This is a genomic window from Lapidilactobacillus gannanensis, from assembly GCF_003946675.1.
GTDB classification, from domain to species: Bacteria; Bacillota; Bacilli; order Lactobacillales; family Lactobacillaceae; genus Lapidilactobacillus; species Lapidilactobacillus gannanensis.
Genome location: NZ_RHOT01000016.1, coordinates 1 through 48226 on the forward strand (window position 1 = coordinate 1; position 48226 = coordinate 48226).

The window sequence follows — 48226 nt, forward strand, 5'->3', positions numbered from 1 at the left end:
GAAAATACAAAATACCCATCAAACGCGTGATGCATGTGTTTGATGGGTATTTTGCATATCTTTGTGAATAAATCAGGTTACGAACTGTTCTTGCTCAAGCAAAGTATTTTTTTAGATAAGAGATGAAGAAATGACAACAATTTATCAAGATCAATTATTTGAAGGTGAACGGTCCCTGTTTGGCGTTCATGATGCTCAGATTAGTCGGACAACTTTTGGTTCAGGTGAATCACCATTAAAAGAAAGTCGTCAAATTGATTTGAAACAATCGATTTTTAAGTGGAAATACCCACTTTGGTATAGTCAACATGTCCGGGTTGATCAAACAATCTTTGAGACAATGGCGCGCTCGGGTATTTAGTATACGCACGATTTGACGATGACAAATAGTACAATTCAGGCGCCCAAACAATTTCGTCGTAGTTCTGCGCTTGATTTAAATCATGTTTATTTTGCTGATGCTGAGAAAACGATGTGGCATTGTCAGCAAATCAAGTTAACTGATGTTCAAGTTCACGGTGATTACTTTGGCATGGATAGTCAGAATATTGTCGCTGACCATTTAACGGTCGTTGGCAATTATGTATTTGATGGTGCCAAAAATGTTGAAGTGCATCATTCAACTTTTCTGGCAAAGGACGCTTTCTGGAATTGTGAGAATGTGACTATTTATGATTCCACAATCAATGGTGAATACTTAGGTTGGAATACCAAGAATCTTACTTTGATCAACTGTACAATTGAAAGTAATCAAGGTTTATGTTATATCGACCATTTAGTAATGAAGCATTGTCGCCTGCTGCAAACTGACTTAGCTTTCGAGTATTGTTCAGCAATTGATGCTGAGATTTGTTCGGAAATTACTAGTGTTAAGAATCCGATTAGTGGGGTCATTCGCGCTGAAAAAATTGGCAATTTAATCCTTGACCCGGAAAAAATTGATCCGAAGCAAACTAAAATTATTTTAACAGCTGGTCAAACTACGGAGGTAAGAGCGTCATGATCAAAACCGAATATGATTTCACAACCATGCCACACCGGCGGCAAACTGACTCAATCAAGTGGCATGTTCAACCAAATGAATTGCCGATGTGGATTGCTGATATGGACTTTCAGACCGCACCAGAAATTAAGGCGGCGCTGGCAGCCAAAGTCCAAACGGGAATCTTTGGTTATGAGGAACCGCATGATGACTATGATCAAGCAGTGATTGATTGGTATCAGCAAGAACATCAAGCAACGGCCCAACCAGAATGGTTGATTTTTGCGACGGGGGTAGTGCCGGCTTTATCGGCGAGTGTCCGGCGGCTTAGTCATGTTGGTGATAATGTCTTGGTTCAAGCACCAGTTTATAATATTTTTTACAATTCTATTATTAATAATGGTCGCCATATCTTGTCTAGTGATTTGAGGTATTGTGAGGGCCATTATCAGATTGATTTTACAGATTTAGCAGCAAAATTAGCTGACCCTTTAACGACTTTGATGATTTTATGTAATCCCCACAATCCGATTGGAAAAGTTTGGACGGAAGCTGAACTATTGAAAATTCGAGCCTTATGTGCGCAGTATCAGGTAATTTTGATCAGTGATGAGATTCATGGAGATTTAGTGCTAACTGGGGCTGACTATCGGCCGATGTTTGCTTTACCTGATGCTGAGGCTTACCAAACTGTTTCTTTAGTGTCGCCAAGTAAAACTTTCAATGTGGCCGCCTTACATGCTGCAACGGCGGTTGTTCCTAATACAGCTTTACGTGCCCAAGTTAGGCGCGGCTTAAATACTGATGAAGTAGCTGAGCCTAATTTATTAGCAATTCCGGGTACCATTGCCGCTTATACGCAAGGCCGTGCTTGGCTAGCAGCTTTGGAAGACCAATTACGACAAAATTATCAACAAGTCGCTAGCTTTATTGCCACTAATTTGCCGGAAATCAAATTAGTAGCAAGCCAGGCTACCTATTTGGTTTGGTTGGACTGTTCGGCATTGAAGTTACCAGCTAATGAACTGGCCAGTCAGCTACGCGCAGAAACCGGGCTGATTCTGTCAGCAGGGAGTATTTATGGTGGCAATGGCGATCATTTCTTACGCATGAATATTGCCTGTCCCGCTAGTATGGTTCATGATGGTTTACAAAGATTACAGTAAGGAATTATGGCATTAAATAACTGAATTAATTTAACTAAAAAAACTAACAACGGCTGACTGACAAATCAGTATCAACCTGCGACAATCTGTAAAAGTAGCTAGTCAGCCAGCTGTTGAATGATAATAATGAGTTAATTCATCTTGAACAAGACTTATTTTATTAGAAAACATTAAAAAATCAACTCGAAAATTACTTTCGAGTTGATTTTAGTTTGTCGAACTGTTTACACTAGAACTATCATTTGAATGTTGCGCTGGCTTTGTCGTTGGTGCAATCGTGGCATTCGATTTTTTCGGATATTGGTGATAATATGCCTTATAGTGAGCTTGGACCTGCTCAAGGTGTTGAGGATTTTCACGGACATGGGCCATCATCTTGGCAAAGTCAAAATCTTGTGCTGTGGTTGGTTTTTTTCGTTTAAATGAAAACAAGTTGCTCACCTCTTGTTCATTATTATAGTGAGCAGTTACAAAAAATGCTAGAATTAAGGTGCTAAAATGTCAAAACGTAAAACTAAATTAAATAAAACTTTGGTGGAAAAAATACTTGATCAAGCAAAGATTCCTTACGAATCATTAGTTTTTAAATTAGGTGAACAACAGGGAACTGATGCGGAGTATCATCGGGTTTACAAGACACTGGTTCTTCACGGTGACAAGACGGGACCTTTAGTTGGTGTTATTCCAATTGATCAGCATTTAGACGAGCGTAAATTAGCTCAAGCTTCTGGTAATAAGCGAGTGCGGATGCTGCCACTCAAAGAACTTGAAAAAACTACCGGCTACGTCCATGGGGCGAATACGCCAGTAGGTATTCACGAACGTCATGATTTTCCGATTTATTTCGACCAACAGGCAACACAGGAAGCTGATATTGCTGTTTCGGCTGGGAAATTAGGGCGCTCTATCAAAGTTGAGCCAACAGCATTAATTAAATTTGTTGACGGTCAGGTTGCTGACTTAGTAGTTGACCCATAAAGAAAGGGTGTTAACCATGTTAAAAAATTCAGATCAACGTTTTGCTACGATTGCTGTGGCCTCAAAACTACCTGACGCTTTGATTGACCGTTTTTGGTCGATCATTGACCAAAATTTACAAGGTGTCTTTCCATTGGAGAATGTGTTGACTTTTGATTTAGATCCTAATGATGCGGGAATGGTTGAAATCACATTTAGCATGGAAAAGTTAGCAACCAAAATTAGCTTTGATACGCCGATTCCATATGATGACAGTTACCCTACCACGGTGCTGGCCTATGATGACGGCCGCAGCCAAACAATTCTGTTGCCTTCTGACGTGGAATAAAGTCAATGATTGCTAATGGCTAAGTGACCATCGCTGGCAACTAAAAAGCTAAGTGCGATAATTTTGAAAACTAAATTGAGTCTTCTAACTGCCTGTGTGGCTATCGCGCTAATCATGCGCGAAGGTCATACAGGCTATTTTGGCGGGCATTGCCATGTTTATTGACAATTCTTTTAGCAAAAAGAGTCAAGTTTTATTAATTGCTGGCGTAGTATGTTATGTAAGAGCAATAAAGGGGTGATCAAGTGGATAATGAAGAGTTGCTCGCACAATTACGCGCCCATGATGAGGCGGGGCTTGATGCATTAATTGACCAGTATGGTGATTTAATTCGACAAGTAATTTGGCGTTATCTTCGTGGTGGTTACGAGCGCGGTTACACACAGGATATTGAAAATCGTTGCTATTATAAAATCTGGGCAAAAATTGACACTTATGATTCAAACAAGGGGAATTTTGAGGCGTGGATAGGTACCATCGCTAAAAATCAGGCCCTAGATTATAAGAAAGGTTTAAAGGGAACCTTTCAAGATTTGGATTTAGCTGCCGATTACCTAGCCGCTGACGAGCCAGAACCGGAAATTGATTGGCAGCCGTATTTGCAACAATTGACTGGCCAACAGCTGACTGTCTTTAAATTTTTTTTCGTAGAGGGGCTGTATCCAATGGAAATCGCTCAGCAATTAAAAATGAAACCAACGGCGGTTTATAAAAATTTGTCCCTCGCCCGACAGAAAATCCAGAAAGGTGGTCAACAAGCATGGCAATCCTAACGAATCCTTTTATCAACATGATTAATTCATATAATGGTCTACCAGAAAAACCGGCGCCAGCCTATCTTTCTGATGAATTAAAACAATTGTTTCGCAAACGAGAAGTTGCGCTCTACATTTCGATGCGCCAAGTATTGGATCAAGTGACGCAACTATTGGCCGATGACGAGAAAATCATAAATATGTTGCCAATGACCGACGAAGCGAATAGTGGTTACGCGACCGATGGCATTATGGGCATGTATGCCCCCGATAGTGAAGCAACAAAGCAATATCGTGACGCCCAATCAAGTTTGCGCGGTAACCGCCTGATGATCTTTACCAATCGCCGGATTATTTTCTTTATCGTGATTGAGTTTATGGATGATCCTAAACAGTATTTTTCATATTCATATGAAAGTATCAAAAGTATTAAACTTAAGAGCAAATATTTTCGTTCGGCTGATTTAGAACATATTGGCAAGACGCACACTTATGGGTCTTATACTTTGGACTTTGAAACCACTGACCGTCACATTTTTACTGAGTTTTTGACCAAAGAAAACGGGGAATTATTCAAGCAAAACTTGTTGACGATTCCAGGGATGCAACACATTGAAGTAGGTAATAAGGCTAGCCGAGTTAATCGCTTAGATTATATTTTTAGTAATTTCTCGTTCTCATTCAAAGTCTTCCTGTGGGTTGGTTTTGGGATTACGGCTTGGTGTTTTATTGCTGCAGTTGCCACCTGGATCATGACTCTGCTACACTGACTAAACTAAATCTATGGTCAATCCGTTAAACAGAATTGGTTCTGACTCCATTCCGGGCTGCTTGTCGTGGAACGCTGCGGCCATCGATTGCAGCCTTTTTTCAAAAGTCTTCAATTCGAGGCTTATTGTAAGTGCTAAAGCACTAAACGTGTTCAGAGCAGCAAACGGCTATGATCAACTGAAATAATCACTCGATCTGGTTGCACCAGCTCAAGCAATCATTTGCAGTTACTCTACGCCGAAAAATCGCTGTTCCTCACACTCTAACAATAATTTCGCGGCTGACGACAAGATCCCTCCATTTCGTCTGGAGTTGAGTTAGATCTCATTATTGTATGTAATGATTGTGACAGAGTAGTGGGGCAAATCACAGCCATTAAGATTGAAGTTAAAATTGAATAGTTCAATAAAAATAGTCTGTTTGACAGTTCCCGGTTCTTCTGGAGAATTTTCAAATAGACTTTTTAATTTCTCATAATTGGGCTTTCCAAATAGTAATACTGATCTTAACTCGGCAGGGACTTAAATTAAATCACATCTAATATTTTATTCAGGCTTTAATTTAAAATAACTATTTTTCATTTTCGGTCAGAAAATCTTTTTAAAAGTCGTATGATAGGTTGTAAGGACTTGAGCATAAAAACTTGGGAGGTGGCTGAAGTGACTGATGACGAATTAGTGGCGGCCTTGGCGCAGCATCAAGAAGCGGCCCTGACCGCGTTGATCGATCAATATGGTGACTTCATCCGGCAAGTGGTTTGGCACTATTTGCAGGGCGAATATATGCGGGGCTACACGTTGGATATTGAGAATCGTTCCTATTATCAGATTTGGCAGAAAATTGCTTTGTATAATCCTAGCAAAGGCGCTTTTAAAAGCTGGTTGGGTACTGTCGTTAAAAATCAGACGCTAGACTACATAAGGGCTTGGCTGGCATTAAACAGGATGTGGCGATGCCGACGACGATGACTAGTGCCACTGAGGAGATGCCAACGGAAACCGACTGGGCGACTTTATTTAAGCCACTGAACGATCAAGAACGAACAATTTTTCAGTTGTATTTTGTTGAGGGTCAATTTCCGGCTGAAATTGCCAAACAATTACACATTAAGCCAGCCACGGTTTATAAGAATCTGTCCCGAGGCCGGTTGAAAATTCAAAAGGAGGCGCTGGAACATGGCAATCTTTACCAATCCCTTTATTGAAGTTGTCAATTCTTTCAATGGTTTACCAAACAAGCCAACGAATAGTCACTTATCGACGGAAATGCAGAAGCGTAAGCAACAACGAACTGTGGCCATGTATCTGACTATGCGCCATATTCTTGATGAAGTCCAAAAACTGCTGCAACCTGACGAGAAAATTATTAATTTGTTGCCAATGACCAACGAAGAAAATAGTCAAATGGCCACCGGCGGCATTATGGGCATGTATGCACCCCAAAGTGAAGAAACAAAACAGTATATTCACGACCAAACCAGTTTGCGGGGCAATCGGTTAATGGTTTTCACCAATCAGCGAATCATTTTCTTTATCGTAATTGAATTTCTTGATAATCCTAAACAATTTTTCTCGTATAATTATGACCAATTACAAGCAGTTAAATTGGCTGAACGGAAGATAAGTGTACCTGGCAATGAACATTTCTGGCAGCGGGACTATTTTACCTATTATTCTCTGGATTTTGAGACTGATGATAAACATGTCTTTACCGAGTTTTTAACGAATGAAAATGGGCAGTTATTCAAACGGAATTTATTGACGATTCCCGCGATGGCCCACGTTCAAATAAGTGACCACGTAGTTCGACCCAATAAATTTGATTATGTTTTTAGTAACGTATCTTTACAGTCAAAGATTTTATACGTTGGCTTGCCGCTCCTTCTCGCCATTACATTGATTTTGACATTAATAAGTGCTTTGTTTGAATAATGCCTTTTAAGGCTAAACGTGATATGATTCGTTTGGAGATGGCATTAATGGCAAATTTACAAGCAGTTTTAGCAACTGATTTACCAGCAGTTCAGCAAATGTATCGCCTTGCTTTTGCCGACCTGTATCAACGGTATCATGATGACCAAACGGATCCATATTATGAGACGTTGGCGACGTTGACCTGGAAATGGCAACAACCTGATCGTCATTATTATTTTTATGTGGTCGATCAGCAGCGAGTGGGAATGATTTGTGTTCATGATGATTCTCAGCAGGCTACAACAAAACGAATTTCACCGTTGTTGATTCTGCCAAGCTTTCAAGGCAACGGTTATGCCTTAACAATGTTGCAGGCCGTTCAGGTGCAATATTCTGGAGCGACTTGTTGGCAGGTAGATACGATTGCGCAAGAGTCAAAATTAATGCAGTTTTATCGGCGCGCCGGCTTTCAAGCAACGAGCCAACATGCCGAGTTACAACCGGGGATGACGATTGTTTATTTCGAGAAAAATAGGAGTGAGGCTGGATGACTAACTTAATCACCGTGACCATGGTTATACTACTTTTATTTGCGGTTAGTGCCATGATTATTGCCGGTATTTTGGCGAAAAATAAAAAACGACAACTGGCGCGCGCCTGCTTATTATTAGCAACTACGTTTACCGGTATTGGTACATTGTTAGGGAGCATACGACCAGAACAACCGGTGATTTTCATTGCGAGCTTAGTCTTAATTCTGGCCAGCCTGATTCAATTAATCCTGCAATTACGGTTAGCGCTTAAAGAAATCGGCGTTGTTGAATCAGCCTTAGTCAAGTCGGCTAAACAACTTAACCAAGAATAAAGAAATCCCCCAGCGTCAAGTTAAGCTTGATGATGGGGGATAATTTTGTGTAAAAAACTTAAAATTCAAGCGGATCTTGCGAATCAGACCAATCATTTAGCTGGTCATCACTATTGAGCAACTTTTCTTTGTAGTGTTGATACTCAGCAACGGTAATGGCGCGGTCGTCCAGTAATTGTTTAAATTTGTAAAGCCGTTTAATTCGTTCTGTATCAGTTAGACCGTTTGGTTCTGTAGGTGTTCCTAAAACATGATCTTGATTAATCAAAGCCACATCGGCATTAAGAATCAGCGCTTTATAATGATCATATTCTACTGTGGAAATCAAAGTCTGATCCAGCATTTTTTTGAAAGTTTTCAGTTTAGCAATTCGCCGATCATCGGCAGTTCGTTCCGCTACGGCAGCAGCCTGTTCATCGGCTGTTTGCTTCTTCTGCTGGGCTTGATAGATTACCACCGCCACGACGATTAGCGCTACTGCCAAAATAATATACCAATATTTGATCAGCATCCCTAATACTAATAGCATCATAAAAATTCCTACGCAACCGCCGCATCCTTTACCCTTGTCCATTAGCAAAACCTCATTTTCTTCACGATATTAATAACTATATTATAAACTGAAAGTAATCAGCGGGCGAGTATCTTTTTACTAACATAGTGACGGTGATGCGCACCGGCTGACAGTCTCTTGTCACACTCGGTAAATTAAAAAGCCAGATAGTGATACTTATCTAGCTTAATTAGTGCTATGATAACGATACATTAGCGGAGGTGTCGTTATGTTATTACAAACAACTTATCAATCGCCATTAGGCCCAATCATCCTCTTAGCCCGCGATGAGCAATTGGTTGGTCTCTGGTTTGCCGGTCAGAAATATCAGGGGAGTCAATATGATCTCAGCCAAATTAGCACTGCGGAAAATCAAATTTTACGACAAAGTCAGATTTGGTTGGACGCTTACTTTGCCGGTCAAAAGCCAGCAATTGATCAATTGAACTTGGCTCCTGAAGTGACGCCATTTCGCCAACGAGTTCTAGCAGTACTAACGCAAATTCCCCAGGGGCAGGTGCTAACTTACGGTGAAATCGCGAAAAAAATGAACACCGGCAATCAACAGCCAACGTCACCACGAGCAGTTGGTGGGGCAGTGGGGCACAATCCTATCTCGATTATTATTCCCTGTCATCGAGTCGTCGGTAGTGATGGTAGCTTAACTGGTTATGCTGGCGGTTTGGACCGTAAAATTGCCTTACTGGCTCACGAAGGTTTTGATCAGGAAGTGTTAAATCATGGCCGCATCAACTAATAAGTTTATTGCGCCGACGGACCAACAATGGCAAGCAATTGTTGCCAATGACCATCAGGCCGATGATCAGTTTTGGTATGGGGTGACGAGTACCCAGATTTTTTGTCGGCCATCCTGTGCCTCGCGTTTACCTAAGCGGGAACATATTTGTATTTTTGCTAATCCTGATATGGCGTTGGCGGCAGGGTTCCGACCATGCAAACGGTGTCGACCAACTGCTGAATTAGTTTCTAATCAAACCTGGGTTTTAGAAATCGAGCAGGTTCTGCAGCAGCAATACGCCGAAAAGTTGGATTTGAATGAATTAGCTAAGCAAGTTCATGGTTCTGAATCATATTTACGCCACGTCTATCAACAATTGACTGGTCAAACGCCACAACAAAGATTAACCCAAATTCGAATTGAACAAGCGCAATTATTATTGACGACCACCACGGCAAGCATTGCCATGATCGGTCGCCAAGTCGGCTGGGCTAATCCAGCTTACTTTATTAAGATCTTCCGCCAACAAGTTGGGATGACGCCACGTCAATATCGGCAACAATTTCATAAATCCAGTCGAATTTAGCATAGTCTTGCCAGCAATTCAAGCTAGTAGATTGGTATCGATGATTAAACAGAATTGGTTCTGACGCCATTACGGGCTTGCTGGTTGTGGAACGCTGCCGACACTGATTGGAGCCTTTCTGACGAAAGTCTCCAATACAGGTCTTCTCGTAAGTGCTAAAGCACCAACGAGAATTTGGCGGCTGACAACCACGCCCTCCATTCCGTCCGCGAATTAGGGAGCGGCTTAATTCAAGGTTGAAGTACACTGTATTAGGCTTTAGCCATCACAAAATAATTGCCTTCAGGATCGTGAAAATTAAAAGTAGCGGTGCCATTATTATCAGTGATTTCGCCGGCAGTACTAATTATTTTGTGCATTTGTTCAAAACGATTGCTGTAGAACATGAGCGAAGGCGTCGTTGTTGGTACTTCTGGGGAATATTTTTGGGCAAATTCTTTCGGGAACAGTACCAATTCAAATTCGTCAGAAATTTTGATGACTTGACCATGATAGCCTGCTGGTAAGGCCATCGTTTCGACAATCGTCGTTTGTAGCTCTTCGGTCCAAAAAGTGGCCATTTGATCCACATCATGCACGTACAACATCACTCTTGATTTACTAATCAATTTTAAAACCTCTTTCATTCGTTATTTATCAAAAGCATAGCGCCAGCTCGTAAATTTTGCAATTTCTAACCGCTACTTAAGTTTTTGTTTGGTATGATTGAGGGTGTCATTAGAAAGAAGTTTAAATAATGCAATTAACGGATATTTTTCAGAATCGTCAAGTCGTTCTTGAAAGTTTACCAGCTTTTGGCTTTCAAAAACGTGACCAAGCTTACCTTTATCGCACCATGATTATGGCTGGTCAATTCGAGTTCACGGTGATTATTTCTCAAAAAGGTCAGGTGAGCACGACTGTAATTGACCAAGAAACGAAACTGCCTTATGTCTTGCATACGGCGGCCCAGCCTGGTGCCTATGCTCAGAAGGTCTTGAATGCTTGTCAGGAAGTTTTAGCAACAATTAATCAGCAATGTTTTGTGGCGGATGTTTTCCATAGTAAACAAGCCCAAGCAGTGTTGACTTTGCTAAAAGAGCAACATCAGGATCAGCCTGAATTTCTCTGGAAGAAGTTTCCCAATAATGCCATTTTCCGCCGCCAAGATACCCACAAATGGTATGCGGCAATTTTAGTGATTTCGGCCGATAAACTCGGTCGTGATAGTCAAGAAATAATTGAGATTCTCGATTTTCGGGTGGCTACCAATAAGTTAGCAACAGTCATTGAGCAACCTAATTATTATCCTGGCTATCATATGAACAAACAGCATTGGGCAACGATTTGTTTGGATGGCAGTGTTCCTTTAGCAGAGATAAAACAGCGTCTGGCTGACAGTTATTTATTAGCAAAATAATTTTAAGTAATAGGAGTTATTTATGACCACACTTTTAAAAGATTTGTATTCACCTGACTATTTGAACGAGCTGGCCCAAGCAATTACGGCAGTTTATCCGACTTTCGAGCAGCAACAATTTTTAGATGATTGCTTGATAGCAACTTGGCCTGATTTGAAATTAATGGAACGAAGTGATCAAATCACTACTGGCTTGCACCAGCAGCTGCCAGCAGATTTCACTCAGGCGGCGACGATTTTATGACAAATTGGCCCGCAATTTCGGGGATTCGCGGCAATTTGCTTGCCTAATTATGTGGCCACTTATGGTCTAGATGATTGGGAAACATCAATGGCCACTTTAGCATTGCTGACCCAGTATTCCAGTGCTGAATTTGCAATTCGGCCCTTTTTAGTTAAGTATCCAGAAGCAACCATTGCCCAGATGTTGACTTGGTCGCGAAGTGAACAGGTTGATTTGCGGCGTTTAGCCAGTTAGGGAATGCGACCACGACTCCCTTGGGGCATTCGCTTGCAACAATTTGTGGCCGATCCACAGCCGGTCATGCCGATCCTCGCGCAATTATTTAATGACCATGAAGTTTATGTCCAGAAAAGTGTCGCTAACAACTTAAATGATATTAGTAAAGATCATTCGCAATTAGTGATTGACTTTTGTCAGCAACATTGGCACGAAAGCAAAACTGGTGATTGGGTGATCCAAAGAGGATTACGGACGCTGTTTAAGCAGGGTCAAACAGCAGTGTTACAACTATTAGGTTACCAGCCAGCTGCAGCCACCCAATTGACCACGGCTAAATTAACGGTGTTACAAGCAGCGGCCCAATTAGAAACGGTCAGTGAATTAAGTTACCGATTGCAAGCAACGGACATTAAAAAAGCATTGCCGCTTTATTTAGGGTATCGCGTGCATTATGTCCGACAAAATGGTCAAACTTCCGCCAAGGATTTCTTTATTAAACGGATTAATTTGAAACCAGGCCAGCCTTTTGAAGGTCAATTTAAGATCAAATGGCAACAATTAACCACAAGAAAACTGTATGCTGGGAAGCATTTAGTGGCGTTGTTAGTGAACACAGAACCAGTGGCTGACCAAATAATTGATTTGGAGTTGTAACCAACATTAAAATACCCAAAATGTGCAACGGAAGATAACAATAACCTATTAAGTTGGTTGATATTGCTCATTAAGTTACGATATAATGTTGTTAGAATCTGATAACTTATATTGGTAAGTGAGAGGGATTTGAAATGGACTTATCATTAACTAATGAACAGGCGAACAACTTAATTAAATTACTTGAAAAAACAATTACTTCTGTCACAAGAACATTGGTTGATGGAGATCATGGCCAGATTAAGATTGGAGAAATCTCAGAGACAACGTCCCACCAATTTATCTTGTATTATTTTTATGCTTTGGATAATATTCATTTAAATTTTACAGATTTTGAAACCAAACTGACATTGGTGCGAATTAACTTAGACAGTAAATTTCATAAAAATGCTAATCGTGAATACGTTAGGGGAAATCGTGTTGAAATTTATGATGTGGCAGAATTTCAACTAAAAGACGATGGCCATACCTATTATCGTGCGTATAAATTGCCTTATGATGGGATTGCTGATACTGAAGATTTCATTGTAGCATTGCAGGAATTATTTAAGTATACTAATCTTATCAATCATGATTCTATTTCATTGAGAATTGATACTAGTTTGAAATTTATGGATTAAGTTATTAGATGGGAGTTGAGAAAGAATGCCTGAATTAGGTTCGGAATTTGATGTGGCTACTGAATGGCTCAATTTAATTAAGAATGAATCAAATTTTATACCAGTTTCTGGAGACAGTATTCGCTTTAACTCACCATTCACTGATCCTTTTGATGACCAAATTTCACTCCTGATTCAAGAACAGTCAGCTGGCAAATACTTGATAACGGATCAAGGCTATACAACTTGGAATCTCGAAGTGCGCAATGTACCCGTTTTGCAAGAGAAGTCAACACGGCGGAAAATTTTGGCGTCTATTTTAGCTCGTGATAACATTCAGCTTGGCAATAGTGGCCAGATCTTTAAAGAAGTTGGTCGGCAAGAAATCGCACAAACAATTAATGATGTACTTGATGCGGTGATGAAAATTTCTGATTTAGCGTTTAGTAGTCGGCAAAATACGCGTAGCGATTTTCGTGATGATGTTTTTAATTTTTTAAGAGCCAATGCGGCTAATTATAGCTTCGATACAGGTTTTAATGTTACTGGAAAAACAAAATTAATTTATGATTTGGACTTTGTTTTTCACCGTTCGTTAAGAGAATCCCAATGGACAAAGTTATACACGCAGTTATCTCGGCAAATTGTTGAAATGTCATTAGGTATTTGGGCGGATACAGAAAGTTATCGGACTACGGAATATCTGGGGAATAGAATATCTTTCAATATTTTAGTGCCAACCGTTAGCGAGAAACAGTTAGAATTAGTGGATAATTTGAAACAACACGATATTCAAGTTGTTGCTTCCGACGATCGCAGTAAATTTGAACAACAGTTTTTGATTGCAGGTTGAAATCCAGCGCCACTCAATGGGAAACTACTCAACATTTAAAACAATGTTTAATTTGCTGAGAAGCTGAATTTTCACGTTAAGCAACCCTTGTCTAACAGTCCAGATGTGCTATACTATTTAAGTACCATTTGGAGAGTTGGCAGAGTGGTAATGCACCGGACTCGAAATCCGGCGAACCGGCTAATACCGGCGCGCAGGTTCAAATCCTGTACTCTCCTTAATTTAATGATGCTGGTTAAAGACCGCAAATGCTAATTTAATAGCGTTTGCGGCTTTTGTTTGCGTTACTTTTTTGGCTACTTTTTTAAATAATGTGGCCCAACAATGTAAGCAAAGATGCCCAATGCTAGCTTGACTGCCTGGTAGTGTCTCGGTTAACCTGAACTCAGGTAAGTGTTTTGATTTCACAAAAAAGTGGGCTAAACGATGAAAATTAAATTAATGCTTCTTTTTACAAATCTAACTTTTTTTTGGTGTGAACTAGTGATTGTTGCTGAACCTTAAAATGATTTTTACCAGCACGGTACTAGTTAAATTTGGGTTACTATTGTCATTAATTGTCTTATCGCTAGGAATGATTGGTGAAGTTTCCGTATAAGAAACACCTAAATAAGGGTTAATCAGCTGTCAATGTTAGTTTCAGCTTAGCTTAAATCAATAACGGGTATCAGTTATTATTTGAAGAAAGTCACGTTTCAATTCAGATCTCATTATTTTGAGATCTGTTTTTTTATTTAACCCCTTTAATTTTTCATTGAAAATGCTAGACTTATTTCTAGTTTAGTTTTTTATCAATAGCTAGGAGGCAGGGCGAAATGATGTTGGCACCATTATTCGAATGCGATGTACCTGAGTCTAATTTAATTTAAGTAGCGGCAAAAATTAAATTAGTGGAGGTACGATTATGGATAAGCGTAAAGTTTTAGGGGCAGTGTTGTTAAGTGTGGCCGCCAGTGTTTGGGGTGGCATGTTTGTAGTGGTGAAATCGATTGTGACGGAAATTCCGCCAGTGGAGTTAGTGTGGCTGCGTTATTTAAGCGGTGTGATTGTCTTATTGATTATCTGTTTGGCCAGCCGCATCAAATGGCATTGGGATCGGCACAATTTATTTTTGATTTTTCTAATTGGGTTAATTGGCAGTACAATTTCAATCGTGACCCAGGAAACCGGTACTTGGTTATCATCAGCACAATTGGGGTCGGTTATTACGGCGGCCACGCCAACCTTTATGGTGTTGTTTAGCTGGTGGCTTTTGAAAAAACGGCCCTCTCATGGCGACCTGATTGGCTTAGTTCTTTCAGGAATTGGCGTGTTAGTGATTGTCGGGGTGCAATTCAAGGGCAAACATATTTTGACCGGTACTTTATTATTGGTCATTGCTGCACTGACTTGGGCTTTGATGTCAGTGATTATTCAAATGGTCGACCAAAAGTACGATGTGCTACAAATTACTTTTTTAGCCGCCGTGGTGGCCGTTATCTGTTTAACACCTTGGGTGCTGATCAAGGATCAGAGCGTGATTATGGCAATTCATTTCACCCAACCACATGTGTTCTTGAGCATTTTGTATCTTGGGGCAATTTCGACTTCCTTGGGTTTTGCCTTTTGGAATAAGGGGCTACAATTAATGGATAGCAATACTGCCGGACTGTTTTTCTTGTTTCAACCAATCGTTGGTACTTTATTAGGTTGGTTATTCTTGGGCGAAGCAATTAGCTGGGGCTTTGTCGTGGGGACGGCCCTAATCTTTCTGAGTATTTGGGTGTCCATCAAGTGGCCCCAGACTGTAGCAGTTGGTCATGAACGACTAGAATAAAGCTTTTCAAAAATGTGAACTGAAATTGATTTTACTCGCTCCCTAGTTCAGGGACGGTAGCGTTCTATACCAGCAAACCCGAAAATGGCGTCAAAACCTGTTCCGTTTTAAAATCTCATTAATTGGGTTATTGACCAGATCGTTGGTACATTGTTATTTAGGACTAATAAAACAGGCGTGTCGTTATTCATTTACGAATAGCAACGCGCCTGTTTTAATTAATTTTCGCTGAATAGCGAGTTAATTCATTGGGCCGAAAATAAATTTGTTGACTAGCCCCAACTCTAACCAGATAGCGGTCTGCTTTGGTGTCATAGTAGATAACGACTGCCGTTATCTGTTGCCAAGTTTTTTGTGGTAATTGAACGACATCACCAATTTTAAACTGTGTCAATATTGGGGCTCCTTTTTGAATTAGTATTTTTGATTATAGTGGCGCAGAAAGAGCCATTTAAGAATAACAATTAAATAAGGTAAACTTAACGCCCAGAAAAATAGCACTGTGAAGAGAATCGGTTGCAATTGTAGCCGAGTCTGGTGGAAAACAGCGCCAAAATCAGTGCCCCACAGTAAAGCTAAAACTAAAATTACCGCCGATAATAACATGATGATGAATAAGGTCTGGCGCTCTGCTTGGCTGACAATTAATTGCCAGCGTTCGTCATTATGGTAAGCTTGGCGCCAGCGTGTTTCATAGCGAAAAGTTAACCACCAGATCAAGACGAAAATGATGCCTAAACTAGATAATAAAATGGGACTAATCATGATTTGAGACTCCTTCCTCAAAAATAAAAACTTGTTCGATTGAGCAGTTAAAGACCCGGGCAATTCGAAAGGCTAGTGCCAATGAGGGGGTGTATTTATACTTCTCAATTGAGATAACAGCTTGGCGCGAAATACCAACTTGGGCGGCCAAATCTGCTTGTGTCCAGCTGTGGCTAGCGCGAAGAACTTTAAGTCGGTTTTTGATCATCTAAAGTCACTCCTAACGAATGTAATGACTTGATTACTTTTTATAGTGTAATTAAGTCGTTACATTTTGTCAATAGGTCCGGACATTAGCTGCTGGTTAGTACTGACTGCTGATTGATCGGCAGTTACTGTGAGTGATATTTTTTCTATTTGCAGGTTAAGGTGTCAGTGGCACGGTACTGTGTTCTGTGTCATAATAAAACTATCTTTAATTTTAATGGCATAACTAAAAATAAACTGAAGGTAACAATAGGAGGTAACAATTAATGGATATGTTAACGTTTATGGAAAATCGAATTGATCAAATGGATTTCGCTGGCGACTTGAATATTAATTGGGATGGCGATATTCGTTCGTTTGAATTGGAAATTACGATGGTCGGCCAAACCAATGATTTAGAAATTGAAAATCAAGAAGGTGGCACTGCAGACCAAGAAGTTACTTATGATGATGCTTTGCTGATTTATGATCAGCAAAAGGTTGCCGGTGACAAATATGCCGATAATTATTTAAAAACAATTCCTTTTAATGGCCGCCAAGGTATTGAACAAGCAACTTTGACGGGTTTATTTAATTATTTGGAGACTTTATTAGATGACAGTATGAATGATTTCTTGGATTTTCTTGATCCTGAAATGAGTGTGGCTACTTTTCAGATTAATTGGTCACAGGCAGATTATCAACAAGCTGTTCAAGAAGCAAAGTTAGCTGGTGCAGCAGGTTTCTTTAGTTATCCGAAATATTAATTTAGGGAGTTTAGCAAATGGATTGGTGGCAAGTACGGGTCGATTGCCCAAATGACCAAGTTGAAATTATTGCGAATGTATTTGAGGATTTAGCAACTGGTGGGGTGCAAATTGCCGATCAGGAGACGACCGACTTTAAATTAAGCCCCGGGTGGCAAGTTGTCGTGGCTTATTTACCGGCTAGTCGGGATTTAACTGAGTTTTTAGAAAATTTGCGCCAGCGTCTGGCCCGATTAGTTGCGGCTCATTTAATTGCGGCTAATTTACCAGTGGCGACAAAAGGAATCAACGAGCAAGATTGGCAAACAAGTTGGCAAGATTTTTATCGCCCGATTCATTTGAGTCGCTATTTGACGATTGTGCCACAATGGCAGCAGTATCAAGCAGCTTCAACGGCCGAGCAAGTGGTTTATTTGAATCCTGGTAAGTCTTTTGGCACTGGTGCTCATACGACGACGCAATTGGCTGCAGCAGCGCTTGAGTTAACGTTGCGACCTGGGATGACTGTTTTTGATGTGGGAACTGGTTCAGGTATTCTAAGTTTGCTCGCATGGAAATTAGGTGCTGGTCCGATTATTGCGACTGAAATTGATCAACCATCATTAACTTATACCCGTGATAATCTTGCTTTTAATCAGGCAACCGCAGCTATTGCGCTTTATCAGGGCAGTCTGTTGACACCAGTTCAGGGACAAGCTGATTTGATCGTTGCCAATATGTTGCCTGAGGCGTTACTACCCTTGATTCCCCAGTTGGCTGATCATTTATTACCACAAGGTCAAGTGATTTATACGGGCATTATTGCTGAGCAAGCTGAGAAAATGACGCAGGCACTTATTGCAGCTGGTTTTGCAGTTACGTTGACACTTAGTCAAAATCATTGGTATTGTTTCCGCGCCCAACGGCAAAGTGAGGTGGCTGACTAATGCAGTTAGTTTTTACAGCGCAAAATTTACAAGCCAATCAGTTGGTTCAATTAACCAGTGCTCATTATCAGCACGTTATTCAGGTATTGCGTCAACCAGTTGGTGCGCAGCTAGAAGTTGTTGGTGCTGACCAGCAAGCCTATCGTGGTGAAATCAAAACAATTGATCAGGAACAGAAATCATTCTCTGTCCAATTAGCAGCTGAAGCACTTGCTGATACTGAGTTGCCAGTTAATGCTGAAATAATTTGTGGTTTGCCTAAGCGGGAAAAAACAGAATGGATCGTGCAGAAAGCAACTGAATTAGGGGCCAGTCAAATCGTCTTTTTTGCTGGTCAGCGCTCGATTATGCGCTGGCGTCCTGAGCAAGTAGCGAAGAAGTTAGCTCGTTTGCAACAAATTGCGGCCAGTGCTGCCGAGCAATCTCATCGTCGTCAGATTCCCGTGGTGGCGTATTGGCCCAATTTATTGAAGGCTTTACCAACCGGGCCTCATAATTTAGTGGCCTATGAAGAAGTAGTTAAAGGCCAGCATGATACTGAATTGGGTCGGCAATTACGACAGTTGCAGCTGGAGCTAAGTCAGCGGCCAACTGTTAAACCAACTGTCCGTGTGATATTTGGTCCTGAGGGTGGCTTGGCACCAGCTGAGGTTGCGTCCTTGCAAGCGCTGGCAGTCAATTGTATTGGCTTAGGGCCACGAATCCTGAGAACAGAGACAGCGCCGCTTTATTTTCTCAGTAGTTTAAGTTATGCTATTGAGGTTGAATCATTTGCAAAGTAACCGCTGGCAGGACTTGTCTTAAGGTAGTTTATAATCGTAAGAATAGGTGTGAATCATGACAAAATTGGGTAAATTTTTTCCAAAAGTAATTATTATTATTTTAGTAACAACGCTGGTTGCTTGTTTTGGGCTACCACTGTTATCAACCTTGATCGGTGTTTCCAAAGCCATGCGTATTTTATGGCTCTTTCTGATTATTGATCCACTTTTAACGATGGCCATTGCGGCAATTATCAAGCGCCAGGCCTTACCAATTTGGTGGATTTTTTTATTTCCAGTCGTTTTTACAGCCAGTATTTGGTGGCGCTTCGCAAAATATAACTACTGGTTGGCTGGCGTTTTGCTGATGCTGAGTTTAATTATCTATTTAATTGTGCCAGCAAAACAAGCTCAGGTTGCACCTAAGGAACATTCATTTGAAGCATAATAATTGCTATTAGAATCTTGATAATTGCTTGAAGTTAGGGATGAAGTCATGTCAAAAGAACGAATTTTAACGCAAGAAGAAGTTTGGCAAATTTGCCATGAATACATGAATGCAGAACATTTAGCCTTTATTCAAAAGGCTTATGATTTTGCGGCCTATGTTCATCGTGATCAAAAGCGGCAGTCGGGTGAACCTTACATTGTTCACCCAATTCAAGTCGCCGGAATTTTAGCTGAGTTACATATGGATCCAGAGACAGTAGCCTCTGGTTATTTACATGATGTTGTAGAAGATACTAACGTGACTTTAGGTGATGTTGAGGAGCTTTTTGGCAAGGACGTCGCGATTATCGTTGATGGTGTGACAAAACTTGGAAAAATCAAGTATAAATCTCATCAGGAACAACTGGCTGAAAATCATCGTAAGATGCTATTAGCAATGGCGAAGGATTTACGGGTGATCATGGTCAAGTTGGCCGATCGGCTGAATAATATGCGGACGTTGCAGCATTTACGTCCTGATAAACAACGCCGCATTGCTGACGAGACCTTGGAAATTTATGCGCCCTTGGCCGATCGTTTAGGTATCAGTCGGATTAAATGGGAACTAGAAGATATTTCGCTTCATTATTTGAATCCACAACAATATTATCGAATCGTTCATCTGATGAATTCTAAACGTGGCGAACGCGAAAGTTATATCTCTGAAGCAATTGTTGAAATCAAGGCTTCAATTGCTGATTTGCACTTAAATTATGAAATTTATGGTCGCCCTAAACATATTTATTCGATTTATAAAAAGATGCGCGATCAGCACAAGCAATTTAGCGAATTGTATGATCTGCTGGCGATTCGAGTCGTGGTGGACTCCATTAAAGATTGTTATGCGGTCTTAGGCGCAATCCATACTAAATGGAAACCACTTCCTGGTCGTTTCAAAGACTATATTGCCATGCCTAAGGCTAATGGCTATCAATCCTTGCATACGACTGTGATTGGGCCACAGGGCAAACCGCTTGAAGTTCAAATTCGGACGCAGGAAATGCATGAAGTTGCAGAATATGGTGTGGCAGCACACTGGGCTTATAAAGAAGGCGTCCATGATCAGGTGCATTTGGACGCTTCTGGCCAAAAATTAGATATTTTCCGCGAGATTCTCGAAATTCAGGACGAATCAGTTGATGCCAAGGACTTCATGGAGAGTGTCAAGGGCGATATTTTCAGTGACCGTGTTTATGTGTTCACACCACGTGGTGATGTTTATGAATTGCCAAAGGGCTCAGTCCCAATCGACTTTGCTTATTTAGTGCACACTGAAGTTGGTAATCATACGGTTGGTGCCAAAGTTAATGGTAAAATCGTGCCGTTAAACTATCAACTGAAAAACGGCGATATTGTCGAAATGATGACCTCTAGTTCGGCTTCACCAAGTAAAGATTGGACGGCGATTGCTTATACCAGTCGGGCGCGCAATAAGATTCGCCGCTTTTATAAGCAAAAAGAAAAAGATATTAATATTGAACGTGGTCAGGCACAGCTTGAGAAGCAATTGCTCGATGCTGGCTATAGTCCTAAACAGTACATGGATAAGGATCATATGACTGTTGCCTTAGCACGTTTTAATTTCAATACTGAAGACGAATTATTAGGGGCGATTGGTTATGGTGAAATATCCAGCCAAGTTGTCGCTAATCGAATTACTGAACGTGAACGTAAGGAAAAGGAAGAAGCAGAGCAGAAACAGCGGGCTGAAGAGATTCTTTCAACGACAACTAAATCACCGGCCAAGCCTAATAAAGAGACGACCGAGAAATTGAAAATTCAGCATGAAGGTGGCGTGGTGATTCAAGGGGTTGATAACCTCTTGATTCGTCTTGCCAAATGCTGTAATCCAGTTCCTGGTGATCCGATTGTCGGCTATGTTACCAAGGGTCGTGGTGTGACGATTCATCGGGCTGATTGCCCTAATATAGCTAATGAACAGGAGTCAGCGCGGTTGATTGAAGTAGAATGGGATGAGGTAGAGGACACTTCTCAATCCTACTTGGCTAATCTAGAAATTTTTGGCTACAATCGAAGTGGCTTATTAAATGATGTCTTGCAGACGCTCAATGCGGGCAGCAAGAATTTGAATAATGTGAATGGTCGCGTCGATCATAATAAAATGGCAAATATTTATGTCACAGTTGGTGTCCGCAACGCCCAACATTTGGATAAGATTATCGATAGTCTCAAGAATATTCCTGATGTTTATGAAGTGAAGCGGGCCCAAGGTTAAAATACTGATCAAGAGAGGATTCATATGCGAGTAACATTACAACGAGTAAAGTCAGCCCAAGTAACTGTTGCTGGAGAAGAGCTTGGTGCAATTCAACAGGGATTACTCTTGTTTGTTGGCATTGCACCAACTGATGGGCTGGCGACAATTAATCAAATGGCGGCGAAAATTGTAAAAATGCGCATTTTTGAAGATCAAGCTGGCAAAATGAATTTGAGTTTACCGCAAGTGCAAGGTAATATCTTGTCTATTTCGCAATTTACCTTATATGCAGATACGCGTAAGGGTAATCGACCAAGCTTTCAAGGCGCAGCGCAACCGACTTTGGCAAAACAGTTGTACCAAGTATTCAATCAGGCCCTGACACATGAATTGGGACAACCGATTGCAACTGGTGAATTTGGGGCTGACATGTTGATTACGGCAGTTAATGACGGTCCGGTGACGATTAATTTGGAGTTGCCTCATGATTAAAAACCTAATTTGGGATTTTGATGGCACACTTTATGATACTTACGCTGTGATGTTGGATGCGCTGCAACAGACAGCCCAAGATTTTGGGATTACTGAGCTAACTAATGTGGACTTATATCGGATGATGAAATTAAAGTCAGTGCGGTTTGTCACCGATTATGTGCAACGGATTTATGGGGTTGATCAAACTGCTTTCAGTACAACTTACCACCGTTATGAACATGCCCGACAAATTCAGCCCCGACCATACCCAGGTGCGGCGGAAATTTTGACGTTGATTGTTCAACGCGGTGGGTTAAATTTGCTAGATACTCATCGTGATCAACAGGCACAAGAGTTTTTACAGCATGATAATCTAGCGCAATATTTTATCGGCGGCATTACTGCTAGTGATGATTTCCCTCGTAAACCAGACCCAAGTGCCATTTTGGCTTTGCTGCAACGTTATCAACTGAATCCTGAGGAAACAGCGATGGTTGGCGATCGTCGCTTAGATATTCTAGCAGGGGTCAATGCGAAAATTGCGACTATTTATTTCAATGTTGATCATCTTTATGATGCCCCACAAGCGACCTGGTCTATTAATCGGCTAACCGATATTCGGTATATTTTGTCAGAAACTAATTAAATGAGAGGTTCAGATAATTCAGAGTTTTAGCGGATTAGCTGAACTTTTTTAATAAAAATAAATAGGAGGTGATCTGATGCCTAAGTCCTTAAATAAGCGGTCAAAAGTTAGCCTAGCAATTTTGCTAGGCCTGGTGCTAATCATTGTTGGTGGCTGGTTAGCTATCCGGACCCAAATTTATCAACCAACAATTCAAGCTCAGCAAGTGGCTCAGGTTAGTGCTAAAAAGTCGGTTAAGCAAGGATTATTGTTTGAAGCCAAACAGCCGCAGCAACCAATGGTGATTTTTTATCCTGGTGCCTTCGTCGAACCAGCTAGTTATAGCAAGTGGGCACAACAAGTGGCAGCTGGCGGGCATACCGTTTATATTGCTCGTTTTCCATTGGATCTAGCAGTTTTATCAGGTAATCGGGCCCAAAGTTATTTGCAACAAGATACTGCTAGCAGTTATGTGATTGGCGGCCATTCTTTAGGTGGCGTCATGGCGAGTCGTTTTGCCAAGCAACAAACCAGTTCGCGCTTAAAGGGTGTTTTCTTTTTAGCAAGTTATCCTGATGCAAAAGGGCGCCTTGATCAAACAAAATTACCTGTGCTGTCGTTAACGGCCAGTCGTGATGGGGTCCTCAATTCGCAAAAGTGGCTGGCGGCAAAAAAATATTTACCGCCGGCAACCACTACCTTTGCAAAATTTAAGGGTGGCAATCATGCTGGTTTTGGTGATTATGGCGCGCAAAAGGGTGACCGGCCGGCAACGATTAGTGACCAGGCCCAACAAAAATGGGTCGCAGGACAATTATTAACTTGGCTACAAAGAATAAACTAAGTGGCTGCATAAAATAAAGGAGGTTTGTGGCAATGGCGAAACATTTTGAAATTAGTCATGATCCGAATAATGACTTTCAAGGTTTGCGGATCAATGTAGATATTCCTAGCTGGGTAACGGTTAGTGCTTTAGTAGGAATTGCCAGTTTGATTTGGTATCGGCATCATACTAAGGAATAACCGTCATCGCTGACATGGTCGTCAGCATATGTCAACGTCATTTAAAACTGAATAATAAAACAAATAAAGCCCGTCTGCCAGTCTCTGAAATTGGAGAAACTGTCAAACGGGCTTTAAATGATCATTTAAAATACGCCGTCAGTGCATTAACCACGTCACTGGCTACTTTGTTCTGATAATCATTTTGTTGGATGTAACTGAAATCTTTTTTAGTGTTAATGTATCCAAGTTCTAGTAGGACAGCAGGGCGTTCGTTGTCCCGGAGGACTTGGAAGTTACCAAATTCGACACCACGATTATCTAGCGGCAAATTACTTAATTGCTGACTGATTAGATCCGCTAACTTCTTATCGCGATTATTGTGATAGTAGTAAGTTGTCACGCCAGACGCTTCATTAGCATTTTCACTGGAATCAAAATGTAAACTGATGAAGGCGTCGGCTTTTAATTTGTTTGAGGCCTGAGCTCGCGGTGCTAAGTCTACAAAGGAATCATTACTCCGCGTCAGGACCACATTGGCCCCAGCCGCCCGAAGTTTAGTGGCCACTTTTTGAGCGACAGCTAAGGTGTAAGTCTTTTCGTATTGATTACTGCCAGAAAGCGCACCAGTATCACTGCCACCGTGACCAGGATCAAGCACAATTGTGGCTTCAGCTAAATTAGAAGCAATTTTTGGCATCGTGTCGTCTTGGGTCTTTTTATCAGCGAGGGCAACTAACCAACTAGCTAAATAACCAGTTTGGCCCTGACTAGTTTTGACCTGGTACCATTGATTCACAGTTTTGACGTAAGTCAGCGTATCCTTGGCGTTTAAAGTTGTGACCACGCTAGCCGAAGCACTAGGCTCAGACCGAAGCGGTGTCCCGTCGGAATCAACGACAACAACTTGATCAGCACTGTTAGTAGTACTTGAGTTGCCAGTGTTAGTTGTTTTGGCATCACTTTCAACTTGGTCTGTTAATTTAACTTTACTTTGGGCAATCCAAGCGACAGAATCAGCATGCTTGATTTGATACCAACCATCCTCTTGGTATAAAACAGCTACTTTATCACCAGCGTTTAATTGTGCGAGGGGATCAGTCTTTTGGCCTTTGCTGGCATAAATTGGGGTGGCACCGGCATTGACTAACCCGATTTGATTGCTGGTGGCACTGACTTCAGTGTTCTTGATCAGCCAACTTGCGACCCAACCAACTTCAGTATTACTGAGGCGGACCTCATACCACTCGTTACGTTCGCCAATCACGGTTAGGCGCTGGCCCTTGTTCACTTGTGCCGTGACATCGTAGGCAAGTCCTGGTCCCTTACGAATGTTGAGCACATTGGCTTGGACAACAACTTGATTGCTATTTGCTAAAACGAAGGTGGTCCCAATTGAAGTCACAATTGCCAGGACCACAATAATTAAAATGCGCCAACGCCAGACTTTATGTAAAAATGGTTTCATTGTATTCAGTCCTTTAAATTCTTAATTAACTTGACGCTTAAAATGGTCAATAACTGAATTAATTTTACCACGGAACTTAGCAGAATAGGGTAAATAGGTCGGTAAAACTGGTAACTTTTAATAATTATTCTTTTGCAGAATCGAAATTGTTGAATTTTTTAAGTAATTGGTTTTTAAAACCTGAATTTGATTAAGTCGTGCTCTAGTCGAGTGATGGCAGGGGCCCAGCGATTTGACGGACTGAAACTAAAATAGTGCCAAGACTTCCCCAATTAGGGGGCGGTGGTGGCTGGACGATTAAGAGGGCGTGGAACATGGTGGGCATTGATTGAGCTTATTGCTTCGCAACAATCTCAAATACAAGCCTTATTCTAACCGCTGAAGCGGCAAGAATAATTTCCCCATTAACGCCAATCGCCCAGCCACCACCTGATGAAATTAACAGAACTGATTACCTCTATTTGGAAAAACAGATTGGGGTGAACTAATAGTTTGATTGACAAGTTTTATGGAGTTGACGAAATCAGCGTGTTACAGAACTGAAATCGATTATCAATTAGAATATCTCGGTCTTACTATTCGAATTGAATATCAGTCTAACAGGGTTGATTAACTCCACAATAATTGCCTTAACCACTAACAACCGTGAAGTGCACCACCTCAACTCCAGACGGAATGGAGGGCGTGGTTGTCAGCCAATGGCCTTTATTTGCGCCCGAGCCTGCGAGTAGCAGCCAAATTATTCTTAGTAATTTATTGCTTAGAATAAGACTCGGTAATTTATTGCTTAGAATAAGACTCGTATTTGAGATTTTCGCAGAAAAGCTCAAATCGACGTCGGCCGCGTTCCACAACCAGCAGGCCTGCAATGGAGTCAAATCTAGTTCGTCTCCAAATCCCGTTTTAGTATTGAATTTGAAAATCCAAAATACCGTCGTCAGTCACGGCAATTCGTTGTTAGCAACGATTTTCTCTTGACTTTCAGAAAACTGCCGTGTACATTTAAGAAGAATACAAAACCGATGATAAATGAAAAGTAGCTTATTACAGAGACTGACCAAAGCTGAGAGGTTAGAACAAGTGAAAAGACCATTTTGAGGTTGAGCTAGCAGTAGCTCCGTCCACAAGACGTTATCCAATGAGTATTAATTAAGGTGGTACCGTGCCAATAGCACCCTTATCGAAAACAACGATAGGGGTGTTTTTTATTTTAATAGAAGGAAGTGCTTACATGCGTTATCAAAAGCCAAAAGGAACTGCCGATATTCTGCCAGCAGACTCGCATCAATGGCAGTATGTTGAAAACAAAGCCCAAGAGATTTTCTCAACTTATGATTTTCATGAAATTCGCACACCAATTTTCGAATCTTATGATGTGTTTGAACGTTCATCAGGTGAAAGCTCTGATGTGGTTTCCAAAGAAATGTATGATTTCGATGATAAAGGTGGCCGCCACATTGCCCTTCGTCCCGAAGGCACAGCTGGTGTGGTTCGCGCTTATGTTGAAAACAAATTATTTGGTCCAGAACAAGTCAAGCCTTACAAAGTTTATTATCATGGACCAATGTTTCGCTACGAGCGGCCACAGTCAGGTCGGTTGCGTCAATTCCACCAGATTGGGGTTGAAGCCTTTGGTGCCAGTTCGCCAGCTTTAGATGTTGAAGTGATCAGCATGGCCTTAGAATTTCTGCGGAGCTTAAAATTATCTGGATTAAAATTGGAAATTAATAGTTTAGGTGATAGTGCTACTCGTGAGAAATATCATCAAGCTTTAGTCGATTATTTGACACCATTAGCAGACCAATTAAGTGAGGATTCACAGCGTCGGTTACAAACAAATCCGTTGCGGATTTTAGATAGTAAAGATGCTCATGACCAAGAATTAGTTGCTAATGCACCAAGTATCATTGATTATTTAACACCAGAATCACAGGCACACTTTGCTGCCGTTAAGGCCGGTTTGTCAGGACTAGGAATTGATTATGAAGTTGATTCGACGATGGTTCGTGGCTTAGATTATTACACCGATACGATTTTTGAAATCATGGTCAAGTCGCCAGCTTTTAATAATTCAGAAATGACGGTTATTGCTGGTGGGCGCTACGATGGTTTGGTTGAAGAATTCGGTGGCCCAGCTGAGCCAGGGATTGGTTTTGGGATTGGCGTTGAACGTTTATTACTACTTTTAGACCAAGACCAAATGCCGGTCCAACCAAAATTAGACTTTTACTTGGCTAAAGTTGGCGATGATGTGCAAGTACCAGCTTTGCGGATTTTACAAGAAATTCGCCGTTGTGGCTTTAGCGCTGATCAGGATTATTTAGATCGCAAAATCAAGGGCCAATTTAAATCAGCGACCCGTTTAGACGCGCGATTCGTGATTACCGTGGGTGAAAGTGAATTAGCAAGTGGCGAAGTGCCTGTTAAAGATCTAGCCACTGGTGAACAAGTTCAAGTGAAGTTAAGCGATTTAGAGAATGATTTTCAAGCAGTATATCAACAATTAATGCAGCAATTTGGGGGCAAATAGCATGATCAAACGCACAACTTATAGTGGTTTAGTAGATGAAAAATATTTAGGCCAAGAAATCGACCTCGCTGGTTGGGTTCAAAAACGCCGCGATTTAGGTAATTTGATTTTCGTTGACTTACGTGATCGTGAGGGTATTGTTCAATTAGTGTTCAGTCAAGCGATTAATGGTGAAGCGTTAGCAGTTGCTGAAGATTTACGCAATGAATATGTCATTAGTGTTCATGGTAAAGTTGCTGCCCGTGGTGAAAAGGCCATTAACCCCAACATGAAGACTGGTAAAGTTGAAGTTGAAGTCACTGAAATTAAGATTTTGAACAAAGCCAAGACACCACCTTTTGATATTGAAGATAACGTTAATGCCTCTGAAGATACTAAATTAAAGTATCGTTATTTAGATTTACGGCGGCCAGAAATGATGAAGGCCATTCGGACGCGAGCACAAATTATGAAATCTGCCCATCATTTCTTAGACGATAATGACTTTATTGAAATTGAAACACCCGATTTAACAAAATCAACCCCTGAAGGTGCACGGGATTATTTGGTGCCATCACGAGTTTATCCTGGTAGTTTTTATGCTTTACCACAGTCACCTCAGCTATTTAAAGAGTTATTAATGAGTTCTGGTTTCGATCGTTATTATCAAATTGCGCGTTGTTTCCGTGACGAAGATTTACGTGGTGACCGCCAACCAGAATTTACCCAAATCGATCTTGAAACTAGCTTCTTGGATGCTACTCAAATTCAAACTTTAACTGAAGGTTTGATTGCACAGGTCATGCATGATGAAAAAGGCATTGACGTCAAGCTACCATTTCCGCGGATCACTTGGGATGATGCGCAAGCTCGTTTCGGCTCGGATAAACCAGATTTACGTTTTGGCATGGAACTTCAAGATTTAAGCGACTATTTTAAAGATAGCAGCTTCAAGGTCTTTGAACAGGCAATTGCTGACGGCGGCCAAGTGAAGGCGATTGTCGCGCCACAAGCAGCTGCTAAATATTCTCGTAAGAAGATTGAAGCCATGCAAGACTACATCAAACGTTTTGGTGCTAAGGGCTTAGCTTGGGTTAAGGTGGAAGCTGGCACCGTTGCTGGCCCAGTCGCAAAGTTCTTAAAGGATGACAGTGCGACCCTACTAGAAAAACTAGCTGCTAAGGATGGTGACTTAATCCTCTTTGTGGCCGCTAGCAAGAAGGTAGTTGCTGATAGTTTAGGTTACTTACGAACTTTCTTGGCTAAAGAATTAGATTTGATTCCTGATAATCAATTTGCCTTCACTTGGGTCGTTGATTGGCCATTGTTTGAATATGATGAAGGTGATCAACACTGGATTGCTGCCCACCATCCATTTACAATGCCTAATGAAGAAGACATTCACTTATTGGATACCGACCCACATTCAGCTCATGCGCAAAGTTATGACATCGTTTTGAATGGCTATGAGTTGGGTGGCGGTTCAATTCGTATTCACGATCGGGAAATCCAGGAAAAAATGCTGAAGGCCTTAGACTTCACGCCAGAACGGGCGCAAGCACAATTCGGTTTCTTATTGGATGCGATGAATTATGGTTTCCCACCACTTGGTGGTTTAGCGATTGGCTTGGATCGTTTTGCGATGTTGTTAGCTGGTCGCGACAATATTCGTGACGTGATTGCCTTCCCTAAGAATTCGAAGGCGACGGAACCAATGACTGCAGCACCTGCCCGAGTAGCGGCCAGCCAGTTGGAAGAACTAGGCTTGGACGTCGATGCTAGTGTAGAAAAAGCAGCTGAAGATACTACGCAAAATAAGTAGAGAGTATCTGCTAACTTAGTTAATATTTTGTTTAAATAATGGTCATTAGAAAAACAGCTATAACGTCACTTCTTTGATCAAATAAAGTAAACTTTCATTGCTGCAACGTATTTTCAGCGGGCAGTCGGTTTCGCCTAACACAAAAAAGGCAAGCAATTCATTTGAATTGCTTGCCTTTTTGGCGTTACTGCTCACTAACTGCCTTTTATCAGCTGCTGTTTTATTGTGGGAAGCAGCGCTTAAATTAGCGAAAACTTTTACCGAGAGCTTACTTGGTAGCTTGCGGTAAGTTTCGCCGGATTCTTTCTTGAGCCTCAGTGGTTAGCTGATTGATGATGTTTTCTAAAATTTGATTGAGGTCAGCGGAGAGTCGCTGCTTAATTCGTTTCACAGCCTCGGCACTAACACAATAATCATAGGAAATGGCCGTAATGCTAGCAATAATTGCGGCATATTGTGTTGACTTTGGGAGTTGCTTAAAGTGATCGTAGCGGTTCGCAACAAATAATTGTCCATCTACTAAGAAATTATCCTGTAGAAACTTGGTCGGTTCTTTGATTTTGGCAGCCGGAATTTTCTTGGCCAAATAGTCCTGAAATGTCGCTGCACTCATATCCATTGGAAAGACACTGAAATAGTAATCTTCAAATAAATGCTGCACTTTTTTGGCAAACTTAGCTGTAAAAGAAGTGGTCAGCACATCTGCAATCAAGTTATTCATACTTATCTGCCTGGCTACCTGGGCGACTTCCTGGAGCAATGGGTCGGTTAAGAGGTAGTCAATAAAATTGCCAGTTTGTTGCTTGGTTAAGAGATTAAGGCTGCGTTCACTTAAGTGTAAGGTTTGACTCATGATCTGCTTGTCTTTTGATTTGATATCACTGGCGCCTAAAACATAATCAAAATCAACTTCGTAAAGATTGCAAAGATCGATTAGCTGGGAGATGCTGGGTAATCGCCCTGGATGTTCTGTAGCATTCTCCCAGTCAGAGATTGAACTGCGGCTGATACCATTGCCAAGATGAATTTTCTGGGCAACTGCGGCTTGTTTCAGCCCGCTGTCTTTTCTTAATTGCTGCAGCTTACGACTGATTGCTGCTTCTGAAGCCTGATATTTATTCATTAGCGTTGCTCCTAAATATTTAATTTAATTTGTCAGATTGATTATAAAGTGATGTCGTAAAAATAGACATTTAATGCCTACTATCATAGCTTTTATTATCTGATATTTCCAGTTGTTGTGACTTCAAGGACATGCTATGCTAACCTTTGTCGGGACAATGGGACTTCGTAAAAATTAATGATAATAAATAATTATATTGGGAGGATAAAACTGATGGTCTTAACAGAGCTGACCAATGATATGCCAGGTGATTATATTTTCACCACTGATAGTGGTAGTACTTATTTAATTCGGATCAGGCCCGACGAGCGTTATTTGTGCCGCTTGAATAACAGGCATGCGCTACGAAAAGATCGCGAAATTATTCGAGTTTTAAAGATTGAACGTTTAAAACTTGGGCAACCAGCATTGTTTGTTTTAGAACCACTAAACACGGCCTATGATGTCACATTTCGCCGGACTACCATAATTAATAGCATCGCGCTTGATGAAAAAGCAAATCAGGAGTGGCCAAAATGAAAAAAGACGCATTCTGGAAAGTTGCTCGGCAAATTGCATCGCAGGCACATCTAAAGCAAGTGGACCAAGCTGGTCGACCAGCAATTGAACAGGCCCAGGCAATGATCGCGCTGATTGAAAAAGACTTTTTCTTCCAATGGCTGCTCACCGCGAGCGTTCAATATCGGAGTAATAATCCAGCTTATATTGAGGCACATTTTAGCAAATCGGGGATTAGTCTCACTGAAGCTGAAAGCCCAGCCGTTGATCTATACACAACATCGGGTCCGGTTGATATTGTGCGATCGATTGTTGAAGACAAAATTCGCCAACAGTTAACGCATACGCTGATTGCTTCAACTTATCTTCATGATATCTTACAAATTTCAGCTTACACAGTGGCTGATTTACGAGCGCAGGGGATTCCAGAATCGGTGATCGTCATCGTAACTATATTGACGCAATCAAAGGTGGTTAGTAAGCGCGATCAGCTCATTCGGATTCGGAGGAATGATTTAGCAACAATTGTTAAATTAGCTGAGCTTGATCAACAGCAACATGACATACTGGCCATGCCAACAACTGCCGAAACGGTGCACCGTTTGCAGGAAAATCGTCGCGCCATGGTTATTCTTCAGTCCAAATATTGTTTAGCAGTTAGTCAACTGGTTCCCAATGAATAAAGTAAGACTGATTAAAAAGCATTTTAGGACAATAAAATAAATTGATTAGAGGCTTGCTGCAAAGGGCAATGTTGTCGCTGGCTAAAATTAATAGTTCAAATAGGCGTTAGGAGGCTAGCTATGCGCACATTATTGGTTGGGGACACTCATTTAAAAAATCGCGTCATTTTACCTATTGTTCAAGAAAAGGCGCAGCAACTAAATTGTCAACAATTGATTCTCATGGGAGATTATGTTGATGAATGGCATCAAGAACAAAATAGTCAGCTATATCGACAGGAACTATCATTTTTACTGAATTGGAAACAGACGATGATGGCCGCAGGATTTGCGGTGACAACCTTATTAGGTAATCACGACGGCTCATACTTGACTAGAACGCCACGTTTATATTCGCTACAAAAGCATACTGATTTTGAGTTTGTTCGCAGCCAACTGTTACAACTAGGTTTACAAGTGGCAGTGAAAAGTGCCGGTTTTCTAATCAGTCATGCTGGTCTATGCTGGGGCAATGATCTTGATGAACGCTATTTTCAGGTGCTTACTGAGGAAGATCTGCTACTGGTCAAAGCGTTAGAGGACCGTGTCGGAACAGCGCGTGGTGGTCGTTATTGGAACGGCAGTCCTTTGTGGGCTGATTATTGGCAAGAATTACGGGACGCACCTAATCCAAAATATCTGCAACAAATTGTCGGTCACACAACTGTGACCAGCATTATTAATGAGCCGGGGCGACCTGATTCATTAATTGCTATTGACACATTCAGTATTAACGGTAATCATTTGAATAATTTATTTGGTGATGGTAGTTTACTGCTGCTGGACCAAGGTGTGCCTAAAGTGATTCCCACAAATTGGGCAACTTCACCGCAAGTTCAAACTTATTTGCGGCACGAGATTTTTCAACACTAAATTTAAGCAGTGGCACCAGCTAGCAGGTGTTAGCTCAGGAGAGAAATTATGCAATTACAGAAAGGAGCGCACTAGTTAATGAGCGGAAAATACTAGTGAATCATTAAAAAATGAAATCAAGTAACCAATTAAAAGTTATCACGCTTAATTTACCACCACTTGACAAGTCACATTTTCAGTTGGGAAGTAGTGGTTTAACTGACCAAACCCGGTCACAACGGGCAATCACTGCAATTAGTGATCAAAATCCAGACATTATTTTTTTCATTGAAGAATATGGCCCATTGTTTGCAGAGATTGCTACGCAATTACGCGGCCAATATTATTTTATTTATCCGCAAGACTTTCAGCCTAGCGTTCGCGCTTTTGCTGGGGTAGTCGCTGCAGTTAAGTCGTCAATCAAGCTGCAAGCTCAGTTAGATGGTCATTATTTTAAAATTAATCAGACAGCGAAAATATTAGGCCTTCAAATTGCTGATGACTGGTTCATAGGCGTTCATTATCCGCAACCAGCTCAGGTTCGAGATTTTGATCAGAAATTTAAAGATAGTATACGAAAACTAAAGCCTAAGTTAATAGTTGGTGATTTTAATCCGGTGCGGGGGGCTAAGTCGGCAATTAAGTTATATGACGATTTATTAAAGCCAGTGTCTGTTACTTCTTTATTTCACAGTAAATTAGATTTTGTTTTCATCCCGGAGGCTGAAGTGCCCAGTCAACGCTTAGTATTTGATCATGCTTTAATGGACCCAAACAGTCAGTTGTTTTTATCAGACCATGCGTTGACCGGAGCCATTCTTAGCCCATAGCATGGCAATATCGACGGCGATATTCAGCATGATTATTTTTGACCGTAGCGACAAATCTTAATAGGGGGTAGATAGTAAAAATGGTCTTCAAAACATTTAGTTTTTATGCGATGAGTGATATCCATGGTAATTATGATGCGTTTGATCGGGCCCTTCGTTTTGTAGAAAGTCACGCAACATTAGTGCTGTTGGGTGACTATGTTGATGGTGGGCCGTCTTCTAGACAAGTTTTGGAGAAGTTATTTCAATTGGACTTTGATCCAACTTTGAGTACCATTTTTCTGTTTGGTAATCATGATGAATGGTTTTATCAGTGGTTGCATACGCCAGAACTAGCACCGACGGCTTATGCGTCACAAATTGGCTGGTCAACAATTTGTAGTTTTTTCGGACCGGTTGAGTTGCAAACTGTTCTGATGGCGACTGCCCAAACAGGAACACCGCAAACTGGTTATGCGTTGAATCATGTTTGTGAGGATGAATTGCGGCGGCGGATTCTGACAAATTATCCAGAATTGATGGCTTGGTGGACGGCTAAGTTTGAAGAAAAACGTTATTTTGAAACTGAAAATCAAATTTTTGTTCATGCGGGTATTGCTGAAAATCTAGGAGAATACTGGCAATATGACAGCACCGATTTATTTACAAAGAAATATCCTGCCACAATTGGGGATTTCAGTAAGACGATTATTGCTGGTCACATTCACACTGAAAAGATTACGAACGATCAGCATGACTTCGGACGAGTTTATTGGGATGGACACAGTCATTTCTATCTTGATGGTCATACTAGCGACAGCGGTATTGTGCCTGTTTTACGGTATCGGTCGATTATTGATCGTTATGATACCTTTAAACAACCAGTTCAAAACAATCAGGTTAAATTGTGTCGCTTTAAGTAGACATAATCAGTTACGTTTGATTTTAAATTGCTGGTTAGTCACTAAACCGTATTTAAAAATGATTACTTGACCAGTAATACTAAACTGTAGGTACTATTAATTGTGCAAAATCTAATTGGTTGACTTTTCGAGCGAAGGCGCCTTTAATAAAAGCATATTATATGCTAAACGGAGGTTATTTTGATGAAGAAAGAACGTGCAATTTTTGCGGGTGGTTGTTTCTGGTGTATGGTTCATCCTTTCGATCAGTATCCCGGCATCATTAAAGTGATTTCCGGTTATACTGGTGGTCACGTGGTCAATCCAACTTATGAGCAAGTTAGTTCCGGAACGACTGGCCATACTGAAGCTGTTCAAATTGACTTTGATGCCGAAGTGATTAGTTACCCTGAGTTATTACAAATATATTGGCAAGTGACTGATCCAACTGATGCGATGGGGCAATTTCAGGATCGTGGCGATAATTATCGACCGGTTATTTTTGTCGCTAATGACCAGCAGCGCCAACAAGCAAGTGCTTCCCGGGATGCTTTAGCGGCTTCAGGGCGATTTAAGGATCCGATCGTGACTAAGGTTGAACCAGTCCAACCATTCTATCCAGCGGAAGAATATCATCAGGACTTCTATCGTAAGGACCCCTCACGGATGCAGATGGAAGAAGCTGGTGGCCGCGAAGCCTTTATTAAGAGGTACTGGTCTAAAAAATAGTGAATTTACGTATTCAGCTAGTGTGAGGTAACTGATTTTTGGAATTGTTAGCAGCAATTAATTTTGTTGGCTAACAATTTTTTTGTGCCTTTGATTAGAATGACTACGACTGATTCTTTGGCTAGTCGGAAGTGGCAAAAATATTTAGCTAGACCTAATTAAATCATTTTTTGTAGCTAATTTCTTTGTTAATTCATCATTGAATATGATAAAGTTGAAGTGAAGGAGAGTGGAATTAATGTTCGATTTTTTCGTAGCGTTGCAACCATGGCAACAAGCTTTGTTAGGAACGCTTTTTACGTATTTAATGACTGCATTAGGTGCTGCCCTAGTATTTTTCTTTAAGAGTATTAATCAAAATGTGATGAACTTAATGTTGGGTTTTGCTTCTGGTGTGATGATTGCGGCCAGTTTTTGGTCGTTACTGGATCCAGCTATTGCGCAGGCCGAGGATAATGGTGATATTGCCTGGTTAGTGGTTGCAATTGGCTTTGCAGCAGGGGGCTTATTCTTATACGCAGCAGATTTATTACTACCTAAACTGGTTATCACGCAAGCGGCTGACAGTAAAAAAGGATTTCCTGATTATTTACGCCGGACGATTCTCTTAGTATTCTCGATTACGTTGCATAATATCCCTGAAGGATTAGCCGTCGGGGTCGCATTTGGTGCGGTCAGTCAAGCAACCAATCCTAAAATTGCACTGGCCGCAGCAGTGTCCGTTGCGATTGGCATCGGGATTCAAAACTTCCCTGAAGGTGCGGCGGTTTCAATTCCCATGCGGCAAGGTGGGACCAGTCGCGCGCGGGCATTTTTCTATGGGCAGGCTTCTGGATTAGTTGAGCCCTTTGCTGGGGTTGTTGGTGCGTTGTTGGTGAGCTCCATGACCAAAATTTTACCTTATGCGTTAGCTTTTGCTGCTGGGGCAATGATTTATGTTGTCGTCGAGGAACTGATTCCTGAAGCAAAAGAATCAGCAGCTAGTCATAGCCATATGGCAATTCTCGGTGTGATGACTGGTTTTATTATTATGATGATTTTAGATGTGGCCTTAAGTTAAGCCAACAAATCTTTAAGGAATCGGGCCATTTTCTGCTTGTTGAAAACGAACTTAAAAAAACTGCTAAGGGTTGACTATTTTTTTGCAAATTGTGTTACAATAATGGCACATTAAGAACCTTAGAGAGGACCCAATCATTAATGTTTACAGATATTGACAGAATGATGAGACGACATTCTAACTTGTCCAAGTTAACGATGGCGTTTTTTTATGCGATTGCGGTGTCCGTTGCCTTGAATTTCTTCTGGACACCTGGGAAAATTTATTCTTCAGGGATTACTGGTGCGGCTCAGGTGATTGCTAGCATTACAGCAAAATCGCCAATTCCGATTACAACCCCAATTTTGTACTTTGGTTTAAACATTCCGTTATTTATTTTGGCCTGGTTCAAAATTGGTCATCATTTTACTTTTTTCACTTTCGTAGCGGTTTTATTGTCGACCATTATGATGCACTTGATGCCATCGATCCATATTACCTTTGATCCAATTATTTGTGCAATTTTTGGTGGTTTGATCAACGGCTTTGGTACGGGAATGGCGTTAAAAAATGATATTTCCACCGGTGGCCTAGATATTATTGGGATTGTCCTCCGTAAGAAAACTGGTCGGAGCATGGGCACCATTAATATTTTCTTTAACTTGATTATTATTGCGGCTGCCGGCTTCGTTTTCGGATGGGTTCATGCGTTATATAGTGCGATTGGTATTTTCATTAATGGCCAAGTAATTGATATGGTTTATACTAGTCATCAGAAGTTGCAAGTGATGATTGTGACCAATCAGCCGAAGTTGGTGGTTAACGAGATTCAGCGTTCGATGCGGCGTGGGATCACGATTGTTCACGATGCTGAAGGGGCATTCAAGCATGAAGAGAAGACGATTCTGTTCACGATTATTTCACGCTATGAAATGCATGATTTGGAAGAAGCCATGCGTGCTTCCGACCCCTATGCATTCGTTAGCATTACTGAGTCCTTCAAGATTCTTGGCCATTTTTATGAACCGAAAGTTGAATAATTATCGATTAATGGAGGTTGCAAATGTCAGATGAACTTTTAATTGGCTCCCATGTGAGTCTTAGTGGCAAAAAAATGTTAGTTGGCGCTGTCGAGGAAGCTGCTTCTTATCAAGCTAATGCGATGATGGTGTTTACTGGCGCGCCTCAAAATACGCGGCGCAAACCAATTGCCGACCTAAATATACCTGCTGGTCAGGCTTTAGCGACCAAAGTTGGCATTAAAAGTACGGTGGTCCATGCACCATACATTATTAATTTAGGCAATACTAAAAAGCCCGAAGCGCTTGAATTTGCGATTGGTTTCATGCAAGAAGAAATTCGACGTGCTGATGCTTTAGGAGCTGTGGCCATTAGTTTTCACCCTGGAGCTCACGTTGGTGCCGGGGCCGATGCCGCTATCACCCAAATTGCACAGGCAATGGATCAGATTCTGAGTGCAGATCAGCAGGCGACGATTGCATTAGAAACTATGGCTGGCAAAGGTACAGAAGTAGGGCGAACCTTTGAAGAGTTAGCTCAGATTATTGACCGAACGCAAAACAATGACAAACTGTCTATTACATTCGATACTTGTCATACAAGTGATGCTGGTTATCCTATCAAAGACGATTTTGATGGTGTGCTCAATGAATTTGATCACATTATTGGTCTGGATCGTTTAAGCGTAATTCACTTAAATGATTCTAAAAATCCTCAAGGTAGTCATAAAGACCGTCATACCAATATCGGCTTTGGCACGATTGGATTTGCAGCACTTAACCACGTGGCTCATCACCCGCAACTGACACAGATTCCTAAAATCATGGAAACGCCTTACGTTGGTCTGACCGATGATGATAAAGGCACAATTGCGCCATATGCCGCTGAAATCGCTATGTTAAGGGCACAACAGTTTGACCCAGAGATGATTACAAAATTACGCGCGACTGCAACAAAATAACGTTGATCTTCCTCAGGTTGGTTGCACCCTGAATTTTTAACAACTAAAAAATTACGGAATAAGTTTTTTGAAAACTATTTAGCAAAATTTGTTCTCAAAAAATAGCGATTTCCGGTTCATGCGAAAACAACGAGTAATTCTGACGAATCATCAGAATTACTCGTTGTTTTGTAGCATTGCTTATCAGCGGGACTCATTGCGAGCACAATTTTAACCATAATTAATTACCGGGTGGCAGTGTTTAATTCTTTGGTGAGATTAACTTCGCAATCTTATCCAGTACAGTACTGGTATTATTGTCACCGATTATTTGTTGGGCGATATCTTTAACAGCTTGGTCAGCATTAGCCATCGCATAACTGCGACCAACTAATTTCAACATTTCCAAATCGTTGCCACCATCACCAAAAGCAACCATGTCCTTGGGTTCGATTTGCCAAAACTTAGCCATTTTTAACAACCCAGTAGCTTTATTCACCCCGGGAAGGTTAATGTCGATATCACCGAAACCACTGGGAATTGGGATCAAGGCACCGGCCAATTGTTGTCTTAAATCAACGACGGCTTGATCACGTTCTTTAAAGGGGAGCGACATGGCAATTTTTAAAATCGGTTCTGAAATATCAGCAAAATCGTTGACCCTTTTCAAATTCGGATAAAAAGAGTTGACCATTTGATAAGTGGGTTCCGGTGTATCGGCCAATACATAGGCATTTACAGGACCGCACATAATAAGTGGGTCGGGTTCAAAATTCTGTAAAACGTTCATTACTTGCTGAATCAATTCCGGCGCAATTTTGCTTTGATAAAGTTTAGTTACCCCTAAATAAATATTGGCCCCATTCTCGGCCACAAAATTCATTTGCGGATATAAATCGGGGAAATATTGTTGTAGCAGCACATACGAATCACCACTGGCAATGACAAATTTAATATCAAGCTGGTGCATAATTTTAAAGAGACGTTCAAATCTAGGGCGGTCATACTGACGCTGGCGATTTAGGAAAGTCCCGTCCATATCCACAGCAATTAGTTTTGGTAACATTATTCGCTCCTTTAGTACTTTCAGCAGTACTTAAATCAACTAGTAAGAATCTAAGCCGAGTTTTTCTAAAATTAAAGTGGCAGTTTCTTCAATGGAACGGTTAGCCACATTGATGACATAACAACCAAGTTTTTGATAAAGGTCTTGAGCAAAACTTAATTCCTTCTTGATCGCGTCTAAATCGGAATAAGTCGTATCAGGATTTAAGCCGTAAGCAATCATTCGTTCGCGGCGAATATTATTTAATACCTTGGGATCATTCGTTAAGCCAATGATCTTGTGAGGATCAACTTGATAGATTTCATCAGGAATGTGTGCTTGTGGCACAATTGGTAAGTTGGCCACTTTAATATTACGATTGGCCAAGAAAAGTGATAGTGGTGTTTTTGAAGTTCGTGAAATCCCCAGTAAAACAACATCAGCTTCCAAAAATCCTCGAGGATCCTTGCCATCGTCGTAAAGTACCGCGAATTCCATTGCCGAGATGCGATCAAAATAATGCTCCGTTAAGTGATGCACAGCACCGGCTTCGTGAGTAGGGGTTAAATCAAAGCGTTGACTGATAGCGGTGATCATTGGCGAGATTAAATCAATCGCCACTAATCCATTAGCTGCTGCTTGCGCTTGAATATAGTCGCTCAAATCTTTGGTTACCACAGTATGGGCCACAATTGCCTGACGTTCGACTGCAGTTTTGATCAAGTCATCAACTTTTTGCTTATTAGTAACGAAGGGGAAACGTTCATACATTGGTTTAATATCTGGAAATTGTACCATGACTGCTTGGGCCAACTTAAAAGCCGTTTCGCCAACCGAATCAGAGATTAAACAAACGTAAAGTGTCTTTGGTTTTGCCATATGACCTCATCCTTAAAAAAATATTTTTTATTTTATTTGTCTCTATCATAGCATATTCAGCGCTTTCATCACGATTTTTGCTGTAAATTTGCGAAAGATTGTTGACCGTATTTTAATGTTTCGCTATAATAAACAAGAACGCTTATGGGATGCGCTAAAAAACGGCACAGAACTTGGGTAGTTACATGGAAACTGGAAGGAGGGAAATCAACATGGCTAAGACAATTGTTCGCGACAACGAGTCACTTGATGATGCTCTTCGACGTTTTAAACGTTCTGTTTCTAAAAGCGGTACACTTCAAGAATACCGGAAACGAGAATTTTACGAGAAACCAAGCGTTAAACGTAAATTAAAATCCGAAGCTGCTCGGAAGCGTAAGAAGTTTAGATAATGATTTTACCCCCTTAGTTTTGGGATTACACATTGTGATCTTACGACTACGGGGGTATTTCTTTTTTTAGAGTGCAAAAATAGACGGTTAGCCAATGAGCATTAAAGTTATTTTCCCAATTAGCTGAATTTGGCTGATTGGGAAAATGATTTTAAGCGGAGTTGGCTGTCTGTTTTTGCACGTTTCCACACAAACCCACATACACTAATCAGGAGGTACTACAATGGATTTCAACGCAAAAATCATGGAAGATCTTAAGGCAGCAATGAAGGCTAAGGATAAGACCCGTCTGGCTGTTATTCGTAGCATCAAATCTGCATTGATGAATGCTAAAATTAAGAAGAACGAAGCATTAACACCCGATGATGAACTAGCAGTGGTTGCTTCTGAATTGAAACAACGCCAAGACTCATTAGTTGAGTTCGAAAATGCCGGCCGTCAAGATTTAGCTGATCAATTAAAAGCCGAAATTGCAATCGTTAAAGAATACTTACCAGCAGCATTATCCGATGAGGATTTAGCTAAAATCGTTGATGACACCATCAGTGAAGTTGGCGCTAGCTCAATGAAAGATATGGGTAACGTCATGAAAGCACTGATGCCTAAAGTCAAGGGACGTGCTGACGGTGCCAAAGTCAACCAACTTGTTAAAGCAGCGTTATCGAAATAATAGTAATGTCTATTAATTATTAAAACCTGTTAATAGAATTGTGCCAAGTCTTCCCCAATTAGAAAGTTGTTTGCTGGGCGATTGAACGGGCGTGGAACGCTGTGGCCGTCGATTTGAGCTTATTGCTAACGCAACAATCTCAAATACGAGGCTTTGACTAGCTGCTAAAGCAGCAAGACAAATTTCACAGCTGACGCCAATCGCCCAGCAACCACCTGATAAAACTAACTGAATTGATCACCACTATTTAGAAAAATAGATTGATGTAAACTACTAAGTCTGTTTGACAATCTTTCTGGAATTAACCAGAAACTGTCAAACAGTTTTTTTGTAATAATGTTCAGTTAGGACAACAATCGAAGCTAAGTTGATCTATCCTGATATACTTGCCTTATGTGCTGGCAAAGATAAAGTGCACTAACTCAGCTCCAGACGGCGTGGAGGGATCTTGGCGTCAGCCGCCAAATTGTTCTTAATGGCTGTGCCATTTAGAACAAGACTTGTATCTGAGACAATTTGGTTTGGAATTGGCTCAGATCAACGTCGGCCGCGTTCCACGCCAAGCAGCCCGGAACAGAGTCAGACGCCATTCTGTTTTAAAACTTTTTATGAATCTTGTGTTAAACCAAAGTCCCGCTAGTCATCGCAACTTGAGCTAATCGTGCTACGCTTGGCAAATGACTAGGTACAATTTGAATATTCACATGATCGACAAGGTCGCTCCTGCAAATATTCGAAATTGTACTACGTCAAAAACCCGCCAACCTTCGCAACTTGAGACATTATGTGCTAAAATTTAAGTATTCAATCACTGTTAGCAGTGACTTTACGATAGGAGCGAATTTCTTGACCGAAGCAACTAATCAAGCCGTCGAAGAAAAGACGTTTGTGCTACAAGAGCCAGAACAGGCGGTCAACCTGTTAGGCGTTAATGATGAGTTCTTACACATTATTGAAGATGAGTTATCGGTATCATTACGTGCGTTTGCTGATCGCATCATTGTAACTGGACCAGCGGAAGTTGATCAACAAGTTCTAGCCATTTTTAACCAGCTTAGTGAAGTCAGCACACATCATATTACAATTACTGCTTCAGATGTTCGCAGTGCCATTAAGATGGCTCAGAAGGGCACGATTAGCCGTTTCAGTGATATGTACAATGAAGTTCTAATTAAAGATAGTCAACATCGTGCCATTCGAGTCAAAAATTTAGGCCAACGCGAGTATGTACAATTAGTGCGTCATAATGACATTACATTTGGTATTGGCCCAGCCGGAACCGGGAAAACTTTCTTAGCAGTCGTTTTGGCAGTAGCTGCGTTGAAGGCCCATGAAGTTGAACGAATTATTTTAACTCGGCCGGCAGTTGAAGCAGGTGAGAGCTTAGGCTTTCTTCCAGGTGACTTGAAGGAAAAAATCGATCCATATTTGCGGCCGATTTATGATGCTTTGTACACTGTTTTGGGTCAAGATCAAACAAATCGGATGTTAGAGCGTGGCATTATTGAAATTGCGCCATTAGCCTATATGCGTGGGCGGACTTTAGAGAATGCTTTTGTGATTTTGGATGAGGCCCAAAACACGACAACCGCACAGATGAAGATGTTTCTGACCCGTTTAGGTTTAAATTCACGAATGATTGTTAATGGTGACTTGACCCAAGTGGATTTACCACATAATCAAAAAAGTGGGCTGAAACAGGCCGGTGAAATTCTACGGTCAGTTAAACATATTGGCTTTATTGATTTTTCTTCAGCCGATGTGGTTCGCCACCCAGTTGTGGCCCAAATTATTGACGCTTATCAAAAATATGATCAGGAGCAAAGAAAAGCATGAACTTAGAGATTATTAACGAAGAGCAGTTAGTTCCTGCAGGGCGAGAACAGTGGATGCGTGACTTAATTGAATTCGCTGCAAAAGAATTGAATGAAGCACCCGACACAGAAATGTCAATCAGCTTGGTTAGCGATGATGAGATTCAACGCGTTAATCGGGAATACCGCCAGAAAGATCGGGCGACTGATGTCATCAGTTTTGCGATTGAAGATGATGAGTCTGATTTGCCGAATTTTGAAGAGTTGGCAAGTGAATTTGATATTCCGCGTAATATTGGTGATTTGATTATTGCGCCCCATTATGTTGCTGAACAAGCTAAAAACTATGGTCATAGTTTTGATCGGGAATTTGGTTATACCCTTGTTCATGGTTTCTTGCATTTAAATGGCTACGATCATATTGAACCTGAAGATGAAAAAGTGATGATCAGCCTGCAAGAGAAGATTTTGGATAATTATGGGCTTAAACGCTAAGAAACCGCAGACCAGTAAAAATCATTCGTTCTGGCAATCTTTACGTCATGCTGCCCAGGGCTTGAGTTTTACTTTTCAGCACGAAGGTAATTTTAAACGTCATCTCGCTATTGCCACGATTGTGATTGTGCTCAGTGCAATTTTACAAGTGGCCAAAACTGAATGGCTGTGGCTAGTTAGTGTGATTTTTATCGTTTTAATTGCGGAACTGTGGAATACAGTTGTTGAATACCTAGTTGATTTACTGGTCGCAAAGCAGTACGATACAATGGCCAAGCACATTAAAGATGTTTCGGCGGCGATTGTCTTGGTTGCGAGTTTGTTAGCCGTCATTGTTGGTTTAATAATTTTTGTGCCTTATGTTTTACAAATATTAGCATAAAGAGGAGCCTGATTAGGATGGATGAACTAACTGAGCGTGCACGCCAAGCTCGCGAACAAGCTTACGTGCCATATTCACACTTTGCCGTTGGCGCGGCGGTTATGACCGCTGATGGTCAAATTTACACTGGCTGTAATATTGAGAACTCGTCGTATGGGATGAGTTTATGTGCGGAACGAGTTGCCATGTTTAAAGCCGTTTCCGCTGGTCATCGCCATTTAAAGGCGATTGCTGTTGTCGGTGATACAAAAGGGCCAGTTTCACCATGCGGAGCCTGCCGTCAAGTGATGACCGAATTTATGCCAGCCGATGCCAGTGTGACTTTGTCGAATTTACAAGGTAAGTCAGAAACACTGCCGTTAAAAGAAGTGTTACCATTTGCCTTCTTCTTAAATGATGATCGGGTCGATTAATCAGCACCACTAAAAAATAAAAATTAGCGTGTGACAAAAATTGTTGGCAGTGATTTGCCAGCGTGAGGAAGAGTCTGAGACATAAAGTCTATATTCCAAAAAATAATCCGAACTTTCGTTGCTGAAATGTGTTCTCAAAGGTAACCGGTTCTGCTTAACGCAAAAATGTCGAGCAATTCTAACGAATTGTTCGGCATTTTTCGTTAATGCTCACCGACTGACTGCTTTTTGCACACACTCTCTCTTGCTGATAAGCAGAATAAGTACCTTTTTTGATAACGGAGTTCAAATGGTCAAAGCGCGTTTGGTCTTTGATAAAATGATTTCTGAATAGCCAAATATTGTTGCTCTTCAAAACAAAATTAGTAAATTTCTAATTTTAAAGGTAATAATATCATTTGGTACTAATGACCGATATACATATTATCATATTACTCTCATAATAACGGTATTAAAAACTTACCTGATCGCTTAGACCAGCTGGAAAGTGTGATCATAATGATTTGGAAATATGGCAATAAGCGAACATTATTTTTATTAATGCCGTTAATGATAATTGGTAATTCAATTAGCGTGATTACAGGTTTGATGACTAGTTGCTTCATTACCGCAGCGACTAATAAAAACATGGTTCTTTTTTGGCAAACTGCATTCTTAGGTACTGCGTGCTTAATTCTTGTAACTTTGATCAACTTAATGATGGTTCGAGTTAAGAATAAACTAATTATGGAAGTTAATCTGAGAATTAAAGCAATTGTACTAGAGTCGATCGCGAAAAAAAGTCAAATTGATTCGGGCGATGAATTATCATTTATGACGAATGATTTGAAATTATTAGAGACGAAAGGCATTGAAAACGAGATTAATATTTTAGGCCTCATTTTTGAATTTGTCATTGCCTTTGTGGTGGCCTTAACTTTGGATTGGCTAGTGACATTGGCCTTTATTCTTGCTGGCGTCGTCCCAGCATTGCTTTCGGCAAAACTGGGCGGGCGAATTGAGGCAGCATCTACTGCGTGGAGTAAAAGTAACTCAGCTTATACTGGACAGCTTAAGAATCTATTTGAGGGTTTAGCGATTATTCAACTTTATCAATCATTTGCATTTTTTACTGCTAAAGGATTAAGAGAATCCCGACGGTTAGAGAAAGCACTTCGCAAAATGAACATTCTGGTCGGCCAGGTCGAGCAACTATTAACCGGGATTGCTTACATCGCACTAATGCTATTACCATTTAGTTTTGGGATTTATCGTGTAATTCAAGGTGCAACTACTTTAGCAATTTTCATGGGTGTGATGCAAGTTAGTAACTCAGTAATTAATCCGATGTTAAATATTTTTACTAAAATAAATGAATTGAAAACAACTAAGCCAATTCAAGCAAAAATCAAAATTGCCCTTCAACGAGGCCAGCAAACCGTGGCAGAACCAGCCAATGATTTTGTTAAGCTGACGTTAACCGACGTTGGCCTAAAACGAGCTGGCAAGCAATTATTTACTCATTTTAACCTCCGGGTACAGGCTGGGGATAAAGTCTTAATTATGGCCCCATCAGGCTTTGGTAAATCCAGTTTATTGAAGGCACTACTTGGTGAGTTGACCTTCAATCAAGGCAGCTATCAATTTAATCAGCAACCGGTTATTCCAGCCACAACACAAACCCTGTTGCCAAATTTTGCTTACATTACGCAACAGCCTTTCTTATTTGTTGATAGTTTGACGAATAATCTAACGCTCGGTAGTGACTTTAACAATCAGCAAATAACTGCCGCACTTGCTGCGAGCGATCTAACTGAATTATCAAAGGAGAAGGGACTTGATTATCAAGTTGGCTCAGATTCCCGACAATTATCAGGCGGTCAAATTCAGCGTTTAGAAATTGCTCGGGCAATTCTGCGGCAGCGCCCAATTGTTCTAGCTGATGAACCTACTTCGGCCTTAGATGAAGAAAGTGCCGCAATTATTCAGCAAACGCTATTAACACAGGCGGAAACCTTAATTCAGGTTTCTCATAAAGTACCGCTCAGCGTACAAGCGCAGTTTACTAAGGTGATTCATCTGGATAACTCAGCAGTAATCGTGCCATCCTAGGTAAGGCGGTGCCACAAGTGCTGCGCTAAAATTAAATAAAGCAGTTGAAACGTGTTCGCCAAAGGTAACTTCTGCTACTTAATGCCTTTTGCACACGCTGTAGTTATCTTTGCCAGGCAAGTGTTATAATCAAAAGAGAACTTAAATAACGAATATGCGGTATCAAAGTGGTACTAAAAGTAGTGTCTAATCACTACTAGCATTCATAAAGGATGAACAGAAATGGCAGAATTTAAATCCGGTTTTGTGGCTTTGTTGGGCCGACCTAATGTGGGTAAATCAACGTTAATGAATCGTGTTATTGGTGAGAAAGTTGCGATTATGTCGCCTAAAGCTCAGACTACGCGCAATAAGATTCAAGGTGTGATTACTGATGATGAAGCACAAATTGTTTTTCTGGACACACCAGGGATTCATAAACCCAAAAATGATTTAGATAATTATATGGATCAAGCAGCTTTTTCAACATTAAGCGAAGTGGATATTGCGATTTATATGACTGGGGCGATGGATAAGATTGGCCCTGGAGATCGTTTTATTCTTGAAAAACTAGCCAATATTAAAACACCACTATTTCTAGTTATAAATAAAATTGATTTGGTTCATCCCGACGATTTATTGACGTTGATCAATGAGTATCGGACTTTGGCTGACTTTGCGGAAATCATTCCCTTGTCAGCCACTCAAGGTAATAACGTTGATGAATTAGTTAAAGAAATCAAACACTATTTACCAGCTGGACCAAAGTACTATCCTGATGATCAATTGACGGATCATCCAGAATATTTCGTTGTGGCTGAACTGATTCGCGAACAATTATTATTACAAACTCGTGATGAAATTCCTCATTCTGTTGCAGTTGTCGTTGAAGACATGAATACACATGAGAATGGCAAATTAGTGATCAACGCCACTGTTTTCGTTGACCGTGAAAGTCAAAAGGGCATTGTTATCGGTAAGGGGGCGTCGATGATCAAACATGTTGGTATTGGTGCTCGGCGCGAAATCGAACCACTTTTAGGCGAGAAAGTTAACCTGAAACTACAAGTTAAAGTGCAACGTAATTGGCGTGACAACCCACTTTTCTTGAAGCGGGCTGGCTACGACCAACGCGATTTTAAAAATTGAGTTGGCTGCGTGATGTTGAATTTCGCGGTATGGTCATGTATCGGCGTGATTATTCGGAGCGGGATTTACTCGTCCAGATTTTAACTGATCGTTTTGGTCCGAAGATGTTTTTGGTCCGCGGTGCTAAGAAGCGCGGCTTTAAAATGACCAGTGCTATTTTACCTTTTACTGAAGCTGAATATATTGGGCGGATCAATTCTGATGGCTTGTCTTATTTAACCACGACCAAAAGTACGAAGATGTGGCGCCATATCAGTAGTGATTTGGTCTTACAAGCTTATGCTTCATATTTGCTGACCTTAACGGCAGCGGCCTTTCCAGAAGGTAATCCTGTTGGGCGCGCTTATGATTTGATTCAAACGGCCTTGGAACGGATGGATGATCAAGCTGATGCGCAATTGTTAACTAACTTGGTTGAGGTAAAATTATTAGGTGAATTTGGCGTGGCGCCGTATTTACAAGGCTGCGTGATTTGTCAGCGGAATGATTTGCCTCTGGATTATTCGGAAGCATTGGGTGGCCTTTTGTGTCAAAATCATTGGGATCGCGATCCTTATCGATTGCATGCGCGCCCAAAAGCGGTGGCGTTATTGCAGCGCTTGGCCGTTTGGCAACCGCAACAAATTGGCCAAGTCCAACTAAGTGATTTAACTCGTCGTGAATTACAGCGAATCCTTGATCATATTTATACTGATCAAGTCGGGTTGAAGCTGAAGAGCAAAGTTTTCCTTGATGAATTAACCAGTAACAGTAATCGGCTGAAGAAATAGGGCTGGCGCTGGTCCGCGTCAAGTAGACAGTTCAAATAATTAAAGTTTCTATGCAATTTCTTTTACGGCATGATTCCGGTA

The 48226-nt window shown here is 41.0% G+C and carries 58 protein-coding genes, 1 tRNA gene and 1 pseudogene; 50 read left to right on the top strand and 10 right to left on the bottom strand.

Features of this window, described 5'->3' with window-relative positions:
• Positions 1 to 130 precede the first annotated feature (130 nt).
• Together EKM81_RS05665 and EKM81_RS05670 are read left to right on the top strand one after the other, a co-directional pair.
• A pseudogene (locus EKM81_RS05665) lies at positions 131 to 1003 on the top strand (DUF3737 family protein).
• Complete coding sequence (locus EKM81_RS05670; RefSeq protein ID WP_125649631.1) at positions 1000 to 2148, top strand: MalY/PatB family protein; 1149 nt, start codon at positions 1000 to 1002, stop codon at positions 2146 to 2148. The pseudogene EKM81_RS05665 and the gene EKM81_RS05670 overlap by 4 nt, the downstream one beginning before the upstream one ends.
• A 207-nt stretch (positions 2149 to 2355) precedes the next feature.
• Here the strand turns inward: EKM81_RS05670 and EKM81_RS05675 are convergent, their stop codons facing one another.
• Positions 2356 to 2580 carry a hypothetical protein gene (locus EKM81_RS05675; RefSeq protein ID WP_125649635.1) on the bottom strand — a complete coding sequence of 75 codons (225 nt, stop codon included), beginning with the start codon at positions 2578 to 2580 and terminating at the stop codon, positions 2356 to 2358.
• A gap of 66 nt (positions 2581 to 2646) precedes the next feature.
• Here EKM81_RS05675 and EKM81_RS05680 point away from each other — a divergent pair, with 66 nt between their 5' ends.
• From EKM81_RS05680 to EKM81_RS05720, 9 genes are all read left to right on the top strand, one after another.
• On the top strand, positions 2647 to 3126 hold the full coding sequence (locus EKM81_RS05680; RefSeq protein ID WP_125649638.1) for an aminoacyl-tRNA deacylase: 480 nt from the start codon (positions 2647 to 2649) through the stop codon (positions 3124 to 3126).
• Between the two features lie 16 nt (positions 3127 to 3142).
• Positions 3143 to 3454, top strand: a complete 312-nt coding sequence (locus EKM81_RS05685; protein ID WP_125649641.1) for a DUF960 domain-containing protein — start codon at positions 3143 to 3145, stop codon at positions 3452 to 3454.
• Between the two features lie 245 nt (positions 3455 to 3699).
• Positions 3700 to 4227 carry an RNA polymerase sigma factor gene (locus EKM81_RS05690; protein ID WP_125649644.1) on the top strand — a complete coding sequence of 176 codons (528 nt, stop codon included), beginning with the start codon at positions 3700 to 3702 and terminating at the stop codon, positions 4225 to 4227.
• On the top strand, positions 4215 to 4979 hold the full coding sequence (locus tag EKM81_RS05695) for a PH domain-containing protein (RefSeq protein ID WP_125649647.1): 765 nt from the start codon (positions 4215 to 4217) through the stop codon (positions 4977 to 4979). Before EKM81_RS05690 ends, EKM81_RS05695 begins: the two co-directional genes overlap by 13 nt.
• Positions 4980 to 5639: 660 nt before the next feature.
• A complete protein-coding gene (locus tag EKM81_RS05700) occupies positions 5640 to 5948 on the top strand; it encodes a sigma factor (protein WP_164509221.1) in 309 nt (102 codons plus the stop codon).
• Positions 5933 to 6184: a sigma-70 family RNA polymerase sigma factor gene (locus tag EKM81_RS05705; RefSeq protein WP_125649653.1), complete on the top strand. Its 252-nt coding sequence runs from the start codon at positions 5933 to 5935 to the stop codon at positions 6182 to 6184. Before EKM81_RS05700 ends, EKM81_RS05705 begins: the two co-directional genes overlap by 16 nt.
• Entirely contained in the window at positions 6156 to 6911 is a 756-nt protein-coding gene (locus EKM81_RS05710; protein ID WP_125649656.1) for a hypothetical protein, read from the top strand. Before EKM81_RS05705 ends, EKM81_RS05710 begins: the two co-directional genes overlap by 29 nt.
• A 47-nt stretch (positions 6912 to 6958) precedes the next feature.
• Complete coding sequence (locus EKM81_RS05715) at positions 6959 to 7444, top strand: GNAT family N-acetyltransferase (RefSeq protein ID WP_225420190.1); 486 nt, start codon at positions 6959 to 6961, stop codon at positions 7442 to 7444.
• On the top strand, positions 7441 to 7758 hold the full coding sequence (locus tag EKM81_RS05720; protein ID WP_125649659.1) for a hypothetical protein: 318 nt from the start codon (positions 7441 to 7443) through the stop codon (positions 7756 to 7758). The genes EKM81_RS05715 and EKM81_RS05720 overlap by 4 nt, the downstream gene beginning before the upstream one ends.
• A gap of 58 nt (positions 7759 to 7816) precedes the next feature.
• On the opposite strand, the gene EKM81_RS05725 is transcribed toward EKM81_RS05720, so the two are convergent.
• Positions 7817 to 8332: a hypothetical protein gene (locus tag EKM81_RS05725; protein ID WP_125649662.1), complete on the bottom strand. Its 516-nt coding sequence runs from the start codon at positions 8330 to 8332 to the stop codon at positions 7817 to 7819.
• Between the two features lie 208 nt (positions 8333 to 8540).
• Between EKM81_RS05725 and EKM81_RS05730 the strand changes: the two genes are divergently transcribed.
• A complete protein-coding gene (locus EKM81_RS05730) occupies positions 8541 to 9068 on the top strand; it encodes a methylated-DNA--[protein]-cysteine S-methyltransferase (RefSeq protein WP_125649665.1) in 528 nt (175 codons plus the stop codon).
• Positions 9052 to 9636 (top strand): bifunctional transcriptional activator/DNA repair enzyme AdaA, encoded by a 585-nt coding sequence (locus tag EKM81_RS05735; protein WP_125649668.1) that lies wholly within the window; start codon positions 9052 to 9054, stop codon positions 9634 to 9636. Before EKM81_RS05730 ends, EKM81_RS05735 begins: the two co-directional genes overlap by 17 nt.
• A gap of 251 nt (positions 9637 to 9887) precedes the next feature.
• On the opposite strand, the gene EKM81_RS05740 is transcribed toward EKM81_RS05735, so the two are convergent.
• Positions 9888 to 10262, bottom strand: a complete 375-nt coding sequence (locus EKM81_RS05740; protein ID WP_191987268.1) for a VOC family protein — start codon at positions 10260 to 10262, stop codon at positions 9888 to 9890.
• A gap of 110 nt (positions 10263 to 10372) precedes the next feature.
• Here EKM81_RS05740 and EKM81_RS05745 point away from each other — a divergent pair, with 110 nt between their 5' ends.
• From EKM81_RS05745 to EKM81_RS05770, 8 genes are all read left to right on the top strand, one after another.
• Entirely contained in the window at positions 10373 to 11035 is a 663-nt protein-coding gene (locus EKM81_RS05745; RefSeq protein ID WP_125649673.1) for an MmcQ/YjbR family DNA-binding protein, read from the top strand.
• A 22-nt stretch (positions 11036 to 11057) separates the two neighbouring features.
• Positions 11058 to 11279: a hypothetical protein gene (locus EKM81_RS11340; protein ID WP_225420191.1), complete on the top strand. Its 222-nt coding sequence runs from the start codon at positions 11058 to 11060 to the stop codon at positions 11277 to 11279.
• A gap of 39 nt (positions 11280 to 11318) precedes the next feature.
• Positions 11319 to 11513 carry a hypothetical protein gene (locus tag EKM81_RS11345; protein ID WP_225420192.1) on the top strand — a complete coding sequence of 65 codons (195 nt, stop codon included), beginning with the start codon at positions 11319 to 11321 and terminating at the stop codon, positions 11511 to 11513.
• Positions 11514 to 11516: 3 nt separating this feature from the next.
• On the top strand, positions 11517 to 12152 hold the full coding sequence (locus EKM81_RS11350) for a DNA alkylation repair protein (RefSeq protein WP_225420193.1): 636 nt from the start codon (positions 11517 to 11519) through the stop codon (positions 12150 to 12152).
• 134 nt (positions 12153 to 12286) lie between these two features.
• Positions 12287 to 12772 (top strand): DUF6978 family protein, encoded by a 486-nt coding sequence (locus EKM81_RS11355; protein WP_225420194.1) that lies wholly within the window; start codon positions 12287 to 12289, stop codon positions 12770 to 12772.
• Between the two features lie 25 nt (positions 12773 to 12797).
• The gene (locus tag EKM81_RS05760; protein ID WP_125649676.1) at positions 12798 to 13604 is read left to right on the top strand and encodes a DUF1828 domain-containing protein; all 807 of its coding nucleotides are present in this window, start codon (positions 12798 to 12800) and stop codon (positions 13602 to 13604) included.
• Between the two features lie 130 nt (positions 13605 to 13734).
• Positions 13735 to 13822, top strand: a tRNA-Ser gene (locus EKM81_RS05765).
• 686 nt (positions 13823 to 14508) lie between these two features.
• Positions 14509 to 15420, top strand: coding sequence for a DMT family transporter (locus tag EKM81_RS05770; RefSeq protein WP_125649679.1), 912 nt, complete (start codon positions 14509 to 14511; stop codon positions 15418 to 15420).
• Positions 15421 to 15634: 214 nt separating this feature from the next.
• On the opposite strand, the gene EKM81_RS05775 is transcribed toward EKM81_RS05770, so the two are convergent.
• The 3 genes from EKM81_RS05775 to EKM81_RS05785 are packed head-to-tail and all read right to left on the bottom strand — an operon-like array spanning position 15635 to position 16390.
• Positions 15635 to 15814, bottom strand: a complete 180-nt coding sequence (locus EKM81_RS05775; RefSeq protein ID WP_125649682.1) for a hypothetical protein — start codon at positions 15812 to 15814, stop codon at positions 15635 to 15637.
• Positions 15815 to 15834: 20 nt separating this feature from the next.
• Positions 15835 to 16185: a hypothetical protein gene (locus EKM81_RS05780; RefSeq protein WP_125649685.1), complete on the bottom strand. Its 351-nt coding sequence runs from the start codon at positions 16183 to 16185 to the stop codon at positions 15835 to 15837.
• Entirely contained in the window at positions 16178 to 16390 is a 213-nt protein-coding gene (locus tag EKM81_RS05785; RefSeq protein ID WP_225420196.1) for a helix-turn-helix transcriptional regulator, read from the bottom strand. Before EKM81_RS05785 ends, EKM81_RS05780 begins: the two co-directional genes overlap by 8 nt.
• A 268-nt stretch (positions 16391 to 16658) precedes the next feature.
• Between EKM81_RS05785 and EKM81_RS05790 the strand changes: the two genes are divergently transcribed.
• The 9 genes from EKM81_RS05790 (at position 16659) to EKM81_RS11165 (ending at position 23654) form a co-directional block, all read left to right on the top strand.
• On the top strand, positions 16659 to 17138 hold the full coding sequence (locus tag EKM81_RS05790) for a DUF3013 family protein (RefSeq protein ID WP_125649691.1): 480 nt from the start codon (positions 16659 to 16661) through the stop codon (positions 17136 to 17138).
• Positions 17139 to 17155: 17 nt separating this feature from the next.
• Positions 17156 to 18064 carry a 50S ribosomal protein L11 methyltransferase gene (locus tag EKM81_RS05795; protein ID WP_125649694.1) on the top strand — a complete coding sequence of 303 codons (909 nt, stop codon included), beginning with the start codon at positions 17156 to 17158 and terminating at the stop codon, positions 18062 to 18064.
• Positions 18064 to 18846 (top strand): RsmE family RNA methyltransferase, encoded by a 783-nt coding sequence (locus EKM81_RS05800; RefSeq protein WP_125649697.1) that lies wholly within the window; start codon positions 18064 to 18066, stop codon positions 18844 to 18846. The genes EKM81_RS05795 and EKM81_RS05800 overlap by 1 nt, the downstream gene beginning before the upstream one ends.
• A 55-nt stretch (positions 18847 to 18901) precedes the next feature.
• Entirely contained in the window at positions 18902 to 19273 is a 372-nt protein-coding gene (locus EKM81_RS05805; protein ID WP_125649700.1) for a hypothetical protein, read from the top strand.
• A 48-nt stretch (positions 19274 to 19321) separates the two neighbouring features.
• Positions 19322 to 21550, top strand: a complete 2229-nt coding sequence (locus tag EKM81_RS05810; RefSeq protein WP_125649703.1) for a RelA/SpoT family protein — start codon at positions 19322 to 19324, stop codon at positions 21548 to 21550.
• A gap of 24 nt (positions 21551 to 21574) precedes the next feature.
• Complete coding sequence (gene dtd, locus EKM81_RS05815) at positions 21575 to 22024, top strand: D-aminoacyl-tRNA deacylase (protein ID WP_125649706.1); 450 nt, start codon at positions 21575 to 21577, stop codon at positions 22022 to 22024.
• On the top strand, positions 22017 to 22652 hold the full coding sequence (locus tag EKM81_RS05820) for an HAD hydrolase-like protein (protein WP_125649709.1): 636 nt from the start codon (positions 22017 to 22019) through the stop codon (positions 22650 to 22652). Before dtd ends, EKM81_RS05820 begins: the two co-directional genes overlap by 8 nt.
• A 76-nt stretch (positions 22653 to 22728) precedes the next feature.
• Positions 22729 to 23475, top strand: a complete 747-nt coding sequence (locus tag EKM81_RS05825) for an alpha/beta hydrolase (RefSeq protein ID WP_125649711.1) — start codon at positions 22729 to 22731, stop codon at positions 23473 to 23475.
• Positions 23476 to 23507: 32 nt separating this feature from the next.
• On the top strand, positions 23508 to 23654 hold the full coding sequence (locus EKM81_RS11165) for a hypothetical protein (RefSeq protein ID WP_164509222.1): 147 nt from the start codon (positions 23508 to 23510) through the stop codon (positions 23652 to 23654).
• Positions 23655 to 23775: 121 nt separating this feature from the next.
• Here the strand turns inward: EKM81_RS11165 and EKM81_RS05830 are convergent, their stop codons facing one another.
• Positions 23776 to 25101, bottom strand: a complete 1326-nt coding sequence (locus EKM81_RS05830) for an N-acetylmuramoyl-L-alanine amidase (RefSeq protein ID WP_125649714.1) — start codon at positions 25099 to 25101, stop codon at positions 23776 to 23778.
• Positions 25102 to 26332: 1231 nt separating this feature from the next.
• On the opposite strand from EKM81_RS05830, the gene hisS reads away from it, so the two are divergent.
• Positions 26333 to 27631, top strand: coding sequence for a histidine--tRNA ligase (hisS, locus tag EKM81_RS05835; protein ID WP_125649717.1), 1299 nt, complete (start codon positions 26333 to 26335; stop codon positions 27629 to 27631).
• Between the two features lies 1 nt (position 27632).
• Entirely contained in the window at positions 27633 to 29432 is a 1800-nt protein-coding gene (gene aspS / locus EKM81_RS05840; RefSeq protein WP_125649720.1) for an aspartate--tRNA ligase, read from the top strand.
• Between the two features lie 268 nt (positions 29433 to 29700).
• Here aspS and EKM81_RS05845 read toward each other — a convergent pair whose 3' ends face one another.
• A complete protein-coding gene (locus tag EKM81_RS05845) occupies positions 29701 to 30555 on the bottom strand; it encodes a helix-turn-helix domain-containing protein (protein ID WP_125649723.1) in 855 nt (284 codons plus the stop codon).
• Positions 30556 to 30768: 213 nt separating this feature from the next.
• Between EKM81_RS05845 and EKM81_RS05850 the strand changes: the two genes are divergently transcribed.
• The 9 genes from EKM81_RS05850 to EKM81_RS05890 all read left to right on the top strand — a co-directional run bounded on the left by EKM81_RS05850 (position 30769) and on the right by EKM81_RS05890 (position 38087).
• Positions 30769 to 31074 carry a hypothetical protein gene (locus tag EKM81_RS05850; RefSeq protein WP_125649726.1) on the top strand — a complete coding sequence of 102 codons (306 nt, stop codon included), beginning with the start codon at positions 30769 to 30771 and terminating at the stop codon, positions 31072 to 31074.
• On the top strand, positions 31071 to 31736 hold the full coding sequence (locus EKM81_RS05855; protein ID WP_125649729.1) for a hypothetical protein: 666 nt from the start codon (positions 31071 to 31073) through the stop codon (positions 31734 to 31736). Before EKM81_RS05850 ends, EKM81_RS05855 begins: the two co-directional genes overlap by 4 nt.
• Positions 31737 to 31856: 120 nt before the next feature.
• Positions 31857 to 32648 (top strand): metallophosphoesterase, encoded by a 792-nt coding sequence (locus tag EKM81_RS05860; protein ID WP_125649732.1) that lies wholly within the window; start codon positions 31857 to 31859, stop codon positions 32646 to 32648.
• A gap of 110 nt (positions 32649 to 32758) precedes the next feature.
• Complete coding sequence (locus EKM81_RS05865; RefSeq protein WP_125649735.1) at positions 32759 to 33457, top strand: endonuclease/exonuclease/phosphatase family protein; 699 nt, start codon at positions 32759 to 32761, stop codon at positions 33455 to 33457.
• An 80-nt stretch (positions 33458 to 33537) separates the two neighbouring features.
• Positions 33538 to 34359 (top strand): metallophosphoesterase family protein, encoded by an 822-nt coding sequence (locus EKM81_RS05870; RefSeq protein WP_125649738.1) that lies wholly within the window; start codon positions 33538 to 33540, stop codon positions 34357 to 34359.
• 183 nt (positions 34360 to 34542) lie between these two features.
• Positions 34543 to 35067 (top strand): peptide-methionine (S)-S-oxide reductase MsrA, encoded by a 525-nt coding sequence (gene msrA / locus EKM81_RS05875; RefSeq protein ID WP_125649741.1) that lies wholly within the window; start codon positions 34543 to 34545, stop codon positions 35065 to 35067.
• 238 nt (positions 35068 to 35305) lie between these two features.
• Positions 35306 to 36127 carry a ZIP family metal transporter gene (locus EKM81_RS05880; RefSeq protein WP_125649744.1) on the top strand — a complete coding sequence of 274 codons (822 nt, stop codon included), beginning with the start codon at positions 35306 to 35308 and terminating at the stop codon, positions 36125 to 36127.
• 140 nt (positions 36128 to 36267) lie between these two features.
• Positions 36268 to 37146: a YitT family protein gene (locus EKM81_RS05885; protein WP_125649747.1), complete on the top strand. Its 879-nt coding sequence runs from the start codon at positions 36268 to 36270 to the stop codon at positions 37144 to 37146.
• 23 nt (positions 37147 to 37169) lie between these two features.
• On the top strand, positions 37170 to 38087 hold the full coding sequence (locus EKM81_RS05890; protein WP_125649750.1) for a deoxyribonuclease IV: 918 nt from the start codon (positions 37170 to 37172) through the stop codon (positions 38085 to 38087).
• Between the two features lie 241 nt (positions 38088 to 38328).
• On the opposite strand, the gene EKM81_RS05895 is transcribed toward EKM81_RS05890, so the two are convergent.
• Both EKM81_RS05895 and EKM81_RS05900 read right to left on the bottom strand, forming a co-directional pair.
• Positions 38329 to 39132, bottom strand: coding sequence for a Cof-type HAD-IIB family hydrolase (locus EKM81_RS05895; RefSeq protein WP_125649753.1), 804 nt, complete (start codon positions 39130 to 39132; stop codon positions 38329 to 38331).
• A 39-nt stretch (positions 39133 to 39171) separates the two neighbouring features.
• On the bottom strand, positions 39172 to 39990 hold the full coding sequence (locus EKM81_RS05900; RefSeq protein ID WP_125649756.1) for a pyruvate, water dikinase regulatory protein: 819 nt from the start codon (positions 39988 to 39990) through the stop codon (positions 39172 to 39174).
• Positions 39991 to 40202: 212 nt separating this feature from the next.
• Between EKM81_RS05900 and rpsU the strand changes: the two genes are divergently transcribed.
• The 9 genes from rpsU to recO all read left to right on the top strand — a co-directional run bounded on the left by rpsU (position 40203) and on the right by recO (position 48145).
• Entirely contained in the window at positions 40203 to 40382 is a 180-nt protein-coding gene (gene rpsU, locus EKM81_RS05905; protein ID WP_125649759.1) for a 30S ribosomal protein S21, read from the top strand.
• Between the two features lie 223 nt (positions 40383 to 40605).
• Positions 40606 to 41052, top strand: coding sequence for a GatB/YqeY domain-containing protein (locus EKM81_RS05910; protein WP_125649762.1), 447 nt, complete (start codon positions 40606 to 40608; stop codon positions 41050 to 41052).
• Between the two features lie 846 nt (positions 41053 to 41898).
• Positions 41899 to 42888: a PhoH family protein gene (locus tag EKM81_RS05915; RefSeq protein WP_125649765.1), complete on the top strand. Its 990-nt coding sequence runs from the start codon at positions 41899 to 41901 to the stop codon at positions 42886 to 42888.
• Positions 42885 to 43361: an rRNA maturation RNase YbeY gene (gene ybeY, locus EKM81_RS05920; RefSeq protein ID WP_125649768.1), complete on the top strand. Its 477-nt coding sequence runs from the start codon at positions 42885 to 42887 to the stop codon at positions 43359 to 43361. Before EKM81_RS05915 ends, ybeY begins: the two co-directional genes overlap by 4 nt.
• On the top strand, positions 43345 to 43743 hold the full coding sequence (locus EKM81_RS05925; protein WP_125649771.1) for a diacylglycerol kinase family protein: 399 nt from the start codon (positions 43345 to 43347) through the stop codon (positions 43741 to 43743). The genes ybeY and EKM81_RS05925 overlap by 17 nt, the downstream gene beginning before the upstream one ends.
• Before the next feature lie 17 nt (positions 43744 to 43760).
• Positions 43761 to 44156 (top strand): cytidine deaminase, encoded by a 396-nt coding sequence (locus tag EKM81_RS05930; RefSeq protein ID WP_125649773.1) that lies wholly within the window; start codon positions 43761 to 43763, stop codon positions 44154 to 44156.
• Between the two features lie 498 nt (positions 44157 to 44654).
• A complete protein-coding gene (locus EKM81_RS05935) occupies positions 44655 to 46247 on the top strand; it encodes an ATP-binding cassette domain-containing protein (RefSeq protein ID WP_125649776.1) in 1593 nt (530 codons plus the stop codon).
• A 222-nt stretch (positions 46248 to 46469) separates the two neighbouring features.
• Positions 46470 to 47375 carry a GTPase Era gene (gene era, locus EKM81_RS05940; protein WP_125649779.1) on the top strand — a complete coding sequence of 302 codons (906 nt, stop codon included), beginning with the start codon at positions 46470 to 46472 and terminating at the stop codon, positions 47373 to 47375.
• Positions 47372 to 48145, top strand: a complete 774-nt coding sequence (gene recO, locus EKM81_RS05945) for a DNA repair protein RecO (RefSeq protein WP_225420195.1) — start codon at positions 47372 to 47374, stop codon at positions 48143 to 48145. Before era ends, recO begins: the two co-directional genes overlap by 4 nt.
• Positions 48146 to 48226 lie beyond the last annotated feature (81 nt).

Coding starts and splice junctions, on each gene's coding strand:
- EKM81_RS05670 (WP_125649631.1), top strand. CDS start 1,000: ATGATCAAAACCGAATATGATTTCACAACCATGCCACACCGGCGGCAA.
- EKM81_RS05680 (WP_125649638.1), top strand. CDS start 2,647: ATGTCAAAACGTAAAACTAAATTAAATAAAACTTTGGTGGAAAAAATA.
- EKM81_RS05685 (WP_125649641.1), top strand. CDS start 3,143: ATGTTAAAAAATTCAGATCAACGTTTTGCTACGATTGCTGTGGCCTCA.
- EKM81_RS05695 (WP_125649647.1), top strand. CDS start 4,215: ATGGCAATCCTAACGAATCCTTTTATCAACATGATTAATTCATATAAT.
- EKM81_RS05705 (WP_125649653.1), top strand. CDS start 5,933: ATGCCGACGACGATGACTAGTGCCACTGAGGAGATGCCAACGGAAACC.
- EKM81_RS05710 (WP_125649656.1), top strand. CDS start 6,156: ATGGCAATCTTTACCAATCCCTTTATTGAAGTTGTCAATTCTTTCAAT.
- EKM81_RS05715 (WP_225420190.1), top strand. CDS start 6,959: ATGGCAAATTTACAAGCAGTTTTAGCAACTGATTTACCAGCAGTTCAG.
- EKM81_RS05720 (WP_125649659.1), top strand. CDS start 7,441: ATGACTAACTTAATCACCGTGACCATGGTTATACTACTTTTATTTGCG.
- EKM81_RS05725 (WP_125649662.1), bottom strand. CDS start 8,332: ATGGACAAGGGTAAAGGATGCGGCGGTTGCGTAGGAATTTTTATGATG.
- EKM81_RS05730 (WP_125649665.1), top strand. CDS start 8,541: ATGTTATTACAAACAACTTATCAATCGCCATTAGGCCCAATCATCCTC.
- EKM81_RS05735 (WP_125649668.1), top strand. CDS start 9,052: ATGGCCGCATCAACTAATAAGTTTATTGCGCCGACGGACCAACAATGG.
- EKM81_RS05740 (WP_191987268.1), bottom strand. CDS start 10,262: ATGAAAGAGGTTTTAAAATTGATTAGTAAATCAAGAGTGATGTTGTAC.
- EKM81_RS05745 (WP_125649673.1), top strand. CDS start 10,373: ATGCAATTAACGGATATTTTTCAGAATCGTCAAGTCGTTCTTGAAAGT.
- EKM81_RS11340 (WP_225420191.1), top strand. CDS start 11,058: ATGACCACACTTTTAAAAGATTTGTATTCACCTGACTATTTGAACGAG.
- EKM81_RS11350 (WP_225420193.1), top strand. CDS start 11,517: ATGCGACCACGACTCCCTTGGGGCATTCGCTTGCAACAATTTGTGGCC.
- EKM81_RS11355 (WP_225420194.1), top strand. CDS start 12,287: ATGGACTTATCATTAACTAATGAACAGGCGAACAACTTAATTAAATTA.
- EKM81_RS05760 (WP_125649676.1), top strand. CDS start 12,798: ATGCCTGAATTAGGTTCGGAATTTGATGTGGCTACTGAATGGCTCAAT.
- EKM81_RS05770 (WP_125649679.1), top strand. CDS start 14,509: ATGGATAAGCGTAAAGTTTTAGGGGCAGTGTTGTTAAGTGTGGCCGCC.
- EKM81_RS05780 (WP_125649685.1), bottom strand. CDS start 16,185: ATGATTAGTCCCATTTTATTATCTAGTTTAGGCATCATTTTCGTCTTG.
- EKM81_RS05790 (WP_125649691.1), top strand. CDS start 16,659: ATGGATATGTTAACGTTTATGGAAAATCGAATTGATCAAATGGATTTC.
- EKM81_RS05795 (WP_125649694.1), top strand. CDS start 17,156: ATGGATTGGTGGCAAGTACGGGTCGATTGCCCAAATGACCAAGTTGAA.
- EKM81_RS05800 (WP_125649697.1), top strand. CDS start 18,064: ATGCAGTTAGTTTTTACAGCGCAAAATTTACAAGCCAATCAGTTGGTT.
- EKM81_RS05805 (WP_125649700.1), top strand. CDS start 18,902: ATGACAAAATTGGGTAAATTTTTTCCAAAAGTAATTATTATTATTTTA.
- EKM81_RS05810 (WP_125649703.1), top strand. CDS start 19,322: ATGTCAAAAGAACGAATTTTAACGCAAGAAGAAGTTTGGCAAATTTGC.
- dtd (WP_125649706.1), top strand. CDS start 21,575: ATGCGAGTAACATTACAACGAGTAAAGTCAGCCCAAGTAACTGTTGCT.
- EKM81_RS05820 (WP_125649709.1), top strand. CDS start 22,017: ATGATTAAAAACCTAATTTGGGATTTTGATGGCACACTTTATGATACT.
- EKM81_RS05825 (WP_125649711.1), top strand. CDS start 22,729: ATGCCTAAGTCCTTAAATAAGCGGTCAAAAGTTAGCCTAGCAATTTTG.
- EKM81_RS11165 (WP_164509222.1), top strand. CDS start 23,508: ATGGCGAAACATTTTGAAATTAGTCATGATCCGAATAATGACTTTCAA.
- EKM81_RS05830 (WP_125649714.1), bottom strand. CDS start 25,101: ATGAAACCATTTTTACATAAAGTCTGGCGTTGGCGCATTTTAATTATT.
- hisS (WP_125649717.1), top strand. CDS start 26,333: ATGCGTTATCAAAAGCCAAAAGGAACTGCCGATATTCTGCCAGCAGAC.
- aspS (WP_125649720.1), top strand. CDS start 27,633: ATGATCAAACGCACAACTTATAGTGGTTTAGTAGATGAAAAATATTTA.
- EKM81_RS05845 (WP_125649723.1), bottom strand. CDS start 30,555: ATGAATAAATATCAGGCTTCAGAAGCAGCAATCAGTCGTAAGCTGCAG.
- EKM81_RS05850 (WP_125649726.1), top strand. CDS start 30,769: ATGGTCTTAACAGAGCTGACCAATGATATGCCAGGTGATTATATTTTC.
- EKM81_RS05855 (WP_125649729.1), top strand. CDS start 31,071: ATGAAAAAAGACGCATTCTGGAAAGTTGCTCGGCAAATTGCATCGCAG.
- EKM81_RS05860 (WP_125649732.1), top strand. CDS start 31,857: ATGCGCACATTATTGGTTGGGGACACTCATTTAAAAAATCGCGTCATT.
- EKM81_RS05865 (WP_125649735.1), top strand. CDS start 32,759: ATGAAATCAAGTAACCAATTAAAAGTTATCACGCTTAATTTACCACCA.
- EKM81_RS05870 (WP_125649738.1), top strand. CDS start 33,538: ATGGTCTTCAAAACATTTAGTTTTTATGCGATGAGTGATATCCATGGT.
- msrA (WP_125649741.1), top strand. CDS start 34,543: ATGAAGAAAGAACGTGCAATTTTTGCGGGTGGTTGTTTCTGGTGTATG.
- EKM81_RS05880 (WP_125649744.1), top strand. CDS start 35,306: ATGTTCGATTTTTTCGTAGCGTTGCAACCATGGCAACAAGCTTTGTTA.
- EKM81_RS05885 (WP_125649747.1), top strand. CDS start 36,268: ATGTTTACAGATATTGACAGAATGATGAGACGACATTCTAACTTGTCC.
- EKM81_RS05890 (WP_125649750.1), top strand. CDS start 37,170: ATGTCAGATGAACTTTTAATTGGCTCCCATGTGAGTCTTAGTGGCAAA.
- EKM81_RS05895 (WP_125649753.1), bottom strand. CDS start 39,132: ATGTTACCAAAACTAATTGCTGTGGATATGGACGGGACTTTCCTAAAT.
- EKM81_RS05900 (WP_125649756.1), bottom strand. CDS start 39,990: ATGGCAAAACCAAAGACACTTTACGTTTGTTTAATCTCTGATTCGGTT.
- rpsU (WP_125649759.1), top strand. CDS start 40,203: ATGGCTAAGACAATTGTTCGCGACAACGAGTCACTTGATGATGCTCTT.
- EKM81_RS05910 (WP_125649762.1), top strand. CDS start 40,606: ATGGATTTCAACGCAAAAATCATGGAAGATCTTAAGGCAGCAATGAAG.
- ybeY (WP_125649768.1), top strand. CDS start 42,885: ATGAACTTAGAGATTATTAACGAAGAGCAGTTAGTTCCTGCAGGGCGA.
- EKM81_RS05925 (WP_125649771.1), top strand. CDS start 43,345: ATGGGCTTAAACGCTAAGAAACCGCAGACCAGTAAAAATCATTCGTTC.
- EKM81_RS05930 (WP_125649773.1), top strand. CDS start 43,761: ATGGATGAACTAACTGAGCGTGCACGCCAAGCTCGCGAACAAGCTTAC.
- EKM81_RS05935 (WP_125649776.1), top strand. CDS start 44,655: ATGATTTGGAAATATGGCAATAAGCGAACATTATTTTTATTAATGCCG.
- era (WP_125649779.1), top strand. CDS start 46,470: ATGGCAGAATTTAAATCCGGTTTTGTGGCTTTGTTGGGCCGACCTAAT.